The following is a 55,293-nucleotide window of genomic DNA, read 5'->3' on the forward strand; positions in this document are numbered from 1 at the left end:
GCGAACGTGGCGCCACCCTTGAAGTCGACCAGCACGAAGTTGAGCTGCTCGGAGCTGTGCGTCGCGGCCAGCCCGAGCACCAGTGTCCGGAGCAGCTCGGACTTGCCGGAGCCGGTCGCGCCGATGAGCAGGCCGTGCGGCCCCATTCCGTCCTGCGCGGACTCCTTGAGGTCCAGCTCGATGGCGCCGCCGTCGGCGCCCACCCCGATCGGCACCCGGAGCCGCTCCCGGGGCGAGCGGAGCGCCCAGCCCTGCTCGGCGGTGAAGTTCTCCGGGTCGCCGATGCCCAGCAGCTCGGGCAGGCCGAGGTCGGCCCCCGGGGCGGCGTCGGAACCGCGCACGGTGGTGGCCAACCGGAGCGGCGCGAGCCGTCGGGCGACGGCTTCGGCGTCGGCCACGTCGAGCCGGTCCGGCGTACCGACCTCGGCGTGGCCCTCCGCGGAGTACGAGTGCAGCCGGCCGTGCCGCAGCTCCAGCACCAGCGCGAAGCGGTCGAGCAGGCGTGGCGGTGGGGTGTCCAGGTCGATGACCGTGACGGCGTCGATGCCGCTCTCCCCGCTCAGGTCGGCGGCGCCGGTGAGGTCACCCCCGTCGAGCAGCACCACCACGTGCGGACCGTCGGTGGCCGGGCCGGCCGGGCTGAACCGGGACCGGCTGGCCAGCACCTCGTCCAGCAGGCGTTCCAGCTCGGCGCCGGAGCTGGTGACCAGCCGGACCGGCCCGAGGGCGTCGGTGCGGACCGGGTTCTGGGCGTGCGGCAGCCACTTGACCCACTCCCAGGCGTCCCGCCGTTCCGGCCCGGCGCAGACCGCCACCAGCAGCTCGTCCGGTGCGTGGAAGACGGCGAGCTGGGTGAGCATCGCCCGGGCGAGCGCCTGGGCGGCGGTCGAGCCGGGCCCGGGGGTGGCGTCCCGCACGAAGACCCGGGCGAAGCTGCGCAGCGACAGGGCCACCGGCAGGTCGGGCACCACCGAGTACGCGTCGAGGAACCGGCGCAGGGCACCGGCGGTCATCGGCTCCAGCTCCTCGAGCGGGCGGGTGACCGGGGGAACCAGCGGGGTGGCGAGGGTCTGCGGACCGACGCCGACGCGGACCACCGCGAAGTCGGGATCGGTGGGGCGCCGTTCCCAGACGCGGTGGCTGTCCACGGTCGACCAGAGCCGGCCCGGGTCCGGGTGCCGGTAGTACAGCCCGGCGCGCTGCTGCCCGGCGGTCTGCCGGACCCGTCGGCGCAGCCCGGTGAGGTGCCGCAGGTACTCCCGGCGGGCCGCCATCATCTCGGACTTCTTCGGGGTGCCGGAGGCGCTGCCCCAGGAGGTGACCAGCATGGCGAGCGAGGACAGCCCGAACATCCCGCCGACGACGTACGAGTAGGCGCCGCCGCCCCGGCCGAACATCATCGCCATCGCCACCGTGCCACCGAGCATCGGCAGCACCATGAGCATCTGCTGCCAGCGCCCACCGGCGACCGGCGGGATCTCCGGCGGTGCCTGCACCGGCAGCTCACCGACGGGAATTTCCGGCGCCGGACGGCGCGGCGGTCGCTTGATGACGACAGTGGACACTCGACCTCCCGACAGCGCTCGGTAACCCGAGCCTGGCTCATGGTAGGTAAAGTCCTGTCGTCCGCACACCCACCCACCGTGCTCGATATGGAGATCAGTCGATGACGATCGGGCTGGCCCGGGTCACCATCAGCGGCCCGCAGCGGCGGGTGGACGTGGCCCTGCCGGAGCAGGTTCCCCTGGCCGAGCTGCTGCCCGAGGTGCTCCGGCACGCCGGCGAGGGCCTCGCCGACGACGGTGAGCGGCACGGCGGCTGGGTGTTGCGTCGTACCGACGGCGCGGTGCTGGCGACCGCCCAGGCGCTCCTGCCCCAGGGCGTCCGCGACGGCGAGGTGCTCCACCTCGTCCCGGCCCGCGCGCAGTGGCCGGAACTGGAGTACGACGACGTGGTCGAGGCGATCGCCGACGGGGCCCGCCGCCGAGGCGGGGCCTGGTCGCCGACGGCCACCCGGACCGCCGCCCTGGCGGGCGCCTCCGTCCCGCTCGGCGTCGGCCTGCTCGCCGTCCTGGCCGGCGGGCCCGCGCACCCGACCGGCGCGTCGGCCGCCGCCGCGGTCGCCCTGCTGCTCGCTCTCGCCGCGGTGGTCGCCTCCCGGGGGTACGGCGACGGCCCGGCCGCCGCCACCCTCGGCGGGTACGCCCTGCCGTACGCGGCGGCGGCCGGCGCCCTGGTGGTCAGCTCCGGTGACCCGGTCGGCCCGCTGCCCGGGCTGCGCTGGCTCGGCGCACCCGAACTGCTGGCCGGCGCGGTGGCGCTGCTGCTGCTCTCGGTCCTCACCCTGGTCGGTGTCGCCACCCGGCTGCGGGTCTTCGTGGCCGGCGTGGTGGCCGGGCTGTTCGGCGCGGCCACGGCGCTCGGCGGGCTGCTGCTGGGCCCGGCCGGCACCGCGGCGGTCCTGCTCTGCGTGCTGGTCTTCGCGGTGGGGGCGATCCCGCTGCTGGCGATCCGGCTCGGCAAGGTGCCGCTGCCGCCGATCACGCTGCCCAGCGGTGAGCCCGGCGGCCCGGACCGCGCCCGCGACCTGCCCGACTTCGACCGGGTCTACGCGGCGGTCGCCCGCACGGAGGAGATGCTCACCGGGATGCTGCTCGGGCACGCCGTGCTGACCGTGGCCGCCGCCGTGGTGCTCGGGCTGTCCGGAGGGACGGCCGGCCGGTTGCTGGTGGCGGTCGCGGGCGCGGTGCTGCTGCTGCGCTCCCGGCTCTTCGTGGCGGTCCGGCACCGGGTCCCCACCGTGGTCGCCGGTCTGACCGGGTTCGCCGTCCTCGGCGCGGTGCTGGCCGGGCGCTCCGGTGCGGCGGGCCTGCTCGCACTGATGCTGGGCGGGCTGGCGCTGGCCCTGGTGACCGTGGTGGCCGGCACCACGTACGCCCGGCGGCCGGTCTCCCCGTACGTCGGTCGGATGGCCGACCTCACCGACACCGCCCTGGTGGTCGCGGTGGTCCCGGTCGCCTGCGCGGTGCTCGGCCTGTACGAACGGGCCCGGGGGCTGCTCGGCTGAGCGGCTCCCGGGCCCGTCGGACGTCGTCGGGTGTCAGTGCGCGGACTCGCCGCGCTCCTCGGCCTCCCGGGCGCGCCGGTACGACGCGACGATCTCGGCCTCGGCCTCCTGGCGGCCGACCCAGGTCGCGCCCTCGACCGACTTGCCCGGCTCCAGATCCTTGTAGACCTCGAAGAAGTGCTGGATCTCCAGCCGGTCGAACTCGCCCAGGTGGTGGATGTCGCGCAGGTGCTCCTGGCGCGGGTCCTCGTAGGGCACGCAGAGGACCTTGTCGTCCCCGCCCTTCTCGTCGGTCATCCGGAACATGCCGATCGTGCGGCACCGGATCAGGCAGCCCGGGAAGGTCGGCTCGGGAACCAGCACGAGCGCGTCCAGCGGGTCGCCGTCCTCGCCCAGGGTGCCCTCGATGAAGCCGTAGTCCGCCGGGTACTGCGTGGACGTGAAGAGGGTGCGGTCCAGCCGGATCCGGCCGGTCGCGTGGTCCACCTCGTACTTGTTGCGGTGACCCTTGGGGATCTCAACCGTCACGTCGAAATCCATCTGCACGCTCCCTCGTTTGCCCACGCTGGCCAACGGTAACCAGCGGCTCGCCACTCCCCGGACAGGTCAATGCCACCCATCCGCTCCGGCCGCCGCATAGTGTTCGGACCGAAGTAGTGTCACCCAAGCAGATTTTCGCGGGGGGAGGAGGGGGCGGTGGGGAGGGAAGATTCACACTACAGCCCGGACGGAGGCGCGGGGCGGCGGCCCGGCGGATCCGGGTCCGGCGGTTTCACCGGGCGCGTACCGGTGCCCGACGCCCACCCCGCCCGCGGTTCCTGGCCGGCCGGCGACGTGCCGGCCCGGGACGGTTCGTCCGGCGCCCACGGCCGGCCCGCGCCGCTGGACCTGTGGGCCGCCGCCGCGTCCCGCCCGGCCGCCGGCCCGCCGCCCATCTCGGCTCCACCGGCCGGCTCGGCGTCGCCCGCTCCGGCGCGGCGACGCCGGTTCCTGCCGATCGTGCTGGCCACCGTGCTCGTGCTCGTCCTCGCCGCCGTCGGGCTGGCCGTGGTCCGTCCCGGCCCGGTCGGGGAGTGGCTGGGCGACGAACCGAGCGCCCCGCAGGCCGCCGCCCGGCAGCCCGAGCCGGCGCCCGTCGCGGTGCTGGCCGCCGCCGACCCGAACGCCCCGCTGCCCACCGCCCAGGGCGTACGCGCGGCGCTCGGCCCGCTGGTCGGCGTACCGGCCCTCGGCGACCGGGTCAACGTCTCGGTCGTCGACGTCGCCACCGGCCAGTCGCTGTACGGACGGGGCGAGGACGCCGGCACGGTGCCCGCCTCGGTGACGAAGCTGGTCACCGCCGTCACGGTGCTCGCCGCACGTGGCTCCGGGTACCGCATCCCCACCCGGGCGGTCGCCGGTGCGACTCCCGGCGAGGTGGTGATCGTCGGCGGCGGCGACCCCACCCTCGCGGTCGACAAGAAGGGCTTCTACCCGGGTGCGGCCCGGCTGGACGACCTGGCCGGGCAGGTGAAGAAGGCGCTCGGCGGCACGAAGCCGACGAAGGTGGTCGTCGACTCGACGCTCTACTCCGGCCCGGTCCACGAGCCCGGCTGGGACTCCGACATCCCCGACGGCGGGTACGGCGGGGCGGTCACCGCCCTGATGGTCGACGGCGCACGCAGCGACGTGCCGCAGGCGAAGAAGGACCACGAGGACGGCAACCACGCCGCCGACCGGGTGTCCCAGCCCGACCTCGCCGCCGGCCGCTCCTTCGCCCGGCTGCTCGGGGTGCCGGCCGACGCCGTCACCAAGGGGAAGGCGCCCGCCGCCGGTGCCGGCGCCACCGCCGGGGCTCCCGGCACCGAGCTGGGCGTGGTGTCGTCCCTGCCGATGGTCCGGCTCGTCGACATCATGATCAGCGACAGCGACAACCTGGTCGCCGAGGCGCTCGCCCGGCAGGTGGCGCTGGCCCGGGACGAGCCCGCGTCGTTCGCCGGCGGCGGGAAGGCGATGGACGCGGTGGTGGCCGAGCTGGGGCTGCCGGCCGACGAGCTCTCGCTGGCCGACGGCAGCGGCCTGTCCCGCAGCAACCGCATCAGCCCGTCGTTGCTCACCGACGTGCTCGCGCTGGCCGGTGACGGCACCCGGCCGGACCTCGCCGCGATCTTCGGTGCGCTGCCGGTGGCCGCCTGGTCCGGCACCCTCACCGACCGCTTCGAGGGCCCGGCCCGGGTCGGCGCCGGGCTGGTTCGCGCCAAGACCGGGACGCTGTCCCGGGTGCACGCGATCGCCGGCCTGGTCAGCACCGCCGACGGTCGGCTGCTCAGCTTCGCCGTCCTCACCGACGACGCGCCCCCGGACGGCCTGACCGCCGCCCGCTCCGCCCTGGACCGCATCACCGCCACCCTCACCACCTGCGGTTGCCGCTGACCCGGGCCGATCGTCGAGCCCGGGTTCGGGTGTTCCCGCGCGGGTACGGTGGGTGCATGGCGCAGTTCGTGGACTGGGATCTGGCCGCCGCGACCGCGGGGGCGCTGGGAAAGTCGGGCCCCCGGGTGTCGTACGCGGAGGCCACCGACGTGGTCTCCGACCTGCGGCGGTTGACCGACGAGGCGGCCGGGCACGTCGCCGAGTACACCGGGCTGCGGTCGCAGGTGTCCCACCCGCCGGTGCGGGTGGTCGACCGGCGGGACTGGGCGGCGACCAACATCGCCGGGCTGCGCGAGGTGATCACGCCGCTGGTGGGCCGCCTGTCGAAGGACAGGCAGCCCGGGGTGCTGACCGAGGCGATCGGCTCCCGGGTGACCGGCGTGCAGGCCGGCACCGTGCTGGCGTACCTGTCCGGCCGGGTCCTCGGCCAGTACGAGGTCTTCTCCGCCGACCCGGGGCAGTTGCTGCTGGTCGCGCCGAACATCGTCGAGGTTGAGCGCAAGCTCGGCGCCGACCCGCGCGACTTCCGGCTCTGGGTCTGCCTGCACGAGGTCACCCACCGGACCCAGTTCACCGCCGTGCCGTGGATGCGGGCGTACTTCCTGGGTGAGGTGCAGGCGTTCGTGGACGCCTCCTCCAGCGGGGGCGAGCACCTGCTGGAGCGGCTGCGCCGGGGCGTGGCCACCCTCTCCGACGCGGTGAAGGACCCGGAGAGCCGCACCAGTGTGCTGGACATCGTGCAGACTCCGGCCCAGCGGGCCGTGCTGGACCGGCTCACCGCGCTGATGACCCTGCTGGAGGGGCACGCCGAGTTCGTGATGGACGGCGTCGGCCCGCAGGTGATCCCGAGCGTCGAGCGCATCCGGGCGTCGTTCAACCGGCGCCGGGAGACGGGCAACCCGCTGGAGAAGGCGATCCGCCGGCTGCTCGGCGTCGACGTGAAGATGCGCCAGTACGCCGAGGGCCGCAAGTTCGTGCACGGTGTCGTCGAGCGGGTGGGCATGCCCGGGTTCAACCGGATCTTCTCGTCCCCGCTGACCCTGCCCCGGCTGGAGGAGCTGGGCGATCCGGACGCCTGGGTGGCCCGGGTGCACGGGCCGGCCGGCCCGCTGCCGGCCGCCGGCTGACCGTACGACCGTGGCCGCGCTCGCCCCACCCGTGGCCGCGATCCGCGTCGCGGTCCGGCGAGCCCTGACCGGCCTGCCGGAAACCGGCCCGGTCCTGGTGGCCTGCTCGGGTGGCGCCGACTCGCTGGCGCTGGCCGCGGCGACCGCGTTCGTGGCGCCCCGGCTGGGCCGTCCCGCCGGTCTGGTCACCGTCGACCACGGGCTACAGGAGGGTTCGGCGGAGCGGGCCGAGGCGGTGGCGGCGTGGGCGCGCGGGACGGGCCTGGCTCCGGTCGAGGTGGTCCGCGTCGACGTGGGCGGCCGGCCGGGTGGTCCCGAGGCGGCCGCGCGGGAGGCTCGCTACCAGGCGCTGGGCGAGGTGGCCGGCCGGCACCGGGCGGCGGCGCTGCTCACCGGGCACACCCGCGACGACCAGGCGGAGACCGTGCTGCTCGCCCTCGCACGCGGCGCCGGCCCACGGGGCCTGGCCGGGATGCCGGCGCGGCGGGACCTGCCCGGGGTGCCCCTGCTGCGGCCGTTGCTGGACGTGAGCCGGGAGCAGACCCGCACGGCGTGTGCGGTGCTCGGGCTCGACCCGTGGGAGGACCCGCACAACGCCGATCCGTCGTACGCCCGGTCGCGGGTGCGGGCCGACGTGCTGCCGGCGCTGGTCCGCGCGCTCGGGCCGGGGGTGCTGGACAACCTGGCCCGCACCGCACGCCTGGTGGCGGCGGACAACTCCGCCCTCGACGACCTGGCGGGGGTCGCCCTGGCCGAGGTCCGGCACCCCGACGGCGGGCTGGCGGTACCCGCGCTGGCCGGTCTGGCGCCCGCCGTGCGGAGCCGGGTGCTGCACGCCTGGGCCCGGGAGCTGGGCGCACCGCCCGCCGCCCTGTCGCACCGGCACGTGACCGCACTGGAGGCCCTGGTGAGCGGGTGGCACGGCCAGGGGGCGGCGTACCTGCCGGGCGGTCGGCGGGTGGTCCGCCGCGACGGCCGCCTGACCGCCGTCGGCCCCATCTGAGCCGCCCGGACCGTCCCCCACCCCGGGGTGAAAGGAAGGGCCCCTTTTTAACACCCGTTGTTAACAGGGGGCCCTTCTACTACCGCAGGCGTTAAGAAGGGGCCCTTCCTTACCGCCGGGCGGCGGTGTGCGGGAGCCGCCGGAGGCGGTAGACATGGCGGATGGCGTACCCCCGGAAGCCGATCTTCGCGCCCCGCGGCGCGGTGGCGACCAGCCACCCGCTGGCGGCGGCGGCCGGTCTGGCCGTGCTGCGGCGCGGCGGCAACGCGGTCGACGCGGCGCTGGCCGCCGCGACGACCCTGACCGTGGTGCAGCCGCCCTCCAACGACATCGGCGGCGACCTCTTCGCGATCGTCTGGGACGGCGAGCGCCTGCACGGCCTGAACGCCTCCGGCCGCTCGCCGGCCGCGCTGACCCGGGCACTGGTCGACGTGGTGACCGCCGGCCGGGCGGTCGAGCCGGTGGACGCGCTCGGTGGTGCGCAGGCCCGGGGGCCGGCGATGCCGGCGCGGGGCTGGCTGCCGGTGACCGTGCCCGGCGCCCCGGCCGGCTGGCGGGACCTGCACGACCGATTCGGTTCGCTGCCCTTCGCCGACCTGTTCGCCGACGCGATCGGGTACGCCGAGCACGGACACCCGGTCTCCGCCGGTGTCGCCGCCGCGTGGTCCCGCGCGGTCGCCGGGCACGCGGGCCTGGCCGGCGAGGAGTACGCGGAGTTCGGGCGGGTCTTCGCCCCGGACGGCAGGGCACCCCGGCCCGGCGAGTGGTGGCGGAACCCGGACGCCGCCCGGACGCTGCGCCGGATCGGGGCCACCGGGGCGGAGGACTTCTACTCCGGCGACATCGCGGCGGCCCTGGACGCGCACGCCGCCCGGACCGGCGGCTTCCTCACCGGCGTCGACCTGGCCCGGCACACGTCGACCTGGGCCGACCCGGTCCGGGTCCGCTACCGCGACCACGACGTGTGGGAGCTGCCACCGCCCGGGCAGGGGCTCGCCGCGCTGCTGGCGCTGCACGTCCTCGACGGCACCGACGTCGCCGCGCTGTCCCTGGAGGAACGGCTGCACCGGCAGGTCGAGGCGGTCAAGCTGGGCTTCGCCGACGCGCACGCCCACGTGGCAGACCCGGAGCGGGCACCGGTGCCGGTCGAGGCCCTGCTCGACCCCGCGTACGCGGCGGTCCGCCGGACGCTCGTCACGGACCGGGCCGGCGATCCCACCGCCGGGGATCCCGAGCGTGGCGGCACCGTCTACCTGTGCACCGCCGACAGCGGCGGGATGATGGTCAGCCTGATCCAGTCGACGTACCTGGCCTTCGGGTCGCACGTGGTGCTCCCCGGGCACGGGTTCGCCCTCCAGAACCGGGGCCTCGGCTTCCGCCTCGACCCGGCGCACCCCAACGCCGTCGGTCCCGCCAAGCGTCCGTTCCACACGATCATCCCCGGCTTCCTGAGCCGTGACGGCGTGCCGGTCGGCCCGTTCGGAGTGATGGGTGGGCACATGCAACCGCAGGGGCACGTGCAGCTGGTGTCCGCCACCCTCGACGCGGGACTGGACCCGCAGGCGGCGCTGGACGCGCCGCGCTGGTACTGGCACACCGGGCGCACGCTGCTGGTCGAGCCGGAACTGGTCGCCACCGCCGAGGGCCGGGAGGCGGTCACGGGGTTGCGCGCCCGGGGCCACGAGGTCACCGTCGCGGCCGAGGCGTCGCTCTTCGGGTACGGGCAGGCGATCTGGCGCCGTCCGGAGGGTGGCTACGCGGTGGGCTCGGAGTCCCGGGTGGACGGAGGCGCGGGCGGCTACTGACCCCGCGCGGCGGCCTCGACCCGGCACCGGAACGTGGTGCGGTAGCCCTGCGGGGTGGTGCCGACGCGGCGGGCGAAGTGGTGCCGCAGTGCTGCGGCGTCGGAGAAGCCGGCCCGGTCGGCCACCACCTCCACGCTCAGCCCGGTGTCCTCGAGCAGGCGGCGGGCCAGGAGCACCCGCTGGTTGGTCAGCCAGTCGTGCGGGGTGGTGCCGGTCTCCGCACGGAACCGGCGGGCGAAGGTCCGGGGGGCCATCCCGGCGCGCTCGGCGAGGTCGTCCACGGTGACCGGGCGGTCCAGGTGGCCCATCAGCCACTCCAGGACCGGCTCCAGGGTGGGCGCGTCGGGCGTCCGGGGGATCGGTGCCTCGACGTACTGGGCCTGTCCGCCGTCCCGGTGCGGCGGCACCACCATCCGCCGGGCCAGCCGGGTGGCGGTCGCCGAGCCGTGCGCCTGGCGGACCAGGTGCAGGGCGGCGTCGATGCCGGCCGCGGTGCCGGCGCTGGTGAGCAACCGGCCGTCCTGGACGTACAGCGAGTTGCACCGGACCCGGGCGGTCGGGTGGCGCCGTTGCAGCTCGTCGACGTACCTCCAGTGGGTGGTGCACTCCCGGCCGTCGAGCAGGCCCGCCTCGCCGAGCACGAACGCGCCGGAGCAGACGCTGAACACGTACGCGCCCCGGTCGGCGGCGCGGCGCAGCGCGGCGAGTACGGGCGGGGGGACGGCCGTGCTCTCGGCGTGCGCCGGGACGGCCACCAGATCCGCCTCGTCGACCGGCCCCAGGTCGGCGTGCGGGGTGAGCAGGAAGCCGGACCGGGTGCGCACCGGCTCGCCGTCGGCGGTGCAGACGGCGAAGCGGTAGCCGGGGAAGCCGTCGGCCGTCCGGTCGGTGCCGAACACCTCGGCGAGCACGCCCAGCTCGAAGGTGGCGACGTCCTGGAGGGCGATGACGGCTACGGATCGGAACATGTGACGAGGGTAACCGTAGAGGTGGCAGGAAATCGAGGTTCAGGGGCAATCCTGCCGCTGTCGGACCGGGGGGGCGGAGCGCAGACTTACTTGTGTCCGGTGCGCACCGGCGGCGAAAGCGACAGGAAACGGATGAAAGTGAGCGCCGCCATGGAGTTCCTGCTGTTCCTCTTGTTCCTTGCCCTCTTCGGCCTCGCCTCGGCCGCCGGCCTGACCGTCGACAGCCGCGACTCGGCGGACTGGAAGCCGACCCGCGAGGGTCGCCGCTGGCGATCCCGCGCCTGCTGAGGTGATTGGTGGGCTTCGGGGCATAAATCCCGGGCGGGACCGCTCCAAAAGGGGCGGCCCCGCCGACGGAGGCCCATCCGCGTACGGCAGGCTAGGAGTCATGGCTGACGGCTCCTGGTACGACGCCGACATCGATCACGTCATCATCTCCGAGGCGCAGATCCGCGAGAAGACCGCGGAACTCGCCAAGCAGGTCTCGGCGGACTACGCGCACGTCGAGGACGGCCTGCTGCTGGTCTGCGTACTCAAGGGCGCCGTCATGTTCATGGCGGACTTCGCCCGCGCGCTGGGCCGGCAGGGCCCGCCGGCCGAGCTGGAGTTCATGGCCGTCTCCTCCTACGGGCAGGGCACCACCTCCTCCGGCGTGGTCCGCATCCTCAAGGACCTGGACCGGGACATCGCCGGCCGGCACGTGGTCGTGGTGGAGGACATCGTCGACTCCGGGCTGACCCTCTCCTGGCTGCTGCGCTACCTGGAGTCCCGCTCGGCGGCGAGCGTCGAGGTGGTCGCGCTGTTCCGCAAGCCCGACGCGGTGAAGGTTCCCGTGCCGGTCAAGTACGTCGGCTTCGACATCCCGACCGAGTTCGTCGTCGGCTACGGCCTCGACTTCGGCGAGCGGTACCGCGAGCTGCCCTACGTCGGCGTGCTCAAGCCCGAGGTCTACGCGCGCACCTGAGCACACCCCATCGGCGTTCATCGAGCGGACGTTCAGCGGGTTCTCAGCTGGTCGGACTACGGTGTAGGTCGGTGGCGTGGAGGCTCTACTCCACGCCCGTCCCCTCGACCCGCGTGACCGGGCGGTCGGGAGGCCGGGCGGGGAGCTCCCGCCACGCCGGCCCAAACCCCGGTTCGCCGTACGCGTAAGTGCTGGGCTCGCAAGCTCGCATGTGGCACGCACTGAATCCTCTTTGTGCGCGACTGCGGGGCTCGCAAGCTCACTCCTCGCGCGCACGGTGTACCGTCGAATGACCGTGGCGCGGCAGTATCCGCGCCCCGGGGTCGAGGCCGGCCCGCACGGCGGCTCCGGCCGCCGCGCAGGCGGCGACACCATCAGACGGTCAGGACGTCGATCAGGAGGATGCGGGCGTCTCGGCGCTCGACTACAGCATGGAACGTACGCGTTTCTTCCGCCGACCGGTGGTCTGGATCATCCTGGTCATCCTCGGCGCCGTTGTGCTCAGTCAGCTGTTCACCAGTGGTCCCAGCTACCACCGGGTGGACACTTCCGTCGCGCTCGACCAGCTCAACAAGGGCGGTATCGAGAAGGTCGTCTTCCAGGACAAGGAGCAGACGCTCCAGCTGGACCTGAAGGACAAGGCCAAGTTCGGTGACACCGACACCGACCGGATCGAGGCGCAGTTCCCGTACGAGGTCGGCGACGAGGTCTGGAACGAGGTCCTCGAGGCCAAGGCGAACAACCGGGTCACCGGCCCGGCCGACGTCAAGGTGTCGTCCGACAGCATCTGGGTGAGCCTCTTCGTCAACCTGCTCCCCATCGTCCTGCTGGTGCTCCTGCTGCTCTTCTTCATGTCGCAGATGCAGGGCGGCGGCTCCCGGGTGCTCAACTTCGGCAAGTCCAAGGCGAAGATGATCACCAAGGACACGCCGAAGACCACGTTCGCGGACGTGGCCGGCGCCGAGGAGGCCGTCGAGGAGCTGCACGAGATCAAGGACTTCCTGCAGAACCCGGCGAAGTACCAGGCGCTCGGCGCGAAGATCCCGAAGGGCGTGCTGCTCTTCGGTCCGCCCGGCACCGGTAAGACGCTGCTGGCCCGCGCGGTCGCCGGCGAGGCCGGCGTGCCGTTCTACTCGATCTCCGGTTCGGACTTCGTGGAGATGTTCGTCGGCGTCGGCGCGAGCCGGGTCCGCGACCTCTTCGAGCAGGCCAAGGCGAACGCCCCGGCGATCGTCTTCGTCGACGAGATCGACGCCGTCGGCCGCCACCGCGGCGCCGGCATGGGTGGCGGTCACGACGAGCGCGAGCAGACCCTCAACCAGCTGCTCGTCGAGATGGACGGCTTCGACACCAAGGGCGGCGTCATCCTCATCGCCGCCACCAACCGGCCGGACATCCTCGACCCGGCGCTGCTGCGCCCGGGCCGCTTCGACCGGCAGATCCCGGTGGACGCGCCCGACATGGAGGGCCGCAAGGCGATCCTGCGGGTGCACGGAAAGGGCAAGCCGTTCACCCCCGACGTCGACCTCGACGCGGTGGCCCGGCGTACCCCCGGTTTCAGCGGTGCCGACCTGGCCAACGTGATCAACGAGGCCGCGCTGCTCACCGCGCGTAAGGACCAGCGGGCGATCACCAACGACTCCCTGGAGGAGTCGATCGACCGGGTGATCGCCGGTCCGCAGCGCCGGACCCGGGTGATGAGCGACCAGGAGAAGAAGATCACCGCGTACCACGAGGGTGGGCACGCGCTGGTCGCCTGGGCGCTACCGCACGCCGCGCCGGTGCACAAGGTGACGATCCTGTCCCGGGGCCGCTCGCTGGGCCACACGCTGGTCCTCCCCACCGAGGACAAGTACACCCAGACCCGCGCCGAGATGGTCGACACCCTGGCGTACGCCCTGGGTGGCCGGGCCGCCGAGGAGCTGGTGTTCCACGAGCCGACCACCGGCGCCGGCAACGACATCGAGAAGGCCACGCAGCTGGCCCGCGCGATGATCACCCAGTACGGCATGAGCTCCAAGCTCGGTGCGATCAAGTACGGCACCAGCGGCGACGAGCCGTTCCTCGGCCGCAACATGGGCCACGAGCGGGACTACTCCGACGCCGTCGCCGCCGAGATCGACGGCGAGATGCGGGCGCTGGTCGAGCTGGCGCACGACGAGGCCTGGGAGATCCTGGTGGAGTACCGGGACGTCCTGGACAACATCGTGCTCGAGCTGATGGAGAAGGAGACGCTCTCCACGGCCGACATGGCGCGGATCTGCGCGCGGGTGGTCAAGCGCCCGCCGCTGGCGCCGTACAACGGGTTCGGCAAGCGGCAGCCGTCGACCGAGCCTCCGGTGCTGACGCCGGCGGAGAAGGACGCGCTCAAGGTGCAGGCCCAGGCCGACGGCGCGTCCGTGGGCGGCGGCCCCGCCTCGAACAACTCGGACGGCACGCACTGAGCACGGACCCGAAGGCCAGCCCCCGGGACTCCCGGGGGCTGGCCTTCTCCGCGACCGAGCCCGACGACGACGGCCTGGACTACGTGGCCGCCCGGCTGATCAGCGGCAAGCTCAGCGGCCGGCCCGTCGAGGACACGATGGACCTCGGTCGGATCGAGAAGGCCGTCCGGGAGATCCTCATCGCCGTCGGTGAGGACCCCGACCGGGACGGCCTCCAGCAGACACCCGCCCGGGTCGCCCGGGCGTACGCCGAACTCTTCGCCGGCCTCCGGGTCGACCCGGCCCAGGTGCTCACCACCACCTTCGAGGCCAACCACGAGGAGCTGGTGCTCGTCCGGGACATCGACGTGATGAGCCTCTGCGAGCACCACCTGCTGCCGTTCCGGGGCAGCGCCCACATCGGCTACATCCCCGGGCCGGACGGCCGGATCACCGGCCTGTCCAAGCTGGCCCGGCTGGTCGAGGTCTTCGCCCGTCGTCCCCAGGTGCAGGAGCGGCTGACCTCGCAGATCGCCGGCCTGCTCATGGAACGGCTCGCCCCGCGCGGGGTGATCGTGGTCCTGGAGTGCGAGCACATGTGCATGGCAATGCGCGGCATCCAGAAGTCGGGCGCGCAGACCATCACCTCGGCCGTCCGTGGCACCCTGCAGCACGACGCGAAGTCCCGGGCCGAGGCGATGACGCTGATCATGTCCCGCTGACCGCTCGACGTACGCACCGGCCGGCCGACCCGTACCTGGGTCGGCCGGCCGAGGCGTTTCCGGCGCGGCCGGCGCGGGTGTCGTCGTCAGCCGGCGAGCACGGCCAGCAGCAGCACGGCGCTGACCAGCACCGCCGGCAGCAGGCAGACCAGCGCGCCGAGCCGTGCCGTCCGGTCCACCCGGCCGCCGGGGCCGGCCGGGAACAGCCGGCCCACCCCCGTCCAGCCCGCCGCGAAGGCCACCGCGGGCATCGGCAGCCCGCAGACCAGCGCCGCCACGGTCACCGCGCCCGCGCCGGAGGTCAGCAGCACCACCACCTGCAACAGCGGCACCAGCAGCGCCAACGGCCCGTAGACCAGCAGGTTGCGCGGTGCCGCCGGCCAGGCGGACGGACTGAACACGCCCCGCGCCGCCAGCGCCGTGTCGGCGGCGTCCGCCCGGGCGCGGGCCGTGCGCAGGCCGGCCAGCACCGCCGCCGGCCCACCCGCCATCGCCCGGGCCGCCTCGGTCACCTCCGGCGGCGTGGGCACCAGGGAGATCGCCGGGACGCCCCGCTCCCGTAGCCGGCTCTCCTGCGGCGCCAGCCGCGTGCGTACCGTGCTCAACTCCTCGCGGGCGGCCTGCACCGACCGGGCCTGCTCACCGGCGGCGGTGGCGGCGTCCCGCCGTACCCCGTCGAGCTGGCGGGCGGCGGCCAGGTAGTCGGTCCACGCGGCGGCCACCGGGTCGGCGGCCGTCGTGCCGCCCTCCGGCGCCGGGGCGGCGGTCCGTTGCCGGCCCGGCCCCGACGTCCTGCTCCGTGTCGTGCCGCGGCTCATGGCTGCTCTCCGTCGTCGGCGAAGGGAACCAGGACGGTGCCCCGCTCACCCGGGCCGTCCCAGAGGACAACCCGGCCCGGGCGGGGCCGCCACTCGACCGGCCGGCCGAAGACCGACGCCAGCTGCGCGCCCGGCAGGTCCACCAGGGCGACCGCGGCCAGCTTCTCCACCTCACCCTCCGGGTCGAGCAGGGCCCCGAACGGCGGCACGGTGCGCCAGCGCCCCAACAGGTGCCGGCCGGCGGCCGGCCCCTCGTGCAGCAGCGTCCGCCACCGGTCCGGCGGCAACGTGGTGGCGGGAACCGCGCCCACGTCGAAGACCACCAGGTACGCGGGTGCCGTGTCCTCGATCGCGGCGAGCAGGCCGGGAAGGTCGACCGTCTCGACCGTCTGCCGCTCGGCCAGTTCGGTTGCCAACGCCTCGGCGACCGGGCGTGACCCGTCGTCCGGCGCGTACAGCACGAAACGCGCGGTGCCGGGCGAGTGGTGCGCGGCCGTGCCGCGTGCCGCCGTCGCCAGCAGCCGCACCGCCTCCGGCCCGGGACCGAGCACCGCCAGGTTGCGCCCGGGAGAGGGGCCGAGCGGCACGGCTACGGTGGACCGCCCGACGTCCACCGCCCGGCCCAGCAGGGCGGCCGGCTCCGACGTCCGACCCGCCAGTGCGGCCCGGTGCCGGGGGTCGTTGCGCAGCGACGGACGCGCCCAGCCGGCGAACACCACGGGCGGGGCGGAGCCCTCCGGGCGGGCCGCCCACAGCCGCTGCCGCAGCTCCGCCACCGTCTCCGGGTGGTCCTGCGGGTCGGGGAACCGGACCATCCTCTCGTGCCCGCGGATCGCGCCCCGAGGCCCACCGAGCCCGCCGGCCGTGTTCACCACCGCGCTGCCCACCGGCAGTCCGGCCGCCGAGTCGTTCGTCGGCTCCAGCACGGCACCGCCACCGGGAAGCGCCACCCGCACCGGGAACTGCCCGAGCACCGAGTCCCGGTCGGTACGCGCCCCCAACCCCAGGTCGCCCTCACCGGCCAGCACCAGGTGCACCCCGTACGCCCGGCCCGACCGCGCCAGCGCGTCCAGCCGCGTGGCGGCCTCCACCGCCAGCCGGTCCCGCTCGGCGAAGAGCAGCGGCAGGTGGTCGAGCACGCAGACGATCCGGGGCATCGGCCGGTGCTGCCGTAGCTCGCCGAAGCGCTGCCCACCGGCTCGCGCGCCGGCCTCCTCCCGCCGGCGCACCTCAGCCGCCAACTCGTCGAACAGGCCGAGGACGTACTCCCGGTCGGCGGCCATGGCCGCGGCCCGTACCTGCGGAATCCACGAACGGTCCCGCTCGGTCTGGAGGAACTCCACGAAGGACTCCCCGTCGCCCAGATCGACCAGGTACAGGGCCAGCTCCTCGGGGCCGTACCGGGCGGCCAGACCCAGCAGCGCGGTGGTGAGGAACGTCGACCGGCCGGCACCGGACCGGCCGCTGACCAGCCAGTGCGGGGTCAGCTCGGTGAAGCCCAGCGACACCGGCCGGCCGCCGGCGTCACCCACGGTCGTCGCGATCCCGTCGGTCGCCCCCGCCGTCCACAACTCCTGCTCCGGAGGGGGCAGCAGGTCGGCCAGCGCCAGGCGGGAACCGGCCTCCACCTGAGCCGCGAGCCGTCGGCACACCGCGTCGACCAGATCCGCCGGCGGGTCCGGCTCGATGAACACCGGCGAGTTCAAGCCGCCCGGCTGCTCGGTTCCCGGCCCCGCGTACGGGGTGTCGGGCGGATCGCCCAGCAGCGCGTACGCGGTGCGCATAGCGATCGTCGTGGCCCGGGGCAACGGCACCCGGCCTGGTCCCTGCTCGGTGGGGGGATCCGGGGCCGGGTTGGCGTTCCCGGCCGGACCGGTGGTGGCGGCCGTCCAGCCGGCGACGACCAGGTGCAGCCCGGCCGGCGGGCCCTGCTCCGCCAGCGCCGCGATCCTTGCCAGATCCGTGGCACCGGTCGACTCGGGCAGCGCCGCGACCACCAGCAGCACCGTTCGGTCGTGGCGGCGGCGTCCGCTCGTACCCGGAGCCACCCACTGCTCCGCCTCGGTCAGCACCGCCCGCAGGCCCGTGACGTCGGTGGCCGGAGGTGGCAGCAGGCCGGCGTCCGCCAGCGCCGCGAACGGCGCCAGAACACCACCCGTGGCGTCCACCGCGCGGACCAGCAGCGCCCCGGCCGGCGTCGCCGCCAACAACCGCAGGAGTACGCCGCGGAGCAGACCCGCCACCCGGGGTTCCCGGGCGTCGGCGTCGACCGTGAGGTGGCCCGTGCCGAACAGCGGCACCAGGGCGGGAAAGCGGGCGTCGTCCAGGGGTGCCGCCGTACCGACGCGGACGAAGGACGGCGGGCCGTCACCGGCTGGCACGGTCGGGGCCAGTGTCTCCAGGGCGGCACCGGCCCAACCGGGTGCCAGCACGGCCGCTGCGGCGCGGAGCCGCTCGGCCAGCTCGTACTGGCGTCCGTGGTCAGCCGGCACCGGGCGGGTGTCGTCGAGGATCTCGGCGGCGGCCAGGGCGGTCGCGGCGGCCCGGCGGTGCAGGGCGGCGGCGCGGCTCGTGCGTGCCCTCGGACCGGCCACGGCGTCCACCCCCTCTGCGCGAGGTCGGCAACCTCTCCCCGCGCAGAGACCGTAACTCAGGTGGAGTCTCCACCGGCGGAGGTGCGGCGGCGCTGCGCCGGTGTTGTCGCGGATCTCACCGATGCGGAGTGGTCCGTCACGATCCGCTGCATCTGAGGCATTGGGTCCACCGCGCCCAGCCGTTAGCCTCAGGGGGTGGAATCAGTGCAGCCCCCCGCCGGTTCCCAGGTCTCCCGTGTACCGGCGCAACGGCCCCCCTCGGACCACCTGGCGCCCCCCGGTCCGGCGCCCGCCCCGGAGCGGCCCCGGCGGCGACTCCGCACGGTGCTGACGGTGGTCGCGGCGGTGCTGACGTCCCTTGTGCTCGGCGGGATCGTCGCCGGATACCTGCTGTACGACCGCGCGACCGCGCCGGACCGCAGCGCCCCCGACGTCGTGGTCGACAACTATCTTCGGGCGTTCCTCGTGGACCGCAACGACACCCGCGCCAACCTTTACACCTGCGACGGCGGCGGCGATACCGGTCGGCTCCGGGCCCTACGTGACGATCTGGTCGCACGCGAGCAGCGTTTCGGGACCAACCTCTCGGTGAGCTGGGGCAGCCTGCGGGTGGAGCGACAGGGCAACAGCGCAGATGTCCGGGTCGACCTCATCATCTCCGCCTATGTTGACGGCATCTCGCAGAGCGACCGGCAGCCCTGGCGGTTCGCCACGAAGCTCGGTGATGACGACTGGGGGGTCTGCGCCGGGACGCCGGGCGGTTGAGCAGTTACTCGATCCAGAGCAGGTGAACCGGCACCTCCAGAGTGCTCGGTGCCTGTCCCCGCCAGGCCCAGCGGTACCACTCCATCTCCGGCGTGACCCGGACGCAGATGTCACCGTCCGCACCCGAGTAGGTCTCGGTGACCGCCCGCAGGTCGCGATGTTCCACCGATTCGGCGACGTGCACCACCCGGCGGCCGGCGACCGCGTCCGCCTCGAAGACGGGTGTCGGCGCCCGGTGCGCCGGGACGTCCAGCGACACCAGCCGGATACCCGTCTCGTGAGCGGTTCTCCGGGACGGCGGGCGCGCCCCCACCGTCTCCACCCAGACCCGCTCCACCGGCACCAGCGGGGCGAAGACCTCGACCTGGTCGGCCTCGGCGCGGTACCACTCGTGCTCCGGGATGACCGGCACGTAGGTCCGGCTGCCCTGCACCACGCGCTCGTCGGCGCGCAGGTCGCCTCGCCAGCCCAGACCGGGTAGGCCGACCAGGACCCGCCGCCCCCGCAGGTCGACCCGGGTGGTGGCGGGAACGATCTCGATCGGCCGGGGCGGCAGGGGTGCCCAGTCCGGCTGGCCCGCGAAGGGATCGGGCAGCGGATCGGTCATGGCCTCGAGCGTCTCATCCCGCGCTCCGCAATGGGGCGCCGCGGTCCCGCATGAAGGGCACCGGGTCGATGGCGCTCCGGCTGCTGCGGTCGCCGTCGGTGTGGACCTCGTAGTGCAGGTGCGGCCCGGAGGAGTTGCCGCTGCTGCCGACCGCACCGATCACGTCGCCCGCCTCGACCATCTGCCCCGCACGAACCTGGGGCCGGCTGATCATGTGGCAGTAGCGGGTGACGACCTCGCCCGCGTGCAGGATGTCCACGAACCACCCACAGCCGCCCTTGTCCGGGAAGCCGTCGACGTCGCAGGTGAGCCGCCCGCTGCGGTCGGGGTCGCACTTGGAGATCAGCACCCGGCCGGTAGCGGCGGCCCGGATCAGCGTTCCCTTCGGCGCCGCGATGTCGACGCCGTTGTGCGCCGGTCGGTCCGCCGTGCGGAACCCGGAACCGACGCCACCGGGGATGGGGGCGGTCCAGCCGGATGCGGCGATCGCACCGGCGGCCGCCACGTCGCAGGTCTGCCGTCCGCTGACGAGCGCCGTCCGCGCTGCCCCGCCGGCCAGTGCGTTGACGATCGTCCCGGCCAGGTCCTCGTGCTTCGCGTACGCGTCGGGAAACGCGCTGACCTGGACCTTCTGAGCCGCGAGGGTGAGCGGCATGTCCTCCCAGCCGGGGATCTGGGCGAGCTTCTCGTAGAACTTGCGGGCGGCGTACTCGGGTGTCATCCGCTGCGCGACGCTGCCCCAGCCGGCCCGCTGCTGGAACAGGCCGACCGAGTCGTGATCCGCCCCGACCCCCTCGTTCGGGATGGTCCGCGAGTCGGGGACCCTGCTGTTGGCCAGGTTGCGCAACCGGGACTCCTGCATCGCGGTCGCGACGGCGACCACCCAGCCGCGGGGCGGGACCTTCATCTCCTGCCCGACCTTGATGATCCGCGCGGCGTTGCGCAACTGGACCTCGCCGTACTGGGAGAGGCGGGGCATCTCACCGGTCACGGTGACCCGGAAATCGCCGGTGCACTCCTGACTGGCCAGCGTCAGCTGGTCGGGACCCTCGCCGCCCAGTTCGGTGAGGAGGAAGGCGCCGGCGCCGCCGGTGCAGCAGAGCAGAATGAGGGCCGCGGTCAGGGCGGCGGCCAGGGCACCAACCCGGAGCCGGCGGGGCGGTCGCACGTCGTCGCTCATTCCTGCTCCCAGTCCACCGCGTCCACCAGCCACCGCCCCTCCGGCGCCACCAGTTCCAGCCGCAGCCGCCCGGTGTCGAGCGGGACCAGGACCTCGACGAACCTCTCGGTCCGGGGTTGGAGGGTGACCTCGTCACTCACCCGGGTCGCCGGCACCCCGGCCGGTTCCGCGCCGGCGAGCTTCTCGGTCAGCGCGGGCGTGGAGAGCGGGCGCATGTCGGATTGCCACTGCTCCGCGCTGACGCCCGGTCGGCCGAGCCACGCCGTCACGAACTTTCCGGCGGTCTGCTCCGGCGTCAGCTCACCCGGCCGGGTCACCGGTGCGGGAGGAGTGGCCGTCGCGACGAGCCCGTCATCGCCAGCGGTCGGGGCGACCGTGGTGATCGGCCGGCTCGGGCGGTTGCTGAGCCCGGCGGCCGGATCGCCCGGTCCGCTCACCAACCGCGCCGCCCCGATCACGCCGAACACGACGACCGCGAGGAGGAGCGCGACGCCGAGCCGGGACCGGAGGGCCCGGGTGAACAGGAATTCGATCGCCCGTCGCACCGCAATCACCGTGCCTCGGAGCGGATCCGGGGAGTAGTCCGATCGGGTTCGCGTTCCGTGGAGCCCGGCCGGTAGATGACGAAGGACGGATTCTCTTCCGGGACGTCGGGCTCCGTCCAGGTGGCCGGCTGCCGGCGGCGGGGCCGGGGGGCGACCGGCCGCCCGGTGGAGCGCTCCTCGACCGCGGGCGCCCTGTCCTCGGTCCGCTCGCGGCCGTCCGGGCGCTTGCTCCCGTCGGCGCCGCCGGCCGAGGTGCCGGCGTGCGACGGGTCCTCCCGGCGTGCCTCGGGTCGGAGACTGGTCTGCTCCGTCACGACCTGGCCCCGTCGGCGGCCCAGGGCGGGCTCGTTCGTACCGCCGGGCTCCGCGACATCCAGACGAGCAGCGGTCCGCATGTCCCGGAAGAAGCGCCGGTGCCAGGAGCCGGCCGAGCTGACCGCCTCGGAGCTGTCCTTGCCGCCCAGTTGGGTGATCCGCCGGTACGGGCGCAGCAGAAGCCACCCCACCACACCGCAGAGCCAGACCAGCACCACCTGGAGCCAACCGGGCAGGGTCGACGTGCTCATGATCAGGTCGACCGCGAAGAGGTAGATGGCCGCGCCGGTGCCGAAGATGGCGATGTTGAAGACGGCGGCGACCACCGCGTTCGCGAGCCGCCGCAGGCCGGCGCTGGCCGGGCGCAGCAGACCGACCGTGCCGAGGATCGGCGCGGCGATCACCGCCCAGCGGAAGATCAGGAAGCCGAGCAGCACCAGGAGCGACGCGGTCAGGTCGAACATCGCGAACAGCAGCGAGGCGAGCACCGCGATGAACCCGGCACCCACCCGGTCCATGTCCCGGACGCCCTGGAGGTACTCGTACGCCTCCGGGTCCTCCTGCTCGATCTGCTGCGCGACCCGTGCCCACTGCTGCTGCTTGGCCTTGATCGTGGCCTCGCGGGTCGCCGGGTTCGACCGAAGCTTCTCGGCCTCCTCCCAGGAGAGCGACTTCGCGTCGTAGAGGGCCGGGCCGTACTTCTTGGCGGTCTCGCTGTCCGCCGAGCCGAGCACACCGCGCAGCCAGTTCCGGTAGAGCATCGACTCGGTCGCCGTGTCACTGGCCCGGACGGCGGGCGGTCTCTTGTCCACGCACGCGTCCGGATTGGGTACGGCACACCTGTCCGGAGGTGTGTCCTTGGAGGTTGGTCCGACGGCGTCGTGGACGACGCCCAGCGTGGTGACGAGCGTCCCGTCGGCGATGTTCGCGGATTTGACCGGCCAGGCGGCCAGGGCGGTCACCGCCACCATCACCAGGAGGGCCCAGCCCGCCGTGGTCATCGCGTTGCTCATGTCCGACTGGCGCGACCGCCAGAGCAGGTAGAGCCCGACCACGCAGAGCGTGACGATGCCGAAGACACTGAACACCTTCTGGTAGACGGCCTTGGTCGCCTGGTCCACCAGAGGATCCGCCCAGCCCCACATCGAGCGTGGATCCCAGGCCCGCTCGCGCAGAGCGTTGGATGCGCCGACGATCGCTGTGGCGATCATGAACTCGCCGTTGGCGACCGTGTTGGTGAACTTGTAGTCGGGGTGCAGCACGGCTGTCGCGCATCCGGTGTCCACGTCGTAGGTGGTGTAGCTGTATCCGGCGTACCCGTAGTCGCTGTAGAAGCCCTTCGGGCCGGGCTGTTTGGCGGAGTCGGGGCGGGACGCGAACCAGCCGGCGAGGCCGGAGTCCGGAGCGCTGGGCGTGGGGGCGTTCCGGCACTTGACGTCGTCCTCCGCGACGTCCTTCAGCTTGGCGACGCAGGCGCGGAAGTCGGCCTGCCACTCCTGGGTGGTGCAGAGGTCACCGGGTGCCTGGGCGGCCGCCGACGCCGGTGGCGCCGCGGTGGCGCCGACGGCCGGCCAGCCGATGGTGGCCCCGGCCAGTACGCCGAGGGCGAGCAGGAACGCCGCTGTCCGTGCCCGGGCCCCGGCCATGTCACGCCTCCAGATCCGGTAGGACGGACGGCAGCACCCCGGCCGCCGCGGCGATGGCCGCCGGTGTGGTGTCCAGGTGCTCCAGGAGGCCCTCGACGTACGAGACGTCGACCCGGACCTTCTGCACCCGCCCGTCGACGTCGCGCATCACGAACTCACGGAAGCCGAGCCGGGTGTCGGAGATCGCGTCGGCGGTGGAGAGGGAGGCGAGGGTCGCCTCGTAGCCGTCGTTGACCGGTACGCGCAGCAGCCGCAGCGCCTCGGAGGCGATCTCCGCGTCCTCGGCGATCCGGCCGACGAAGACGGTGGAGACCAGGTTCTGGACGTCGAGGCCGAGGATGTCCTTCGGGTTCTGGGAGGCGACCAGCGCCGCCAGGTTCCACTTGCGGGAGTCCCGGGCGAGCCGGACCAGGAAGGAGCGGCCGGAGCGCCAGCCCTCCATGAAGTGCGCCTCGTCCAGGCCGACGAGCTTGCGGGACGACATCGACCCGCCGTAGCAGCGACGGACGGCGAGCCGGTGCGCGGTGTGCAGCATCGGCAGGGCGAGGGCTTCCTCGGCGGACCAGTACTCGCGCTCGATCTTCAGGTCGGGCAGCCGGAGCCCGGCCATGGTGATCACGGTGAGGGCCGCGTCGGCACCCAGCAGCCCTTCCGGCGGCCGGCCGAAGAAGAGCATCGCCAGCGGCATCTCGGCGGTGTCGAGCAGCAGGTTGGCCAGCTCGCGCCCGGCGTCGTCGTCGAGCTGCGCGAGGCAGGTGACGACGTCGTCCAGCGTGGAGGTCTCCTCGGCCGGCACCTGGCGCACGGCGTGGCGGAACAGGGTCGCCGTGGACGCCTCCCGGGCCACCTGTGGCGGCACCAGCATCATGCAGATGTCCTGGACGAGCATGCGGCGCTCGGCCCGCGCGTTGGAGACCGCGATCTCGAACTCCCGGTCACCCGACGCGCCGGTGCCGAACTCGCTGCGCAGCGGGGTGGGGATCAGCGAGTACGGCGCCAGCGTGCCGTGCTCGGACCCGGTGAGGTTGAGCACCCGGGCGTACGGGCGCAGCTCCGGCATCGCGCACAGGCGGGCCAGCGGGCCGGACGGGTCGAGCAGGGTCACCTGCACACCGCGCCGGGCGGCGAGGTAGCCCAGCGCGCCGAGCAGGGTGGACTTGCCACCGCCGGGCTCGGCCACGAAGACCGCCAGGCCGGAGCGTTCCCGCACCTCCATGGGGAAGTGCAGGTCGAGGAAGACGGGACGGCGACAGGTGCCGGCGGTACGCCCGATGAGGTCGCCCCGCCGGTCGCCGACGGTGGAGGCGGCCTGCGGAAGGGCCGCGGCGAGCAGGTTGACCGGCATCCGGCGGACGTAGCCGGTGTTGGCGATCGGCTCGCCGGGGATGAACTCGCGGGCCAGCCAGTCCTGGTTCTTCGGGTGCTGCAGGGAGATGCGCAGCTCGCGGGAGTAGAGCTGGATCAGCCGGCGGGCGCGTTCCAGGCACTCCTCCCGGGTGCGCCCGCCGACGGCGATCCGGTGCCAGCCGTGGGCGCGGGCGGAGTCGACCGGCAGCCCGGTGGTCATCTCGTCGCCGATCACGAGTGCGCGCTTGGCCAGTCGTTCCAGCTCGGGCGGCGCGTCGATGCCGTGCTCGGCGTAGTCGAGCTGCTGCGAGCGGATCATCCGGAGCCGGTGCTCCAGGTTACGGAAGGAGTCGCCGGAGCCGAGGATGTCGACCCGGGTGGAGATCTCCATCGGCCAGGGCAGCCGCTCGTGGAAGTGCAGCCACGGCTCGTGCCGCTCGGGGATCTCCAGCGGCTCCATCCGGCCCACGGCGAGCACGGCGACGTGTCGTTCCTCGCCGGTCATCCGGTTGACCAGCTTGACCGTGGAGCCGTACGGGGTGCGGTAGCGCTCCACCTGCTCGGTGAGGGCCAGCAGGTCGCCGCGGTCCCAGCGCCCGTCGCCGACCGGGGAGAGCGTGCCGGGCGGTGCCATGCACAGCGCCACCGAGCGGTAGAGCAGCCACTCCAGTTCCTGGGCGGTGACGCGTCGCCCGCGCATCCCGAACGCGCCGAGCACCTCGTCGAACTGCTCGACGGTGCGGCCGAGCTTGCGCCGTTCGCCCTCGGCGACACCGCGGCCGAAGGTGCGCAGCAGCCGCTCGGTGAGCGAGTCGCCGAGGGACCGCCGGGCGAAGGTGACGCCCAGATAGGTCTGCCCCTCGGCGTGGTTGACCGACAGCAGGTGCCGCTGCGCCGCCACCAGGTGGTCGGCCCAGCCCTGGGTGCCCGGCACGTCGGGCAGCGGGGCGGCGGTGTGTGCGTCGATCGTGCGCGCCCACTCGTCGGCGGGGAAGGGGCGGGTGGTCCGGCGCAGGTGCAGCCGGAAGCCGGCCAGGCCCGCGTACTGCTCGGAGATCGCCGAGAGCAGGGCCTCCCGCTCGGCGTCCGGCCGGAACGCCCAGCGCACCTCGGGCAGCCAGTACCACGCCGTGACGGTGTTGGGGGTGAAGGTCAGGTGGCCGGCGATCTCGGTGATGGCCAGCTCGACGGCGGGGTCACGGTCACCGAACTTGATCTTCGGTGCCTTGACGCGGACCGGCTTGGCGGGGCGGTCGCGGCGATCGGCCGAGCGCTGGCGCGGTGGTGTGAGCTCGCGGCCGGGGAACCGGTCGGGGAGGGTGGCGCGGCGGGACGGGCGCTCGACCGGGCCCGGATCCGCGGCCGGTGGGTTGAGCGCGGGCAGGCGGTCGCCGGCCTGGTGCGGCACCCGGGGCAGGGCCGTGGCAGGCGCCTCGTACGCGTCGTCGTCCGGGTCGAGCGGGTGCGTCGGCTCCACCGGCAGCGGCTGGAGGGCGGACCGGGAGACCTGCTCGGGTGCCGTCGACCTGCCGACCGTGGAGAGGTCCTGGCTGGTCTGGACCCGCAGGGGCGCGGTCGGTGTCCGGGGCGGGTCGGCGGGGCGGGCCGCTGCCGGCGGCTGGACGGGCTGCCGGGGTGGCGGCAGCGGTGCCTCTACCCGTGCGGGCGGGGCGGCAGCCGGCTCGCTCATGGTGGGCTGCTGCGGGATCGAACGGGGCTCCCGGGCCGGCGCCGACGGCCGTGCGCCCCCCGGTCGGGTCCCGCCGAACAGGTCGAGGAAGGGGGAGTCGATGTCGGCGCTGTCCGTCGTGGAGGGCGCCGGGTCGGGTGCCGGGGTCCGCCGTGGCACGGGTCGGGGTGCCTGGAAGACGCCGACGCCGCCCTGGCCGGGCGTGGTCACCAGCGCCTGGTCGAGCACGACCTCGTCCAGCTCCGGACCGTCCGCGTAGTCGTACGAATGCGTACGGTCACCGTTCGGTGCGGCCGGGTGCCCGGCCGGGGAGCCCGGCGTGGAAGAGCGACTCATTCGACCGCCTCACCCGCGTCGTTCCACGTACGCCCGGTCATGCCAGTTCCTCCCGGATCCTGATCCGGCTGCCGACCAGGCGGGGATCCCGCTGCTCGGCGGCCGGCTCCCGCGTGCGTCGCCAGTCGGTCAGCGCGGTGCGGATCACCATGCGCGCCGGCCGGTCCGGGTCGACGTACCGGAAGATGAACGAGGTGCTCACGATGGCGAGCGCGATCTCCCATGCGGGGAAGAGCTCGACCTGGAACGTGAACAACCAGTGGATGAACATGTAGAGGGGGACGAGCAGCATGAACAGCCCGTACTGGGCGTACGGCAGGTGGACCGGAAGGGTGTAGCCGGGCGGCCCGAGGTAGACCAGGCGGGCCCGGTAGATGTCGTCGTCGGTGCGCAGCCGCATCTCGTGCCCCGCGCCTATTCGAAGATCAGGTCGATCAGGTAGTCGCCGATGAAGAACAGGGTGGCGGCCCCGGCGATGAAGGCCAACCCGACGATCGCGATCGCGGAGCTGGTCAGGACCTTGGAGATCTCACCCCGACTGGCCCGACCGATGAAGATGACGCCCAGGACGGCGAGCAGGATCGGGGCGATCTTGCTGGCGAAGAAGGTGACGACACCCTCGGTGTCGATGCCCTTCGGTGCCGGCTCGGCGAGCGGCGCCGACGCCAGCGTGGAGAGCGCATGGGCGACGCCGGACGACGCCGTCTCCATCAGCTCGATGGCGATCACTGGAACCTCCCCAAGTCGCGGCCGGCGGAGCCGCGTGGTGCAGTAGGCATGCCTGGCGGGAACGGTGCTCACTCTGCGCAGCGCTGGCGACGCTGCGTTCGTCACCCACCACGGTCAGTGGCGAGCTTTGGGCGGATTTTCCCGCTTCGGCCCTCCCTCCAGGCTTCGCCATCTCGATGCCGGGCAATTCCAAAGCGTACGGCCACCCACCCAATGCGACAACCCGCGAAGACTCTGCCCGATTCGACCCGGACGACCGATCGTACACCTGTTCCAATTGGCATGTCAGCACCCCTGATGAAGGGCTGTCCGGAGCGGTCGCGACGACCGGTACGGTCTAGTCGTGACCGATCTGGTACTGGCACCGGCCCCGGTGGTGATGGGCGTCCTCAACGTCACGCCCGACTCCTTCTCCGACGGCGGACGGTACGCCGACCTCGATGCCGCCGTCGGACACGGCGTGCGGCTGCGGGCCGAGGGTGCCCACCTGGTGGACGTCGGTGGCGAGTCGACCCGGCCGGGCGCCGACCGGATCGACGCGGAGACCGAGGCGACCCGGGTCCTGCCGGTGGTCCGGGAGCTGGTCGCGGCCGGCGTACCGGTCAGCATCGACACCAGCCGTGCCTCCGTGGCCGAGGCGGCGCTCGCCGCCGGGGCGGTCGTGGTCAACGACGTCTCCGGCGGACTCGCCGACCCGGACATGGCGCGGGTCGTCCGGGACGCGGGCTGCCCCTGGGTGCTCATGCACTGGCGGGGACACTCGCGCCACATGGGTGAGCTGGCCCGCTACGGCGACGTCGTCTCCGACGTCCGCGCCGAACTCGCCGAGCGCGTCGACGAGGCGTTGCGCGCGGGCGTCGCCGCCGACCGGATCGTCATCGACCCCGGCCTCGGCTTCGCCAAGACCGCGGAGCACAACTGGGAACTCAGCGCCCGGCTGCCGGAGTTGCTCGACCTCGGCTTCCCGCTGCTGTTCGCGGCGAGCCGCAAGTCCTACCTCGGTCGACTCCTCGCTGGCCCCGACGGCGCACCCCGACCGACCGAGGGCCGGGAGGTGGCGACCGTCGCCACCACCCTGCTCGCGGTGGCGGCCGGCGTCTGGGGCGTACGCGTGCACGACGTCCGTGCCACCACGGACGCCCTCGCGGTCTGGCAGGCGACCGGCCGGCCGCACCTGGCCGCCGCGCGGGGAGCGGCCACCGCCCGACACGGAGGAGAACGGTGACCGACCGGATCCAGCTGACCGGCCTGCGCGCGCACGGCCGGCACGGGGTGTACGACTTCGAACGCGAGCAGGGACAGGACTTCGTCGTCGACGTGGTCCTGGAGCTGGACCTCGGACCGGCCGCGCGCTCCGACGACGTGGCGGACACCGTGCACTACGGTGAGCTGGCCGAACGCCTCGTCGCGATCGTGACCGGCGACCCGGTCAACCTGATCGAGACGCTCGCCGACCGGCTGCTCACCGTCTGCCTGGCCGACGGACGGGTGCGCGCCGCGACGGTCACCGTGCACAAGCCGGAGGCGCCGGTCCCGCACACCTTCACCGACGTGGCCGTCACGATGACCCGGACGCGCGACCGGTGAGCCGGGCCGTGCTGTCGCTCGGCAGCAACCTCGGCGACCGGTTGCACCACCTGCGCTGCGCCGTCGCGGGGTTCGGCGACGCCGTACGCGTGGTGTCCGGGGTGTACGAGACTCCACCGTGGGGGGACACCGACCAGCCCGCGTACCTCAACGCGGTGCTGCTGGCGGAGGATCCCGACGCCGGGCCGTACGACTGGCTGGAGCGGGCCCGGAGCGCGGAGCGGGCGGCGGGCCGCGAGCGTGACCCCGCGCGGCGCTTCGGGCCCCGCACGCTCGACGTCGACGTGATCGCGGTGTGGGGAGCGGACGACGAGCCGGTGCTCAGCGACTCCGCGGAGCTGACCCTGCCGCATCCCCGTGCGCACCTGCGGGCGTTCGTGCTGCGGCCGTGGATCGACATCCAGCCCTACGGCCGGCTGCCGGGGCACGGCTGGCTCACCGACCTGCTCACCACCGGCCCGGCCGCCGAGGACGCCCTGGACGTGCGTCCCCGTCCCGATCTGACGCTAGAGTCGACGGCATGACCGAGTGGAGCCGGCCGGCATGACCCAGGCGCAGTCCGGTCCACCCGGCCCCGGCCGGATGGGCCCCACCCGAGCGTCCACGTTGGTGGTCGCCGGCCTCGCCGCCGCCGCGGTGGCCTGGCTGCTGATCAGCATCCTCTACTACGACTACCTGCCGGACCTGCCCTGGCTTCCGGTGGTCATCCTGGCGGCGCTGGCCGTGCTGGAGGCGTACGCGGCGGTCAACACCCGGGGGCGGATCGACCGCAAGCCGGGCCGTGACCCGGTGAACCCGCTGCTCGTCGCCCGGTTCGTGGTGCTCGCGAAGGCGTCCTCCCTGGCCGCCGCGATCTTCGCCGGCTTCTACGGCGGTCTGGCCGGGTGGCTCTTCCTGGAATCCACCGAGGCCGCCGTGGACGACCGGCCGACCGCCCTCGGCGGGCTGCTCGCCTCGTTGGCGCTGGTCGCCGCGGCGCTCTGGCTGGAACGCTCCTGCCGGGTGCCGGAGCGTCCCGAGGACGAGCGCGAGGCCGACGAGCGCGAGAGCCCGCCCGGCCCACGCTGACCAGGGGGTTACGCCCGGCTCCGGGCACGGGTACGGTGCCTGCGACCGGAGAGCAACGGCCGCCCCGGTCCGCCCGCGCGTCGGACCTGGACGTGGCCACGTGGGAGGCGGGCGCATGAGCTACGACGACCCGGGGCGGGCCGCCCCCGGTGAGTCCTCGTCGGCGATCCCCGCCGCCGTGCTGGAGAACGTCTTCGACGATCCCGCCCACGGTGAGCCCGGCCGGGACCGGCTGGTCGTCCACCTCGTCTGGGAGACCCTGCTCCTCGTCGCGCTCGCGGCCGGCACCTACCTTCTCTGGCAGGAGGCACCGGACACGCTGCGCGGCGACGGGCTCCGTGACCTGCTGACCGACGTGGTGGTGCTCGGGCTGCTCACCCTGGCCGCCGGCCTGAGCCTGCGGGCCGCCACGGTGAACCTGGCGATCGGCCCGGTCGCCGTCGCCGCCGCGCTGCACATGGCCGAGCAGGGCGACCGGGGTCTGACCGCCGCCGGCGGCCCGGCCCTTGCCGTCGCCACGCTCGGTGGCCTGGTGCTCGCCCTCGTCGTGGTGGTCCTGCACGTGCCCGCCTGGGCCGCCGGTCTGGCCGGCGCGGCCGGGGTGGTCGTCTACGTCGAGCAGCGGACCGGTGCGGTCCTGCCGCAGGGCACGTACGACCCGGAACGGGACGCGCTCCCGCTGTTCGCCGGCTTCGCGGCCGTCGCCGTGCTCGGGGGCGTGTTCGGCGCGGTGCGGGCGGTGCGCCGGATGGTCGGCCGGTTCCGCCCGGTCGTCGACCCGGCCCGACGCCGGGGCCTCGTGGCGGCACTCGTCGCCGTCGGCGCGATCGTCGGCTCGACCGTGCTGGCGATGCTGGCCGGGCTGCTCCTCGGCACCGCCGGCGCGGACCCCGTGACACCCGGGACCGGACTGGACTGGACGGTGCTGGCCGTCGGCACGTCGCTGCTCGCCGGCACCAGCGCGTACGGCCGGCGGGGCGGGATCTTCGGCACGCTGCTCGCGGTCAGCCTGGTCACGGTCGTCCTCGCGTACGCCGAGGCGCGGGGCTGGACGGTGGACCGGTGGGCGCTCGGAGCGGTGACACTGGGAATCGGGCTGGTGGTCACCCGGGTGGTCGAGGCGTACGGGCGGCCGGCCTCGGCGCCGGAGCCCCTTCCCGCCACCGACGGCCGGATCAGCACCGGCTGGACGGTGCCCCGCGCGGACCCGCCCGCCACCTGGCCGCCCGCGATGCCGGAGCGGTCGGCCGAGGAGCCGGTCGACCCGTGGGACGGCTCCCGCTGGGAGACCGGCCCCCGCCGGTGGGACACCGAGGACCGCTGAGCCCGTGAGCCGACGCGACCGCCGCCCGCCGGACGGGAGCGCGGACGCCGGCCACCCGGCGTCGCGTCCGTCGGGCCGGAAACGATCTCGCCGGTTAGGCTCGGCGACATGACCGACACACCATCGACCTCGGCCGGCCGCTCCTTCGCCGAACTCGACGCCCTCTCCACCGAGGAACTGCGCGAGCAGGCGTTCGCGGTCGCCCGGGAGCGCCGCGACGTGGGCTTCTTCTGGTCGGTGTTGCAGCACCTGCCGAACGCGGACGAGGCGGAGGTGCTGGACGGGGCGCCCAACTCGGTCGGCCCGACCATCGACGAGGCGGCGGCGCTGTGGCGGGAGTTGACCGGCCACGGCTACGAGGAGTCGGCGCCGCTGCTGCGGGCCGCCTTCATCGACTACCTGATGAAGCACCCCACGTGAGGCGCTGACGCGCGGACCGGCGTGCCGGGGCAGGTTTGCCCGCCCCGGCCCGTCGGGAACTGATCCGATCATGGCGCTCACCAACCGGACCCGGTCCGTCCCCCGCTACGGGACCGCGGCGGGCACCGGCGCGTTGGCGGCGCTCGTCCTGGTCGGCGTCTGCGGCAGCCCGGCGTACGTGGACTGGGCCGGCTCGTCCACCGACGCGAACTCGGCCGCCGGCTGGTTCCTCCGCCTGCTGGCCTGGCCGGCCTGGTCGTTCGACACCGCCGAGCCGGTCGCCACGAACCTCCGGGCCGTGCTGCTGGTGGTGCTCGCGGCGGTCTTCCTCTGGCTGCTGCCCGCCTCACAGGTGGCCCGCGTACCCGGGTCGGCCAGCCAGTTCTTCACCGGGTGGGCCGCGTACGTCCTGGCCGGCGGCTTCGCGTCGCTCCTCGCCACGTTCGCGGCCCCGGACCCGAGCCTGCTCGTCGCCATCCAGTCGGCCGGGACCGGTGCCACGTACGGCTTCCTCGCCGGTTGGATCATCGGCACGGCGAGTCTCGGCGGCCGGGCCTGACGACGGTCCCGACCGCCCGGTCCGTCGTCTCAGCCGGCCGCGCGCTCCCCGTCGGTGGCCCGGCCGAGGTCGAGCAGCCGGGTCCGGGTCAGCACACCCACCGGCCGCTCCGCGTCGGTCACCACCACCCGGTCGGTCGCCGAGGTCAGCAGCGCCCCCAACGCGTCGTACGCCGAGCCGCCCAGCGGGACGGTCGGCAGCCCGTCGACACCGGTGGCGGGCAGTGGCTCGACCGTGTCCCGGGTGAGCGGGGTGACCACCAGCCGGCGGATGCCGCGGTCGGCGCCGACGAACTCGCGGACGAACGGTGTGGCCGGCGAGCCGAGCACGGCGGCGGGGGTGTCGTACTGCTCCAGGCGGCCGCCCTGGGAGAGCACCGCGATGCGGTCGCCGAGCCGGACGGCCTCGTCGAGGTCGTGGGTGACCAGGACGATCGTCTTGCGGACCTCGGCCTGCAACCGGAGGAACTCCTCCTGGAGGCGGGTCCGGACGATCGGGTCGACGGCGGAGAACGGCTCGTCCATCAGCAGCACCACCGGGTCGGCGGCGAGCGCCCGGGCCACCCCGACCCGCTGCCGCTGCCCGCCGGACAGCTCGTGCGGGTACCGGCGGCCAAACTGCGCCGGGTCCAGACCGACCAACTCCAGCAGTTCCTCGACCCGCTTCCGGCTGCGCTCGCGCGGCCAGCCGAGCAGCTGCGGCACGGTGCCGACGTTGGCGCTGACCGTCTGGTGCGGGAAGAGGCCGACGTTCTGGATCACGTATCCGATGCGGCGGCGCAGCCGTACCGGGTCGACCCGCGTCACGTCCTCGCCGCCGAGCAGGATCCGGCCGCCGGTCGGTTCGATCAGGCGGTTGACCATCCGCAGCACGGTCGACTTGCCGCAGCCCGAGGGACCGATCAGCACCACGAGTTCCCCGGCGGCGATGTCCAGGGACAGCTCACGGACCGCCTCGGTCCCGTCGGGGTAACGCTTGCCGATCCCGTCGAGCGAGATCGACGCCGCACGCGGCCCGGCGCCGTTGGTGGTCTCCGGGGTAACGTCCACTCATGTCCTTCCGCCTGAGCTACCGGGCAGACCCGGGCAACCCGTGGTTCTCCTGGCAGTACGTGCGGGACAACTCTGACACGATCCTCGCCGCCCTGCGGGACCACACCTTCCTGACCGCCCGTGCGGTGCTGATCGCGGCGCTGATCGCGCTGCCGCTCGCCGTGGCCGCGTACTGGTTCCGGGGGCTCGCCGGGCCGATCGTGGCGTTCACCGGCGTGCTCTACACGATCCCGTCGCTGGCGCTGTTCGCGTTCATCGCCCCCTACCTGGGCATCGGCGCGGTCACCGTCCTCACCGTGGTGGTGCTCTACGCGCTGCTGGTGATCGTCCGCAACGCGATCGCCGGGCTCAACCAGGTGCCCCCCGACGTGCGGGAGGCGGCGGAGGGGATGGGTTACGGCCGGTGGGGCCGACTGTTCCGGATCGAGCTGCCGCTCGCCCTGCCGGGGATCCTGACCGGGCTGCGACTGGCCACGGTCTCCACGGTGGCGCTGGTGACGGTCGGGGTGGTGATCGGTCGCGGCGGCCTCGGTCAGATCATCTTCGCCGGCTTCCAGAACAACTTCTACAAGCAGCAGATCATGACCGGGACGCTGCTCTGCGTCCTGCTCGCGCTGGTGCTCGACCTGGTCCTCGCGGGGATCGGTCGTCTGCTCACTCCGTGGCTGCGGCGCGGGAGGCCGGCGTGAGCCCGATCGAGGCGGCGGTGCTCTGGCTCAACGACCCGCTGAACTGGACCAACCCCGGGGGCATCCTGGACCGGCTCGGCGAGCACCTGTCGATGTCGGCGGCGGCGGTGGCGCTCGGCTGCCTGATCGCCTGGCCGATCGGCCTGTGGCTCGGCCACACCGGCCGGGGCGGTGGGCTGGTGGTGCTCATCGCCAACGTCACCCTGGCCATCCCCACCCTCGCCCTGCTCACCATCCTTCCGCTGACCTTCCTCGGGTTCGGCCGAACCTCCGTGGTGGTGGCGCTCGCCGTGTTCGCGGTGCCGCCGCTGCTCGCCAACGCGTACACCGGGGTGCGGCAGGCCGACCCGGAGGCGCGGGACGCCGCCCGCGGCATGGGTTTCTCCGACTGGCAGTTGCTGCGCCGGGTCGAGCTGCCCCTGGCCGTGCCGTACCTGGCGACCGGATTCCGGACGGCGGCCGTGCAGGTGGTGGCCACCGCCGCGCTGGCGTCCTTCGTCAACGGCGGCGGGCTCGGCCAGATCATCCGCGCCGGGTTCGGGCTGGACATCGCCGCCGGTCGCGGCCAGATCCTCGCCGGAGGGCTCCTGGTCGCCGGGCTGGCCGTCCTGGTGGAGCTGGTCCTCGCCCTGGTCGAGCGCCTGGTGACGCCGCGCCCGCTGCGGACCACGCGGCGGCGGGCGGCTCGCCGTGCGGCCGACGCGGTGGCCGGCACCTGAACAGTCTCCCGTGACGATCCGGTGACAAACCTCGCCCCAGGTTGTCGGTCCCCTGTGAAAGATGTTGGGTGGTAAGTCGCGGGCGGCCGGACGAACGATCGCCCGTCGGACACGCGGCCGGCCCGGACGGGTCGCGCCGGGACACGGAAGGCGGGCAGCAATGCGCGCACGTACACGTCTGGCCGTCGGCGCCGCCGGCGCCCTCGCCGCCGCTGGGCTGCTCACCGGCTGCGGTGACGCCGGCTCCTCCGGCACCGACGCCCCGCAGCAGGGCGCCTCCGGCGCCGGCTGCGCCCCGGTGGCCGGCGACAAGCTGGTCGCCCTCGACGACGACAAGAAGTTGCAGAACACCGACAACATCATCCCGGCGGTCAACGCGGACGCGGCGAATCCGCAGCTCCTCGCCGCGCTGGACAAGGTCTCGGCGGCGCTCGACACGCCGAAGCTGATCGCGCTCAACAAGGCCGTCGACGTCGACCGGAAGACGCCCGAGGTCGCCGCGAACGAGTTCGCCGCCGCCAACAACCTGACCGCGGGCATCGCCAAGGGCCCGGGCGGCCCGATCACGGTCGGCGCCGCCAACTTCAGCGAGAGCCAGAGCCTGGCCGAGCTCTACAAGATCGCGCTGACCGCCGCCGGGTACCAGGTCGAGGTGCAGCAGATCGGCAGCCGGGAGCTCTACGAGCCGGCGCTGGAGAAGGGCGAGATCCAGGTCGTGCCGGAGTACGCGGCGACCATGGCCGAGTTCCTCAACACCAAGGCCAACGGGCAGAACGCCCAGCCCGTCTCCTCGCCCGAGCTGGACAAGACGGTCACCGCGCTCAAGGCCGCCGGCGACAAGGCCGGCCTGGTCTTCGGCGCCCCCTCGGCCGCCCAGGACCAGAACGCGTTCGCCGTCACCACCGCCTTCGCCGACAAGTACGGCGTGCGGACGCTGTCCGACCTGGCCGCGAAGTGCTCCGGCCAGGCCACCGTCCTGGCCGGCCCGCCGGAGTGCCCGCAGCGGCCGAAGTGCCAGGCCGGTCTGGTCGAGGTCTACGACTTCAAGGCCGGTTCGTTCAGCTCGCTGGACGCGGGCGGCCCGCAGACCAAGAACGCGCTGAAGACCGGTGCGGCCAGCGTCGGCCTCGTCTTCTCCTCGGACGCGGCGCTCGCGGCCGGCTGATCCGGCAGTGTCGGCCGGTCACCGACGGGACCTCAGGGGCCGGTGACCGGCCGGCGCCGTGTCCGGCCCGGCCCGCGTCAACGGCACGTGAACTCCGGGTCGAACGGGCGCAACCCGCGGCTTCCACCCGTTCCCTGCTGGGGCAACTCTCGGTAGGCTGCACACCCATGCCCGCCCCGGTTGTCTCCGACGACAAGAGTCATCCGTCGCTCCTGACCACCCTCTTCTGGGTGGGCGTGGCCATCGCGCCGGTGGCGGCGCTGATCCTGCTTGTCGCCGACGGTAACGGCCCGCTCCGGTTCGCGGCCGTGCTCGCCATCCTCGCCGTGGTGCTCATCGGCCTGTCGATCGCGCTGCGCGCCGACGGTGGCCCGGCCGGCGCCGAGGAACTGCGCGAGGAGATCGACCAGCTGCGGCGTGAGCTTCGCGGCGAGATCGTGGCCACGGCCCAGCGCGGCAACCATGCCCTCGACCAGGCCCAGCGTGCCCACGAGGCGGTGGGTGCGCTCCGGCGGCGAATGGACTCGGCCGCCGCCGCGCTGGTCACCGCCGACGAGGCGGCGAACGCCGGCCGGGCCCGGGTGGCCGCGGTCGAGCCGGCGGACGACCCAGCCGCCGGTCGTGCCCACTTCCCGTCGCGCGGCGAGGCATGGCGCGCCGACCGGGAGGACGCGGACGAGCCGCGCGCGCCCCAGCCCGCCCCCCGCGTCGACCGTCCGGCCCCGGTGTACGGCGGCGACCGCCCCGCCCCCGCCGGCACGTACGGGGGCGAGCGGGCCGGTGTGTACGGCGGCGAGCGTCCCGCCGGCGGCACGTACGGCGGCACGTACGGCGGTTCGGCCGGTGTCCCCGCCGGGGACCGGCCCGCCGCGGGGGCGGCCGGGGTGTACGGCGGGTGGCCGGCGGAGCACGACAGCCAGCCGGCTCCCCGCCCCCTCGGTGTCGTCCGGCACACCGAGACGGTGCACGTCACCACCCGGCACACCGTCGTGGACGGGGGAGCCCCGGTGGGCGGTGGCACCCGCTACGGCGGCGCCGCGGGACGCTGGTCGCCGACGGAGGACCGGCAGCGGGCCGCGGGGGAGACGGACGACCGGTCCCGGCCGGCGCACGGGAAACCCGACGACCGCCCCTGGGCCGGCCAGGACGACCGCCCCTGGGCCGGTGACGGCGAGCGTGACGACCGCCCCCGGGCGGGCGGCGACCGCGAGTGGACGCGCGGCGAGTACGACGACCGCGCGTGGACGGGCGAGGACGGCGGGGACGACCGGTACCGTCGCCACGACGACCGGCCGTGGGGCGCGTCCGAGGAACGTGTCCCGGGCGACCCGCGGGAGGACCACGAACGGCCGGAGCACGACTGGTCCGGCGGACAGCGGGACCACCGCGCGCCCCGGCACGACCGCGCCGGTGCGGAGCAGCCGGACGAGCGCCCATGGGCGGGTCGAGTCGGTGAGCAGCGTTGGGACGCACCCGTGGAGCAGCCCGACCGCTCGGACGCCCCGGGCGACGACGTGGAGAGCGGGGACTACTGGTCGCAGCTACGGACCGGGGACCGCTGGGCGTCGGTGCGGGAGGACGACCGGGGTCGCGAGGTCCGGGTCGGTGAGCGGCGGGCCGAGGTGCACGCCGACGGGACCGGCACCGAGTACCGGGTGGCGGACCGCTGGGCGGCGGTACGCCGGGACGAACCCCGCCGCGCCCAGGACCGTCCGGTCCCCGGTCGGGGCGACGAGGGCTGGCGGGGTGGCTGGTCCGAGCCGGAGTGCCGGCCGGAACTGCCGGCCGGCGGCGTGCCGGTACCCGAGGACTGGCGCCCGCCGCGCCAGCGGGAACCACAGCGCCAGCCGGAACCGCAGTGGGTCCAGGAGCCGGAGCGGTACGGCCGCCGGCAGGAGGAGCACTACGGCTACCCGCCCCGGGACGACGTGCCCCGCGCCGGTGGCCGTGCCGCCCCGGGCGACCGCTGGCGCTGATCCCGCCCGCCGGGGCCCGGACTACTTGTCGATGTCGCCGACGACGAAGAACATCGAGCCGAGGATGGCGATCAGGTCCGGGACCAGACAGCCGGGGAGCAGGGTGGCGAGAGCCTGCACGTTGGCGTACGAGGCGGTGCGCAGCTTCAACCGCCACGGCGTCTTCTCGCCCCGGGACACGAGGTAGTAGCCGTTGATGCCGAGCGGGTTCTCGGTCCAGGCGTACGTGTGTCCCTCCGGGGCCTTGAGCACCTTCGGCAGTCGTGTGTTGATCGGTCCGGTCAGCCGGTCCACCCGGTCCAGGCACTGCTCGGCGAGGTCGAGCGAGGCGTACACCTGGTCGAGCAGCACCTCGAAGCGGGCGTGGCAGTCCCCGGCGGTCTTGGTCACCACCGGCACGTCCAGCTGGTCGTAGGCCAGGTAGGGCTCGTCGCGGCGCAGGTCCAGGTCGAGCCCGGAGGCGCGGGCGACCGGCCCGGACGCGCCGAACGCGGCGGCGTCGGCGGCCGTCAGCACCCCGACGCCGACGGTACGGGCCAGGAAGATCTCGTTGCGGCGGATCAGGTTGTCCAGGTCGGGCATCCGCCGGCGTACCTCGGCGATCGCGGTGCGGGCCCGCCCGGTCCAGCCGGCGGGCACCTCCTCCTTGAGACCGCCCACCCGGTTGAACATGTAGTGGATCCGGCCACCGGAGACCTCCTCCATCACCGCCTGGAGGGTCTCCCGCTCGCGGAACGCGTAGAAGACCGGCGTGATCGCGCCGATCTCCAGCGGGTACGAGCCGAGGAACATCAGGTGGTTGAGCACCCGGTTCAGCTCGGCGAGGGCCATCCGCAGCCAGGTGGCGCGCTCGGGCACCTCCATGCCCATCAGCCGCTCGACGGCGAGCACCACGCCCAGCTCGTTCGAAAAGGCCGACAGCCAGTCGTGCCGGTTGGCCAGCACGATGATCTGCCGGTAGTCGCGGACCTCGAACAGCTTCTCCGCGCCCCGGTGCATGTAGCCGACGATCGGCTCGGCGGCCACCACCCGCTCGCCGTCGAGCACCAGCTTCAGCCGGAGCACGCCGTGGGTGGAGGGGTGCTGGGGCCCGATGTTGAGCACCATGTCGGTGCCGAGCTGCTCCCCGCCCGCGCCGGTGCCGACGGTCAGCTCGCGGAGGTCGGCGTCGGTGGTCATGCCCGTCATCGTGCCATGAGCGACCCGGGGGCGACGCCGACCGGTTGCCGCAGCCACCAGTGCCCGCCGAGGCCGACCGGGTCGGTCAGCTCGCCCACCGCCGACGCGGCGGCCAGCGCCCGCACGTACCCGGCCGGGTCACGGCCGGCCAGGCTCAGCGGCGGCCGGCCGCCGTCGGCCCCGAGCGCCCGCAGCGCCTCCCGCTGGGGGACCAGGGAGTACGCGCACCGGGCGACCCGCTCACCGGCGGAGGCGACCGAGTCCATGGCGACGTGGGCGGTGACGTCGCACGACCCGTCCGGTACCGGCGGCACCTGCCGCCCACCCCGGTACCCGGCCAGCGATCCGCCCACGGGCCGCCCGTCCCGCAGGTGCCCGTAGTCCACGGCCAGAGCCAGCCCCCGGTCGACGTGGCCCACCGCGTCCGCCCACGCCTCGTCCCGCCCCCGCCCGATCTCCGCCCGCCGCCCCGCCGTGTTGATCAAGGGGTTTGCGTCGGATTCCGGGTCCCCCGGTGACGCAAACCCCTTGATCAACGAGTGCGGGGTGGGGGTGGGGGTGGGGGTGGGGGTGGGGGTGGGGGTGGGCCACCAGGTGGTCAGCCAGTCCGAGTCTGCCGGGGTGATCGGGGCGCCGACCGTTTCCTCGCCGGTGGTGGCGTCCACCAGGAGGTAGTGCCAGCCGTTGTCGGTGTGCGCGGCGATGTCGAGGGGGACGTTGTCGAGCCACTCGGTGGCGATCAGCAGGCCGGTGATGCGGTCGGGGATCTCGTGCACCCAGGAGATCCGGTCGGGTAGGTGCCCGGGGCGCGGGGCGAGTTCGACGGCGGTGGGGCGTACCCGGTCGGCCAGCGGGGCCTCCACGGCTCGGAGCAGCGCGACCAGCAGTTCCCCCCGACCGGCCCCCACGTCCACCACGTCGAGGACCGGCGGGTGGTCCAGGGCGGCGTCCACCTGGGCGACGAGGCGGGACAGGGCCGCGGCGAAGGCAGGGGAGGCGTGCACGCTGGTACGGAAGTGGTGCGCCGGGCCGGCCCCGGACACGAAGAAGCCGTCCGGCCCGTAGAGCGCCCGTTCCATCGCGTCCCGCCAGCGGATCGACACCAGCTCACTGTAAGGAAGGGCCCCCGCTTCACGCCTCCGGTAGAGCAGGGGTCCCTTCTTAACACCCGGCTCGGCACCATTGGTGAAGGTTTTCACACCTTCTTGTTTCGGCTCCCTCGCTCCGGCGCATACTTGCGATCGACCGGTACCCCTTCTCGAGGACTGGATCGTCGCCATGAGCGCATCGCCGCGCCCGCGTTCGGGCCCCGCCGCACGGCCGGCCGACGCACCGCTTCCCCGGAACCTGTCTGTCGGCGTCGTCGGTGCCGGCCGGGTCGGAGCCGTTCTCGGCGCCGCGTTCGCGGCCGCCGGTCACCGGGTGGTCGCCGCCGCTGCCGTCTCCGGCGCGTCCCGCGCCCGCCTGGCGCTGCTGCTCCCCGGTGTTCCCCGCCGGTCGGCCACCGCCGTCGCCCGGGCCGCCGACCTGCTGCTGGTTGCCGTGCCGGACGACGCGCTCGCGGGCGTGGTGAGCGGTCTGGCGCGCAGCGGCGCGCTGCGCACCGGCCAGGTGGTGGCGCACACCTCCGGCGCGCACGGGCTGTCCGTGCTCGCCCCCGCCGTCGAGGTCGGCGCCCGCACGCTGGCGCTGCACCCCGCGATGACCTTCACCGGTACGCCGGACGACCTGCCGCGCCTGGCCGGCATCTCGTACGGGGTGACCGCCCCGGCGGAGCTGCGCCCGCTGGCCGCCCGGCTGGTCGCCGACCTGGGCGGCGTGCCCGAGTGGATCGCCGAGCCGGACCGCCCGCTGTACCACGCGGCGCTGGCGCACGGCGCGAACCACCTGGTGACCCTGGTCAACGAGGCGGCCGACCGGCTGCGCGACGCCGGGGTGGAGCAGCCGGAGAAGGTGCTCGCCCCGCTGCTGCGGGCCGCCCTGGAGAACGCGCTGCGCCTCGGCGACGACGCACTGACCGGCCCGGTGTCCCGGGGCGACGCGGGGACCGTGGAGCGGCACCTGGCCCGGCTGGGCGCGGTCGCGCCGGAGTCCGTCGCCCCGTACCTGGCCCTGGCCCGACGGACCGCCGACCGGGCCATCGCCGCCGGTCGACTGCGGCCGGTGGACGCGGAGTCCCTGCTCGGTGTCCTGGCCGGCAGCGCACGGGAGGTGGCGGCATGACCCAGCTCGTACACACCCGCGCCGAGCTGGCCGCGGCCCGGAACGGGCTGACCGGCACGGTCGGCGTCGTCATGACCATGGGCGCGTTGCACTCGGGGCACGAGACGCTGCTGCGGGCCGCCCGGGAGCGTGCCGACCACGTGGTCGTGACGATCTTCGTGAACCCGTTGCAGTTCGGCCCGAACGAGGACTTCGACCGCTATCCGCGGACGCTCGACGCCGACCTGGAGATCTGCCGCCGGGCGGGCGCGGACGTGGTCTTCGCGCCCTCCGTGGCGGACATGTACCCGGACGGCCAGCCCCGGGTCCGCGTCAACCCCGGCCAGCTCGGCGAGGACCTGGAGGGGTTGAGCCGCCCCGGCTTCTTCCACGGCGTCCTGACGGTCGTCCTGAAGCTGCTCCAGCTCACCCGGCCCGACCTCGCGTTCTTCGGGGAGAAGGACTATCAGCAGCTCAGTCTGGTCCGGCGGATGGTCCGGGACCTGGACGTGCCGGTGGAGATCGTCGGTGTGCCGACCGTCCGGGAGCCGGACGGGCTCGCGCTGTCCAGTCGCAACCGCTACCTGTCCCCGTCCGAGCGGGAGGCCGCGTTGAGCTTGTCTGCCGCGCTGCGGGCCGGCGCCGAGGCCGCCGACGCGGGCGCGGACGCGGGGGCCGTGCTGGCCGCCGCGCACGTCGCCTTCGGAGCCGGTACGCCGGGAGCCCAGCTCGACTACCTGGTGCTGACGGACCCGGACCTCGAACCGGGCCCGGTCTCCGGCGAGGCGCGGCTGCTCGTCGCCGCCTGGGTCGGCACCACCCGGCTGATCGACAACGCCGCGATCCACCTCGCGCCCCGATCCTGACCCCACCACCACCCCGCGAAAGGCGCCCGATGTTCCGGACCATGCTCAAGTCGAAGATTCACCGGGCCACGGTGACGCAGGCCGACCTGCACTACGTCGGCTCGGTCACCGTGGACGAGGACCTGCTCGACGCTGCCGATCTGCTCCCCGGTGAGCAGGTGGCGATCGTGGACATCACCAACGGGGCCCGGCTGGAGACGTATGTCATCCCGGGTGAGCGGGGCAGCGGCGTGATCGGCATCAACGGTGCCGCCGCCCACCTGGTGCACCCCGGCGACCTGGTCATCCTGATCTCGTATGGGCAGATGGACGACGCGGAGGCCCGCGCGTACCGCCCGAGGATCGTGCACGTCGACGCGGACAACCGCGTCGTCGACCTCGGCACCGACCCGTCGACGGTCGCCCCCGGCACCGCCGGCGACCCCGTCCCCAACCCCCTCGCCGCCATCCCCACCTGACCCCACCCCCCTCCTCGCGCGATCTTGCACTTTCGGTCGCCGTTCTGTCCCGCTACGAGCCTTTTGCCCCGGCACAAAGTGCAAGATCGCGGAGCGAGTGGCTGGGCTGTCCGGGGGCGGGCGTGCGGTCTGTCACCGGAAGGTCATGTCCGGTTACCCTGGGCGTGCCGTCGGGATCGACGGTCGTCGGCTGGGGGAGGCCGCGATGCGCCGTGCGTGGAGAGCCGTTGTCGCGGCGGTGGCCGTGGGAGCACTGGTCGGCGGGTGCGGCACGGCCGGTGGGGTGGACGGCGACCTGACCGACGACTGGGCGGCCCTGCCCGCTCCCGGTCCGTTCACGCCGGCTGCCGAGGTCTGTCACGAGGCGGACTTCACCGAGACGGTGACCCTGGCCGCGTACGCGCCGGTGGACTGTGCCTTCCCGCACCGGGTGGAGACGGTGCACGTCGGCTCCTTCCCGTCCGCGCGGCCCGCCCCGCCGCCCGGCGGCTCGACGGAACTGCGTGGGGCGTTCACCGACTGCGACACCCGGGTCACCGGGTACGTCGGCGACGACTGGCGGGCCGGGCGGCTCCGCCTCTCCGTGGCGCTGCCCACCGGCCCCGCGTGGACGGCCGGCTCGCGCTGGTACCGCTGTGACCTCAGTGAGGTGAACACCGTCGAGGCCGGCGCGACGGTGGTCGCCCGCACCGGCAGTCTCCGCGACGTGTTGAAGAGCCCGTCCCCGCTGCGGCTCGGCTGCCAGCAGTCGCGCGGTGGAAGCACCGCCGGCAGCCTGACGCTCGTGCCGGTCGAGTGCGGCACCCGGCACGACGCGGAGTTCGTCGGCGTGTGGCGGGCACCCGATCGCCCGTACCCCACCCGGAACGCCGACTGGGCCCCGCTCTACGACGGCTGCCGCACGGTGCTCGGCCGTTACGTGGGCGTGCCCGACGACCCGGCGCTGAAGCTGCGCAGCGCCGTGGTGGTCCGCCCGCCGGGCACCGGCCGCTGGCGGGTCGGGGACCGGGGCGTCCGCTGCTACCTGCGGCTCAGCGACCGGACGGTGACCGGCTCCCTGAAGGGTGCCGGCCCCGCCGGCCTCCCGGTCCGCACGAGGTGACGGCGGCGCCGCCGATGGCGCGCCATCCGGAGGTACGCGTTCCGGCGGGTCCGCCACGGGCGCCGACCGGACGGATGGGCAGGGCGTTGCCCAAACCACTCGTCCCGCCCCCCGGGCCCCGGGCGAGGACGCTTCGGGTTGACTGGTGGGATGGACCGACCGACCAGTGACCTGCCGACCCTGCCCCACCTGCTGGCCGCCCCGGCGCCCGGCTGGGTGGAGACGACCGACGTCGTCGTGGTCGGCTCCGGGGTCGCCGGGCTCACCGCCGCGCTGCACCTGCGTGAGGCGGGCCTGCACGTCACCGTGGTCACCAAGGTCGACATCGACGAGGGCTCGACCCGGTGGGCGCAGGGCGGTATCGCCGCCGTGCTCGACCCGCGGGACACCCCGGCGGCGCACGCCTCGGACACCGAGATCGCCGGGGTGGGGCTCTGCGATCCGGCGGCCGTCCGCGTGCTGGTCGAGGAGGGGCCGACCCGGTTGCGTGAGCTGATGCGGATCGGTGCGGAGTTCGATCGCAACACGGACGGCTCGCTGATGCTGACGCGGGAGGGCGGCCACCGGGCGGACCGGATCGTGCACGCCGGTGGCGACGCGACCGGGGCGGAGGTGCAGCGGGCCCTGCACGCCGCCGTCCGACGTGATCCGTGGATCCGGCTCGTCGAGCACGCCCTGGTCCTGGACCTGCTGCGGGCGCCCGGCGACGGCCCGGACGGCCTCGGCCCGGCCTGCGGGATCACCCTGCACGTGCTCGGCGAGGGCAGCGAGGACGGCGTGGGCGCCATCCTCGGCCGCGCGGTGGTGCTGGCCACCGGTGGGATGGGGCAGATCTACGCGGCCACCACCAACCCGGCGGTCTCCACCGGCGACGGTGTCGCGCTGGCGATGCGGGCCGGCGCGGACGTCACCGACGTGGAGTTCGTCCAGTTCCACCCGACCGCGCTGATCGTGCCGGAGCACGCGCGGGTGCCCGGCGCCGGCCACGCCCAGCAGCCGCTGGTCTCCGAGGCGCTGCGGGGCGAGGGCGCCCACCTCGTGGACGGCGACGGCAAGCGGTTCATGGTCGGGCAGCACGAGCTGGCCGAGCTGGCCCCCCGGGACGTGGTGGCCAAGGGCATCCACCGGGTGCTGCTGGCCACCGGCGCCGACCACGTCTTCCTCGACGCCCGGCACCTGGGTGGCGACTTCCTCGCCCGGCGGTTCCCCACCATCGTCGCCTCCTGCCTGACGATCGGGGTGGACCCGGCGACGGACCTGATCCCGGTGGCCCCGGCCGCCCACTACGCCTCCGGCGGCGTCCGCACCGACCTGCGCGGCCGTACCTCCATCCCGGGCCTGTACGCCTGCGGCGAGGTCGCCTGCACGGGCGTGCACGGTGCGAACCGGTTGGCCAGCAACTCGCTGCTGGAGGGGCTCGTCTTCTCCCGCCGGATCGCCGACGACATCGCGTCCGGTCTGCCCGAGCAGGCGCGACCGGCGGAGGTCGGTGCCTGGGTCGGCGGCGGGGGTTGGGTGGTGCCGGCGGCGGCGACCCCGACGCTGCAACGCGCGATGACGCGGGGTGCCGGGGTGCTCCGCTCGGCGGGGACGCTCGCCGAGACGGCGGCCACGCTGGGCGGGATCGGTGCGGAGCGGGGCCGGCCCCGGACCGCCGACTGGGAGGCGACCAACCTGCTGACGGTGGCGTCGACGCTGGTCGAGGCCGCGTACGCCCGGGAGGAGACGCGGGGCTGCCACTGGCGGGAGGACTTCCCGACGGCCGGCGAGCGGTGGCACGGCCACCTGGTCGGCGCGATCGGGGCGCAGGGACGGTTGACGCAGACGTGGCAGTCGCGAACGAAAGAGGAGCGATGACGGAGGAGACCGAGCGGGCACTGCGGGAGGCCGGCCTGGACCCGGCGCAGGTGCGGCGGGTCGTCGAGAACGCGCTCGTCGAGGACCTGGGCCCGGACTTCCGGGACGTCACCAGCGTGGCCACGATCCCCGACGCGCAGACCGACACCGCCGACCTGGTCGCCCGCGCGGACGGCGTGGTGGCCGGGCTGGCCGTCGCCGCCGCCGTGTTCGAGCTGGTGGGCGAGGTGACCGGCGCCGGCCGTACGGTCGAGGTGTCGATCGTGGCCCGGGACGGCGCGCGGGTGGCGCGCGGCGACGTGCTGGCCACGGTGACCGGCCCGACCCGGTTGCTGCTCACCGCCGAGCGGACGGCGCTCAACCTGCTCTGCCGGATGTCCGGGGTGGCCACCCACACGCGGGCCTGGGCCGACGCCCTGGCCGGCACCAAGGCGATGGTGCTGGACACCCGGAAGACCACGCCGGGGCTGCGGGCCCTGGAGAAGTACGCGGTGCGGGCCGGCGGCGGCACGAACAAGCGGATGGGCCTGCACGACGTCGCGATGATCAAGGACAACCACAAGCTGGCGGCCGGTGGCATCACGGCGGCGTTCCAGCGCGTCCGGGAGACCTTTCCCGACGTGCCGGTGCAGGTGGAGGTGGACACCGTCGCCGAGGCGGTGGAGGCGGTCGACGCGGGCGCGGACTTCCTGCTGCTGGACAACATGACCCCCGATCAGCTCCGACAGGTCGTCGCGGCGGTGGGGGACTGTGCCGAGCTGGAGGCCACGGGTGGGCTGACCCTGCCGGTGGCGGCCGAGTACGGCGCGACCGGTGTGGACTTCCTCTCCGTCGGCGCGTTGACACACTCCTCGCCGATCCTGGACATCGCGCTGGACCTGCGTACCGGGTGACTCAGGCGGCGGCCGGCGACCGACCGACCAGGTTGAAGATGACCCGGTTCTCCGTGTCGTTCCGGCCGTCCAGGCCGTACTTGGCGCGGAACAGCTCCACCACGCGGCGGTACACCTCGGGTGCCAGCTCGTCGGCCTCATCCAGCGCGAACACCTCGCCGGCGGCCTCCGGCCGGTCCAGCACGACGGTCAGCCCGGCCAGGCCGTGCCGGGCCACGTTGCGTACGAGGTCGCGGCCGGCGATGTACCAGTCACCGTCGACCCGGACGTAGAGCGCCTCGCACGTCTCCAGGTCCCGGCCGCCCTGGCGCAGGCACAGCCGCAGCGTCAGGCACGCCTCCAGGTCCTGCAACGGGGCCGTCTCCCACAGCTCGGTGAACCGGTCGGCCACGAACTCGCCCAACGGCGTGGACACGAACGCCTCGATCTGCTGCGTGTCGAAGGTGCTGCCCCGGACCGGGAAGAACGAGATGAACGCCTTGCCGTCCCAGCGGTACATCTGCACCGACGGCGCCGCGTTGTAGACGCGGACCTGCAACCGGGACCGGGGCGTCTCGGGCAGCTCGTCGTGCAGCCGGGCGAGGTGCCAGAGGTTGTTGAGGATGGCGACCGAGGCGTCCCGCCGCCGCAGCTCCGCGCCGCGCAACCGGACCGCGGGCGAGTCCGGGTCCAGCAGCAGCACCCGTACGGTGGCGCCGTTGGCGAGGGCGGAACGCAGCGCGCCATTGAACCGGTCGACGTACGGGCCCTCCAGCATGCTGGTCCAGGTCTCCAGGATCGCGACCGTCTCCTTCGACTGCGCCACCCGTTCGATGAGCGCGTCCCGGTCCAGTCGCGGGTGCTCGATGATGCTCGCCGTCTGGAGTTCGCGGAAGAGCGGGTTGAGCACCACGTACGTCAGCAGCGTCATGATCAGCGCCGCCCCGATGTTCAGGTACAGCTCGCCCTGGAAGCTGCCGGCGGCCCGCCGCGACGCCTGCCAGGCCTGCACGATCATCCAGACCGCGCCCCCGGCCAGGGCGGCGAGCACCAGGACGTGCCGCCGGCGACGGCGCAGGGTGTTGCGACCCCGTACCCACCACCGTCCCGACATGTCCGCTCCCCGTCCCGGCGCGTCGTGCATCGATCCCGGTTCATGTCCTGAGGAGACCAGGATACGGATCGCGGGCACGTCCGCGCCCGCCCGTACGGGCGTTGTCTAGGCTGCGTGCGTGCTGCTCTGCATCGACATCGGAAACACCAACACCGTGCTGGCGACCTTCGACGGCGACAAGCTGGTGCACTCCTGGCGGATCAAGACCGATGCCCGGTCGACGGCCGACGAGCTCGGCCTGATGTTCCGCGGCCTGCTCGCCGGGGACAACGTCGAGATCACCGGGGTGGCCGCGTGCTCCACGGTGCCGGCGGCGCTGCGTTCGCTGCGGACCATGCTGACCCGGTACTACGCGGACCTGCCGAGCGTGATCGTCGAGCCCGGTGTCCGGACGGGCGTGCAGCTCGCCATCGACAACCCCAAGGAGGTCGGTGCCGACCGGGTGGTCAACACCCTCGCCGCGTACACCCTCTACGGTGGCCCGTCGATCGTCGTGGACTTCGGCACCACCACCAACTTCGACGTGATCAGCGGCCGGGGCGAGTTCCTCGGTGGCGCCTTCGCCCCGGGCATCGAGATCTCCTTCGACGCGCTCGCCGCCCGCGCCGCCCAGCTGCGCAAGGTGGAGGCGACCAAACCCCGCTCGGTGATCGGCAAGAACACCGTGGAGTGCCTGCAGTCCGGCCTGTACTTCGGCTTCGCCGGCCAGGTGGACCGCATCGTCGAGCGGATGACCGAGGAACTGGGCGAGGTGAAGGCGGTGATCGCCACCGGCGGGCTGGCCTCACTGGTGATCAACGAGTGCCGGAGCATCACCCACCACGAGCCGATGATCACCCTCATCGGCCTGCGGATGGTCTACGACCGCAACGTGTGAGGTGCAAGGAAGGGCCCCCTGTTAACGCCTGCGGTAGAGGAAGGGCCCCCGCTTAACACCGCCGGCCCCGCTGCGACCGGATCAGCGCCGCCGCGCGCGGAAGGCCACCGTCCGGTACGGCAGGACGAGCGTGTCCCGCCCGGCCAGGTCCGGGTGGGTGTCGAGCAGGTCGCGCAGCTTCCGGTCCACCTCGGCCCGGCGCTCCGGGGTCGCCGTGAGGTGGTGCGAGCGGGTGCGCACCATTCCGAGCAGTTCGTCGCGCGTGAGCGTCGTCGTGTGAGCGAACTCGGCCCATTCCGGTGGGCCGAACGCCGGACCGAAGTCGGTGACGGTCTCCAGCAGGTGGTCGACGGTGTCGCCGATCTCGGCGATCCGGCTCAGCTCGGTCACCCACGGGGTCCGGTCGTCGCGCAGGTTCCAGATCGGCGCGAAGGCGCCGCCGGACCGCAGCACCCGGGCGATCTCCGGGTGCGCCCGCTCCCGGTCGAACCAGTGGTACGCCTGGCCGACCAGCACGGCGTCGGCGTACCCGTCGGGCAGCGGCACCGACTCCGCGCTCCCGTCCTGGGCGGTGGTGCCGACGGTGGCGGCCTCCAACTGGGCGCGCATGCCCGGGTCGGGCTCGACGGCGGTCACGTCGTGGCCGAGCGCGAGCACGCCCCGGGTGAGGATCCCGGTGCCGGCTCCCAGGTCGACGACCCGGCCGGGCACCGGGAGACCGTCGAGCGCCCAGCGCAGCGCGGCCTCCGGATAGCGGGGCCGGAACCGGTCGTAGGCGGCTGCCGCGGCGCCGAACGAGAGGGCCTGAGTGGGGTCGGTCATGGCGGGCAGGTTATCCCGTAACCACCATCCGGCCCCTTGAGTACGCTCGGTGCCTGAACCCCGCCCGAAGACTCCCGACGAGGAAGCGTGCCGTGACCGAGCAGACCCCCGTGCCAGTGGACCCCGCCGACGACCTTCCCGAGCAGATGAAGGTCCGCCGGGAGAAGCGGGACCGGATGCTCGCCGAGGGCGTCCAGCCCTATCCGGTCGGATATCCCCGGACCAGCACCCTCGCGGAGATCCGCTCGACGTACGCCGAGCTGCCCACCGACACCGCCACCGGCGACCGCGTGTCGGTCACCGGCCGGGTGATCTTCGTACGGAACACCGGCAAGCTGTGCTTCGCGACCCTGCGCGACGGCGACGGCACCGAACTCCAGGCGATGCTCTCCCTGGACCGGGTCGGCGCGGAGCGGCTGGAGGACTGGAAGCGCCTGGTCGACCTCGGCGACCACGTGGGCGTGACGGGCGAGGTGATCACCAGCCGGCGCGGCGAGCTGTCGGTGCTGGCCGAGGAGTGGGCGGTCACCGCCAAGGCGCTGCGTCCGCTGCCGGTGGCGCACAAGCCGCTGAGTGAGGAGGCCCGCGTCCGGCAGCGCTACGTCGACCTGATCGTCCGCCCGCAGGCCCGCCAGATGGTGCGTACGCGTGCCACCGCCGTGCGCAGCCTCCGGGACACCCTGCACGGCCGGGACTTCATCGAGGTGGAGACCCCGATGCTCCAGTTGCTGCACGGCGGGGCGGCTGCGCGGCCATTCGTGACCCACAGCAATGCGTTGAGCACGGATCTGTATCTGCGAATCGCTCCGGAACTGTTTCTCAAGCGCGCCGTGGTCGGTGGCGTCGACCGGGTCTTCGAGATCAACCGCAACTTCCGTAATGAGGGCATCGACTCTTCGCACTCGCCCGAGTTCGCGATGCTGGAGGTGTACGAGGCTTACGGCGACTACGACACGATGGCCGAGCTGACCCGCAATCTCGTCCAGCAGGCGGCCATCGCGGTCGCCGGCTCGACCGTGGTGACCCACGCCGACGGGCGCGAGTTCGACCTGGGTGGTGAGTGGCGGTCCGTGACGCTCTTCGGGGTTCTTTCCGAGGCACTCGGCGAGGAGGTCACCGTCCGCACCGAGCACGCCCGCCTCGTCGAGTACGCGGACAAGGTCGGATTGTCGGTCGACCCGAAGTGGGGACCGGGCAAGCTCGCGGAGGAACTGTTCGAGGAACTGGTCGTACCGGGCCTGACCCAGCCCACCTTCGTCCGCGACTACCCGGAGGAGACCAGCCCGCTCACCCGGGCGCACCGCAGCGAGCCGGGGCTGGCGGAGAAGTGGGACCTCTACGTGCTGGGCTTCGAGCTGGGCACCGCGTACTCCGAGCTGGTGGACCCGGTGGTGCAGCGTGAGCGGCTGGTCGCCCAGGCGCAGCTCGCCGCCCGCGGCGACGACGAGGCCATGCGCCTGGACGAGGACTTCCTCCGCGCGATGGAGTACGGAATGCCGCCGGCCGGTGGTATGGGAATGGGAATCGACCGCCTGCTGATGGCTCTGACCGGCCAGGGTATTCGGGAAACGATCCTCTTCCCGTTGGTCCGGCCCGAGTAGTCTCCGCCGGGTCGTTACCCCATCCTATTGACGAGGCAACCAGCGGGCGGGTTATCGTTCTTGCGTTCGCAGGAGCAACCCTGCTCGAAAGGAATGTGGGACGTGGCCAAGCAAATCATTCATAAGCTGGTCGATGACCTGGACGGCGGGGACGCTGACGAGACCGTCAAGTTCGCCCTCGACGGCGTTCAGTACGAGATCGACCTGTCGAGCGCCAACGCCGCGAAATTGCGTGACGTATTCGCTCAGTACATCGCCCACGGCACGAAGGTCGGTCGTGGCGGTGTGGTCGTCGGTGGGCGGGCAGCTCGTGGTCGGGGTGGGGCCACCGCCGACCGCGAGCAGAACAAGGCGATCCGCGAGTGGGCCAAGAAAGCCGGCAAGGACATCTCCGACCGGGGCCGGATCCCGCAGGAGATCGTCGACGAGTACCACTCGAAGGCCGGTCACTGACCCGCTCGTCGGGAACGGGTGCCAGGCGACACGACGCCGGGCCGGAGCACGTCTCCGGGCCGGCGTCGCCGTATCCGCTCCCGGGTCCGGCGCACCGGGAAGAATGGCCAGCCGGCGTGCGTTGTCCACAGCCGGTGGAGAGTCTGTCCACAGCCTGTGGATGGCGCCCACCGGGGCGGGCCGGGCCGAGATGGAACCGGCCACGCCCACGGCACCCGGTCTGGTCGGGGGTCGGATTTCGCTCTGCGCGTAGCGACGGGGGTACCGGAACACCGTCTGAGCGCGCACGGTTGTGCAAAAGGACGCGTACACGGCATTCGGTGGGGACACACGACCTCAGCGGAGTCGGTCCGCGGCGATAGAGTAAGGAGGCACGGACGCCCGTCCCGGACGTCCGAGCACCGGCCCCGCCACGACTTCTTGACCATCAAGATCGAGTGCGCACGGCACGTGAGGAGCACGAGGGCATGTTCGAGCGGTTCACCGACCGAGCGCGACGGGTTGTCGTCCTGGCCCAAGAAGAGGCCCGGATGCTCAACCACAACTACATCGGTACGGAGCACATCCTGCTGGGCCTCATCCACGAGGGTGAGGGCGTCGCCGCCAAGGCTCTGGAGAGCCTCGGCATCTCCCTGGAGGGCGTGCGTCAGCAGGTCGAGGAGATCATCGGCCAGGGTCAGCAGGCGCCGAGCGGGCACATCCCGTTCACGCCGCGGGCCAAGAAGGTGCTGGAGCTGTCGCTGCGTGAGGCGCTGCAGCTCGGCCACAACTACATCGGCACGGAGCACATCCTGCTCGGCCTGATCCGTGAGGGCGAGGGCGTCGCCGCCCAGGTGCTGGTCAAGCTCGGCGCCGACCTCAACCGGGTCCGCCAGCAGGTGATCCAGCTGCTCTCCGGCTACCAGGGCAAGGAGCCCGCCGCGGCGGGTGCCACGCCGGGTGAGGCCGCGCCGTCGACCAGCCTCGTGCTGGACCAGTTCGGCCGCAACCTGACCCAGGCCGCCCGCGAGGGCAAGCTCGACCCGGTCATCGGGCGCGAGAAGGAAATCGAGCGGGTCATGCAGGTGCTCTCCCGCCGTACGAAGAACAACCCGGTCCTGATCGGTGAGCCCGGCGTCGGCAAGACCGCCGTGGTGGAGGGCCTGTCCCAGAAGATCATCAAGGGCGAGGTGCCCGAGACCCTCAAGGACAAGCAGCTCTACACGCTCGACCTCGGTGCCCTGGTGGCCGGTTCCCGCTACCGCGGTGACTTCGAGGAGCGCCTCAAGAAGGTGCTCAAGGAGATCCGCACCCGCGGCGACATCATCCTGTTCATCGACGAGATCCACACCCTGGTGGGTGCGGGTGCCGCCGAGGGCGCGATCGACGCGGCGAGCATCCTCAAGCCGATGCTGGCCCGTGGTGAGCTGCAGACCATCGGCGCGACCACCCTTGACGAGTACCGCAAGCACCTGGAGAAGGACGCCGCGCTGGAGCGCCGCTTCCAGCCGATCCAGGTGGGTGAGCCGTCGCTGGCCCACACCATCGAGATCCTCAAGGGCCTGCGGGACCGCTACGAGGCGCACCACCGGGTGAGCATCACCGACGCCGCTCTCGTGGCCGCCGCCACCCTGGCCGACCGGTACATCTCCGACCGCTTCCTGCCGGACAAGGCGATCGACCTGATCGACGAGGCCGGTGCCCGGATGCGCATCCGCCGGATGACCGCGCCGCCAGACCTGCGCGACTTCGACGAGCGCATCGCCCAGGTGCGCAAGGACAAGGAGTCCGCGATCGACGCGCAGGACTTCGAGCGTGCCGCCCAGCTGCGTGACAAGGAGAAGCAGCTCCTCGGTCAGAAGGCGCAGCGGGAGAAGGAGTGGAAGGCCGGTGACCTGGACGTCGTCAGCGAGGTCGACGACGAGCAGATCGCCGAGGTGCTCGGCAACTGGACCGGCATCCCGGTCTACAAGCTGACCGAGGAGGAGACCTCGCGCCTGCTGCGCATGGAGGACGAGCTGCACAAGCGCGTCATCGGCCAGGAGGACGCGGTCAAGGCGGTATCGAAGGCGATCCGGCGTACCCGGGCCGGCCTGAAGGACCCGAAGCGTCCGTCCGGCTCGTTCATCTTCGCCGGCCCGTCCGGCGTGGGTAAGACCGAGCTGTCCAAGGCGCTCGCCGAGTTCCTCTTCGGCAGCGAGGACGCCCTCATCCAGCTGGACATGTCCGAGTTCCACGACCGCTACACGGTCTCCCGGCTGGTGGGTGCGCCTCCCGGCTACGTCGGCTACGACGAGGGTGGCCAGCTGACCGAGAAGGTGCGGCGTCGGCCGTTCTCGGTGGTCCTCTTCGACGAGATCGAGAAGGCCCACCCGGACGTGTTCAACACGCTGCTCCAGATCCTGGAGGACGGTCGGCTCACCGACGGTCAGGGCCGGATCGTGGACTTCAAGAACACGGTCATCATCCTGACCACCAACCTCGGCACGCGGGACGTGGCCAAGGCGGTGTCGCTGGGCTTCCAGGCGTCGGAGGACTCCGAGTCCAACTACGACCGGATGAAGCAGAAGGTCAACGACGAGCTCAAGCAGCACTTCCGGCCTGAGTTCCTGAACCGGATCGACGACACCATCGTCTTCCACCAGCTGCGTCAGAACGAGATCCTGTCGATCGTCGACATCATGATCTCCCGGATCGAGGGCCAGCTGCGCAACAAGGACATGGGCCTGGAGCTGACCGACAACGCCAAGAAGTACCTGGCGGTGAAGGGCTTCGACCCGGTGCTCGGTGCGCGTCCGCTGCGTCGCACGATCCAGCGCGACATCGAGGACAACCTGTCCGAGCGGATCCTCTTCAACGAGCTGACCCCGGGTCAGATCGTGGTGGTGGACTGCGAGGGCGACCCGAATAACATCGACAAGTCCAAGCTCGTCTTCCGGGGCGCCGAGAAGCCGGTCGACGTGCCGGACGCGGTCCCGGCCGACCTGGGCGGCACCGCCGCCGCGGGCGCGGACGAGTAAGGCACCAGCACGAGGGCGACGGCCCGGTGGCATCGGCCACCGGGCCGTCGCCTTTGTCCGTCACCAGGGGTTCCTGGGCGGGGCGCCGGTGCGGGCGGGCGGCAAGATCCACTCGATTTCAATGAAGTGGGGCTGTCAGGCACCGCTGACACCCCGACTTCAATGAACCGGAGTGGATCACCGGCCGGGATTCGAAGATCTCGACCCTGGACCGGGACCTGGACCGGGACTCGGACTGGGACTGGGACCGTGAACGGCCGGGCGCCCCGGGTTCGCGACATCGGGTGGATTGGGACGGGCCGGCCTGCACCGGGTCCCGATGTCCGGTCTTGGGCCAGCTGTCCGGTCCGGCCTACGACGGGTGTCCGGGTCCGGTCTTGGCCGGGTGTCCGGGCCCGCCTTGGCTCGGGTGCCAGTGCCCGCCGCAGGGCGGGGTGTCCGGTCCCGCCGCAGGATCGAGGTGGCCAGTCCCGCCGCACGCTCCTCGCTCTCCCGCTCAGCCCGGTCCCTGTCCGCCTCCGCGAACCGCCCCGCCCGCCGTATCGACCTCCGCCCGCCCCGCTCCCCGCCCCCCGCTGTGGTTGATCATGAGGTTAGCGGGTCGAGATGTCCGTTTCGAGCCCGCTAACCTCATGATCAACGCCGCTGGGGGCGGGCCTTGGGGGAGATCTTGGTAGGAAACGGCCCCCAGAGGGGCCATCCCGTACCAAGATCTTGTCCCGGCTGGGGTGCCTGTCCGGTTTGTGGTCCGGTGTCGGGTGGTCGTGGGCCACCCCGGGGGTGGAATCCGGGGCGGGGCCGGGTCGTTGTACATGGCAGACCGTGCCACCTCGGGCGGCGCACCGGCTCACCGCGATGGGCCGGGGCCGGCGGGAACGATTGACCGCCGGCCGCAGTTACATCCCCCGGGCCGCACCACGGAGCCCCGGGACGCCGGCAAGGAATGACCCGCCGGCTCCCGCAGTTACATCCCCCGGGCCGCACTAGCCCGCACTAGCCCCGGGAAGCCGGCAAGGAATGACCCGCCGGCTCCGGCAGTTACATCCCCCGGGCCGCAGCACAGCCCACCGGGCCGCACGCAGGGCCCGCCCCCGGGACCCGGCGGGGAATGACCCCCCGGACCCGGTCGTTACATCCCCCGGACCCGCGCCGGCCACGGCCGCCGGGCCGAATCCCCCGAAACATCGCGGCATGCCACCGCAGAACCCCCCTCTTGCGTGTGTCGCGCACCCCCGATGTGAAGGAGCACCCCGATCATGGCTACCACCC

Annotated in this window: 48 protein-coding genes (1 of these 48 cut by a window edge); 31 read left to right on the forward strand and 17 right to left on the reverse strand. The window is 73.4% G+C overall.

Features of this window, described 5'->3' with window-relative positions; translation table 11 throughout:
- On the reverse strand, positions 1 to 1,565 hold the 5' end (the start) of the coding sequence (gene eccCa / locus ACIBR0_RS15375; RefSeq protein ID WP_396715994.1) for a type VII secretion protein EccCa. It extends 2,383 nt beyond the left edge of the window; the window shows 1,565 of its 3,948 coding nt (coding positions 1-1,565); the start codon lies at positions 1,563 to 1,565; its stop codon lies beyond the left edge, outside the window.
- A 101-nt stretch (positions 1,566 to 1,666) separates the two neighbouring features.
- On the opposite strand from eccCa, the gene eccD reads away from it, so the two are divergent.
- Entirely contained in the window at positions 1,667 to 3,067 is a 1,401-nt protein-coding gene (gene eccD, locus ACIBR0_RS15380; protein WP_396715996.1) for a type VII secretion integral membrane protein EccD, read from the forward strand.
- 33 nt (positions 3,068 to 3,100) lie between these two features.
- On the opposite strand, the gene ACIBR0_RS15385 is transcribed toward eccD, so the two are convergent.
- On the reverse strand, positions 3,101 to 3,607 hold the full coding sequence (locus ACIBR0_RS15385; protein ID WP_357042220.1) for an inorganic diphosphatase: 507 nt from the start codon (positions 3,605 to 3,607) through the stop codon (positions 3,101 to 3,103).
- Between the two features lie 393 nt (positions 3,608 to 4,000).
- Between ACIBR0_RS15385 and dacB the strand changes: the two genes are divergently transcribed.
- The 4 genes from dacB (at position 4,001) to ACIBR0_RS15405 (ending at position 9,414) form a co-directional block, all read left to right on the forward strand.
- Complete coding sequence (gene dacB / locus ACIBR0_RS15390; protein ID WP_396716074.1) at positions 4,001 to 5,479, forward strand: D-alanyl-D-alanine carboxypeptidase/D-alanyl-D-alanine-endopeptidase; 1,479 nt, start codon at positions 4,001 to 4,003, stop codon at positions 5,477 to 5,479.
- 56 nt (positions 5,480 to 5,535) lie between these two features.
- Positions 5,536 to 6,606: a zinc-dependent metalloprotease gene (locus ACIBR0_RS15395; RefSeq protein ID WP_396715998.1), complete on the forward strand. Its 1,071-nt coding sequence runs from the start codon at positions 5,536 to 5,538 to the stop codon at positions 6,604 to 6,606.
- 10 nt (positions 6,607 to 6,616) lie between these two features.
- Positions 6,617 to 7,609 carry a tRNA lysidine(34) synthetase TilS gene (gene tilS / locus ACIBR0_RS15400; RefSeq protein ID WP_396716000.1) on the forward strand — a complete coding sequence of 331 codons (993 nt, stop codon included), beginning with the start codon at positions 6,617 to 6,619 and terminating at the stop codon, positions 7,607 to 7,609.
- 161 nt (positions 7,610 to 7,770) lie between these two features.
- Complete coding sequence (locus tag ACIBR0_RS15405; RefSeq protein WP_396716002.1) at positions 7,771 to 9,414, forward strand: gamma-glutamyltransferase family protein; 1,644 nt, start codon at positions 7,771 to 7,773, stop codon at positions 9,412 to 9,414.
- Here the strand turns inward: ACIBR0_RS15405 and ACIBR0_RS15410 are convergent.
- Entirely contained in the window at positions 9,408 to 10,382 is a 975-nt protein-coding gene (locus ACIBR0_RS15410) for a GlxA family transcriptional regulator (RefSeq protein ID WP_396716004.1), read from the reverse strand. The genes ACIBR0_RS15405 and ACIBR0_RS15410 overlap by 7 nt on opposite strands.
- Before the next feature lie 138 nt (positions 10,383 to 10,520).
- On the opposite strand from ACIBR0_RS15410, the gene ACIBR0_RS15415 reads away from it, so the two are divergent.
- The 4 genes from ACIBR0_RS15415 (at position 10,521) to folE (ending at position 14,491) form a co-directional block, all read left to right on the forward strand.
- Positions 10,521 to 10,670: a hypothetical protein gene (locus ACIBR0_RS15415; protein WP_396716082.1), complete on the forward strand. Its 150-nt coding sequence runs from the start codon at positions 10,521 to 10,523 to the stop codon at positions 10,668 to 10,670.
- A gap of 100 nt (positions 10,671 to 10,770) precedes the next feature.
- Positions 10,771 to 11,346: a hypoxanthine phosphoribosyltransferase gene (gene hpt / locus ACIBR0_RS15420; RefSeq protein WP_357036858.1), complete on the forward strand. Its 576-nt coding sequence runs from the start codon at positions 10,771 to 10,773 to the stop codon at positions 11,344 to 11,346.
- Positions 11,347 to 11,777: 431 nt separating this feature from the next.
- Positions 11,778 to 13,790: an ATP-dependent zinc metalloprotease FtsH gene (gene ftsH / locus ACIBR0_RS15425; RefSeq protein WP_396716006.1), complete on the forward strand. Its 2,013-nt coding sequence runs from the start codon at positions 11,778 to 11,780 to the stop codon at positions 13,788 to 13,790.
- Between the two features lie 38 nt (positions 13,791 to 13,828).
- Positions 13,829 to 14,491, forward strand: coding sequence for a GTP cyclohydrolase I FolE (folE, locus tag ACIBR0_RS15430; protein ID WP_396716076.1), 663 nt, complete (start codon positions 13,829 to 13,831; stop codon positions 14,489 to 14,491).
- 86 nt (positions 14,492 to 14,577) lie between these two features.
- On the opposite strand, the gene ACIBR0_RS15435 is transcribed toward folE, so the two are convergent.
- Both ACIBR0_RS15435 and ACIBR0_RS15440 read right to left on the reverse strand, forming a co-directional pair.
- Positions 14,578 to 15,309, reverse strand: a complete 732-nt coding sequence (locus tag ACIBR0_RS15435; RefSeq protein ID WP_396716008.1) for a hypothetical protein — start codon at positions 15,307 to 15,309, stop codon at positions 14,578 to 14,580.
- A complete protein-coding gene (locus tag ACIBR0_RS15440; protein WP_396716010.1) occupies positions 15,306 to 17,912 on the reverse strand; it encodes an FtsK/SpoIIIE domain-containing protein in 2,607 nt (868 codons plus the stop codon). The genes ACIBR0_RS15435 and ACIBR0_RS15440 overlap by 4 nt, the downstream gene beginning before the upstream one ends.
- Before the next feature lie 195 nt (positions 17,913 to 18,107).
- On the opposite strand from ACIBR0_RS15440, the gene ACIBR0_RS15445 reads away from it, so the two are divergent.
- On the forward strand, positions 18,108 to 18,668 hold the full coding sequence (locus ACIBR0_RS15445; protein ID WP_396716078.1) for a hypothetical protein: 561 nt from the start codon (positions 18,108 to 18,110) through the stop codon (positions 18,666 to 18,668).
- 4 nt (positions 18,669 to 18,672) lie between these two features.
- Here ACIBR0_RS15445 and ACIBR0_RS15450 read toward each other — a convergent pair whose 3' ends face one another.
- From ACIBR0_RS15450 to ACIBR0_RS15480, 7 genes are read right to left on the reverse strand one after another with little or no spacing between them, the layout of a single operon-like run.
- On the reverse strand, positions 18,673 to 19,275 hold the full coding sequence (locus ACIBR0_RS15450; RefSeq protein WP_396716012.1) for a hypothetical protein: 603 nt from the start codon (positions 19,273 to 19,275) through the stop codon (positions 18,673 to 18,675).
- Between the two features lie 13 nt (positions 19,276 to 19,288).
- Positions 19,289 to 20,455 carry a M23 family metallopeptidase gene (locus tag ACIBR0_RS15455; RefSeq protein ID WP_396716014.1) on the reverse strand — a complete coding sequence of 389 codons (1,167 nt, stop codon included), beginning with the start codon at positions 20,453 to 20,455 and terminating at the stop codon, positions 19,289 to 19,291.
- Positions 20,452 to 21,009, reverse strand: a complete 558-nt coding sequence (locus ACIBR0_RS15460) for a hypothetical protein (RefSeq protein ID WP_396716016.1) — start codon at positions 21,007 to 21,009, stop codon at positions 20,452 to 20,454. Before ACIBR0_RS15460 ends, ACIBR0_RS15455 begins: the two co-directional genes overlap by 4 nt.
- Complete coding sequence (locus ACIBR0_RS15465; protein ID WP_396716018.1) at positions 21,006 to 22,961, reverse strand: MFS transporter; 1,956 nt, start codon at positions 22,959 to 22,961, stop codon at positions 21,006 to 21,008. Before ACIBR0_RS15465 ends, ACIBR0_RS15460 begins: the two co-directional genes overlap by 4 nt.
- Position 22,962: 1 nt before the next feature.
- A complete protein-coding gene (locus ACIBR0_RS15470; protein ID WP_396716020.1) occupies positions 22,963 to 26,334 on the reverse strand; it encodes an ATP-binding protein in 3,372 nt (1,123 codons plus the stop codon).
- 37 nt (positions 26,335 to 26,371) lie between these two features.
- The gene (locus ACIBR0_RS15475) at positions 26,372 to 26,734 is read right to left on the reverse strand and encodes a hypothetical protein (RefSeq protein ID WP_121401589.1); all 363 of its coding nucleotides are present in this window, start codon (positions 26,732 to 26,734) and stop codon (positions 26,372 to 26,374) included.
- A gap of 14 nt (positions 26,735 to 26,748) precedes the next feature.
- Entirely contained in the window at positions 26,749 to 27,063 is a 315-nt protein-coding gene (locus ACIBR0_RS15480) for a hypothetical protein (RefSeq protein ID WP_120730321.1), read from the reverse strand.
- Positions 27,064 to 27,406: 343 nt separating this feature from the next.
- Here ACIBR0_RS15480 and folP point away from each other — a divergent pair, with 343 nt between their 5' ends.
- The 7 genes from folP (at position 27,407) to ACIBR0_RS15515 (ending at position 32,021) form a co-directional block, all read left to right on the forward strand.
- Positions 27,407 to 28,288: a dihydropteroate synthase gene (gene folP, locus ACIBR0_RS15485; protein WP_396716022.1), complete on the forward strand. Its 882-nt coding sequence runs from the start codon at positions 27,407 to 27,409 to the stop codon at positions 28,286 to 28,288.
- Positions 28,285 to 28,650 carry a dihydroneopterin aldolase gene (gene folB / locus ACIBR0_RS15490; RefSeq protein ID WP_396716024.1) on the forward strand — a complete coding sequence of 122 codons (366 nt, stop codon included), beginning with the start codon at positions 28,285 to 28,287 and terminating at the stop codon, positions 28,648 to 28,650. Before folP ends, folB begins: the two co-directional genes overlap by 4 nt.
- Positions 28,647 to 29,174, forward strand: a complete 528-nt coding sequence (gene folK, locus ACIBR0_RS15495) for a 2-amino-4-hydroxy-6-hydroxymethyldihydropteridine diphosphokinase (protein ID WP_396716026.1) — start codon at positions 28,647 to 28,649, stop codon at positions 29,172 to 29,174. The genes folB and folK overlap by 4 nt, the downstream gene beginning before the upstream one ends.
- Positions 29,175 to 29,193: 19 nt before the next feature.
- Entirely contained in the window at positions 29,194 to 29,718 is a 525-nt protein-coding gene (locus ACIBR0_RS15500; protein WP_357034485.1) for a DUF3180 domain-containing protein, read from the forward strand.
- Between the two features lie 115 nt (positions 29,719 to 29,833).
- Positions 29,834 to 31,042 carry an ABC transporter permease gene (locus ACIBR0_RS15505; RefSeq protein ID WP_396716028.1) on the forward strand — a complete coding sequence of 403 codons (1,209 nt, stop codon included), beginning with the start codon at positions 29,834 to 29,836 and terminating at the stop codon, positions 31,040 to 31,042.
- A 108-nt stretch (positions 31,043 to 31,150) separates the two neighbouring features.
- The gene (locus ACIBR0_RS15510; protein ID WP_396716030.1) at positions 31,151 to 31,462 is read left to right on the forward strand and encodes a hypothetical protein; all 312 of its coding nucleotides are present in this window, start codon (positions 31,151 to 31,153) and stop codon (positions 31,460 to 31,462) included.
- A 70-nt stretch (positions 31,463 to 31,532) separates the two neighbouring features.
- Positions 31,533 to 32,021, forward strand: a complete 489-nt coding sequence (locus tag ACIBR0_RS15515; protein ID WP_396716032.1) for a hypothetical protein — start codon at positions 31,533 to 31,535, stop codon at positions 32,019 to 32,021.
- Between the two features lie 29 nt (positions 32,022 to 32,050).
- Here ACIBR0_RS15515 and ACIBR0_RS15520 read toward each other — a convergent pair whose 3' ends face one another.
- A complete protein-coding gene (locus tag ACIBR0_RS15520; RefSeq protein ID WP_396716034.1) occupies positions 32,051 to 33,070 on the reverse strand; it encodes an ABC transporter ATP-binding protein in 1,020 nt (339 codons plus the stop codon).
- Between the two features lie 2 nt (positions 33,071 to 33,072).
- Between ACIBR0_RS15520 and ACIBR0_RS15525 the strand changes: the two genes are divergently transcribed.
- The 4 genes from ACIBR0_RS15525 (at position 33,073) to ACIBR0_RS15540 (ending at position 37,622) form a co-directional block, all read left to right on the forward strand.
- Entirely contained in the window at positions 33,073 to 33,762 is a 690-nt protein-coding gene (locus tag ACIBR0_RS15525) for an ABC transporter permease (RefSeq protein WP_396716036.1), read from the forward strand.
- The gene (locus tag ACIBR0_RS15530; RefSeq protein ID WP_396716038.1) at positions 33,759 to 34,481 is read left to right on the forward strand and encodes an ABC transporter permease; all 723 of its coding nucleotides are present in this window, start codon (positions 33,759 to 33,761) and stop codon (positions 34,479 to 34,481) included. Before ACIBR0_RS15525 ends, ACIBR0_RS15530 begins: the two co-directional genes overlap by 4 nt.
- Before the next feature lie 160 nt (positions 34,482 to 34,641).
- Positions 34,642 to 35,646, forward strand: a complete 1,005-nt coding sequence (locus tag ACIBR0_RS15535) for a glycine betaine ABC transporter substrate-binding protein (RefSeq protein ID WP_357034499.1) — start codon at positions 34,642 to 34,644, stop codon at positions 35,644 to 35,646.
- Positions 35,647 to 35,813: 167 nt separating this feature from the next.
- Positions 35,814 to 37,622: a hypothetical protein gene (locus tag ACIBR0_RS15540; RefSeq protein WP_396716040.1), complete on the forward strand. Its 1,809-nt coding sequence runs from the start codon at positions 35,814 to 35,816 to the stop codon at positions 37,620 to 37,622.
- 21 nt (positions 37,623 to 37,643) lie between these two features.
- On the opposite strand, the gene ACIBR0_RS15545 is transcribed toward ACIBR0_RS15540, so the two are convergent.
- The gene (locus ACIBR0_RS15545; RefSeq protein ID WP_396716042.1) at positions 37,644 to 38,810 is read right to left on the reverse strand and encodes an NADH-quinone oxidoreductase subunit D; all 1,167 of its coding nucleotides are present in this window, start codon (positions 38,808 to 38,810) and stop codon (positions 37,644 to 37,646) included.
- A complete protein-coding gene (locus ACIBR0_RS15550) occupies positions 38,807 to 39,904 on the reverse strand; it encodes an SAM-dependent methyltransferase (protein ID WP_396716044.1) in 1,098 nt (365 codons plus the stop codon). The genes ACIBR0_RS15545 and ACIBR0_RS15550 overlap by 4 nt, the downstream gene beginning before the upstream one ends.
- A gap of 175 nt (positions 39,905 to 40,079) precedes the next feature.
- On the opposite strand from ACIBR0_RS15550, the gene ACIBR0_RS15555 reads away from it, so the two are divergent.
- The 6 genes from ACIBR0_RS15555 to nadC all read left to right on the forward strand — a co-directional run bounded on the left by ACIBR0_RS15555 (position 40,080) and on the right by nadC (position 46,179).
- On the forward strand, positions 40,080 to 41,024 hold the full coding sequence (locus tag ACIBR0_RS15555; RefSeq protein ID WP_396716046.1) for a Rossmann-like and DUF2520 domain-containing protein: 945 nt from the start codon (positions 40,080 to 40,082) through the stop codon (positions 41,022 to 41,024).
- Positions 41,021 to 41,869 carry a pantoate--beta-alanine ligase gene (gene panC / locus ACIBR0_RS15560; protein ID WP_396716048.1) on the forward strand — a complete coding sequence of 283 codons (849 nt, stop codon included), beginning with the start codon at positions 41,021 to 41,023 and terminating at the stop codon, positions 41,867 to 41,869. Before ACIBR0_RS15555 ends, panC begins: the two co-directional genes overlap by 4 nt.
- 29 nt (positions 41,870 to 41,898) lie before the next feature.
- Complete coding sequence (gene panD / locus ACIBR0_RS15565) at positions 41,899 to 42,327, forward strand: aspartate 1-decarboxylase (protein ID WP_396716050.1); 429 nt, start codon at positions 41,899 to 41,901, stop codon at positions 42,325 to 42,327.
- Between the two features lie 205 nt (positions 42,328 to 42,532).
- Positions 42,533 to 43,429 (forward strand): septum formation family protein, encoded by an 897-nt coding sequence (locus tag ACIBR0_RS15570; protein ID WP_396716052.1) that lies wholly within the window; start codon positions 42,533 to 42,535, stop codon positions 43,427 to 43,429.
- A 150-nt stretch (positions 43,430 to 43,579) separates the two neighbouring features.
- Positions 43,580 to 45,286, forward strand: coding sequence for an L-aspartate oxidase (locus ACIBR0_RS15575; protein ID WP_396716054.1), 1,707 nt, complete (start codon positions 43,580 to 43,582; stop codon positions 45,284 to 45,286).
- Positions 45,283 to 46,179, forward strand: coding sequence for a carboxylating nicotinate-nucleotide diphosphorylase (nadC, locus tag ACIBR0_RS15580; protein WP_396716056.1), 897 nt, complete (start codon positions 45,283 to 45,285; stop codon positions 46,177 to 46,179). Before ACIBR0_RS15575 ends, nadC begins: the two co-directional genes overlap by 4 nt.
- 1 nt (position 46,180) lies before the next feature.
- On the opposite strand, the gene ACIBR0_RS15585 is transcribed toward nadC, so the two are convergent.
- Positions 46,181 to 47,272, reverse strand: a complete 1,092-nt coding sequence (locus ACIBR0_RS15585) for a DUF5919 domain-containing protein (protein ID WP_396716058.1) — start codon at positions 47,270 to 47,272, stop codon at positions 46,181 to 46,183.
- 118 nt (positions 47,273 to 47,390) lie between these two features.
- Between ACIBR0_RS15585 and ACIBR0_RS15590 the strand changes: the two genes are divergently transcribed.
- Complete coding sequence (locus ACIBR0_RS15590) at positions 47,391 to 48,149, forward strand: type III pantothenate kinase (protein ID WP_396716060.1); 759 nt, start codon at positions 47,391 to 47,393, stop codon at positions 48,147 to 48,149.
- A gap of 81 nt (positions 48,150 to 48,230) precedes the next feature.
- Here ACIBR0_RS15590 and ACIBR0_RS15595 read toward each other — a convergent pair whose 3' ends face one another.
- Positions 48,231 to 48,971, reverse strand: coding sequence for a class I SAM-dependent methyltransferase (locus ACIBR0_RS15595; protein ID WP_396716062.1), 741 nt, complete (start codon positions 48,969 to 48,971; stop codon positions 48,231 to 48,233).
- A 92-nt stretch (positions 48,972 to 49,063) separates the two neighbouring features.
- Between ACIBR0_RS15595 and lysS the strand changes: the two genes are divergently transcribed.
- The 3 genes from lysS (at position 49,064) to ACIBR0_RS15610 (ending at position 54,024) form a co-directional block, all read left to right on the forward strand.
- Positions 49,064 to 50,572: a lysine--tRNA ligase gene (gene lysS / locus ACIBR0_RS15600; protein WP_396716064.1), complete on the forward strand. Its 1,509-nt coding sequence runs from the start codon at positions 49,064 to 49,066 to the stop codon at positions 50,570 to 50,572.
- A gap of 102 nt (positions 50,573 to 50,674) precedes the next feature.
- Positions 50,675 to 51,025 carry an Lsr2 family protein gene (locus ACIBR0_RS15605; protein ID WP_357032677.1) on the forward strand — a complete coding sequence of 117 codons (351 nt, stop codon included), beginning with the start codon at positions 50,675 to 50,677 and terminating at the stop codon, positions 51,023 to 51,025.
- A 467-nt stretch (positions 51,026 to 51,492) separates the two neighbouring features.
- The gene (locus ACIBR0_RS15610; protein ID WP_396716080.1) at positions 51,493 to 54,024 is read left to right on the forward strand and encodes an ATP-dependent Clp protease ATP-binding subunit; all 2,532 of its coding nucleotides are present in this window, start codon (positions 51,493 to 51,495) and stop codon (positions 54,022 to 54,024) included.
- The last annotated feature ends 1,269 nt before the right edge of the window (positions 54,025 to 55,293 follow it).

It is taken from the genome of Micromonospora sp. NPDC049497 (assembly GCF_044465805.1).
Taxonomy (GTDB): Bacteria; Actinomycetota; Actinomycetes; order Mycobacteriales; family Micromonosporaceae; genus Micromonospora.

Coding starts and splice junctions, on each gene's coding strand:
- eccD (WP_396715996.1), top strand. CDS start 1,667: ATGACGATCGGGCTGGCCCGGGTCACCATCAGCGGCCCGCAGCGGCGG.
- ACIBR0_RS15385 (WP_357042220.1), bottom strand. CDS start 3,607: ATGGATTTCGACGTGACGGTTGAGATCCCCAAGGGTCACCGCAACAAG.
- ACIBR0_RS15395 (WP_396715998.1), top strand. CDS start 5,536: ATGGCGCAGTTCGTGGACTGGGATCTGGCCGCCGCGACCGCGGGGGCG.
- ACIBR0_RS15405 (WP_396716002.1), top strand. CDS start 7,771: ATGGCGTACCCCCGGAAGCCGATCTTCGCGCCCCGCGGCGCGGTGGCG.
- ACIBR0_RS15410 (WP_396716004.1), bottom strand. CDS start 10,382: ATGTTCCGATCCGTAGCCGTCATCGCCCTCCAGGACGTCGCCACCTTC.
- hpt (WP_357036858.1), top strand. CDS start 10,771: ATGGCTGACGGCTCCTGGTACGACGCCGACATCGATCACGTCATCATC.
- ftsH (WP_396716006.1), top strand. CDS start 11,778: ATGGAACGTACGCGTTTCTTCCGCCGACCGGTGGTCTGGATCATCCTG.
- ACIBR0_RS15435 (WP_396716008.1), bottom strand. CDS start 15,309: ATGAGCCGCGGCACGACACGGAGCAGGACGTCGGGGCCGGGCCGGCAA.
- ACIBR0_RS15450 (WP_396716012.1), bottom strand. CDS start 19,275: ATGACCGATCCGCTGCCCGATCCCTTCGCGGGCCAGCCGGACTGGGCA.
- ACIBR0_RS15455 (WP_396716014.1), bottom strand. CDS start 20,455: ATGAGCGACGACGTGCGACCGCCCCGCCGGCTCCGGGTTGGTGCCCTG.
- ACIBR0_RS15465 (WP_396716018.1), bottom strand. CDS start 22,961: ATGGCCGGGGCCCGGGCACGGACAGCGGCGTTCCTGCTCGCCCTCGGC.
- ACIBR0_RS15470 (WP_396716020.1), bottom strand. CDS start 26,334: ATGAGTCGCTCTTCCACGCCGGGCTCCCCGGCCGGGCACCCGGCCGCA.
- ACIBR0_RS15475 (WP_121401589.1), bottom strand. CDS start 26,734: ATGCGGCTGCGCACCGACGACGACATCTACCGGGCCCGCCTGGTCTAC.
- ACIBR0_RS15500 (WP_357034485.1), top strand. CDS start 29,194: ATGACCCAGGCGCAGTCCGGTCCACCCGGCCCCGGCCGGATGGGCCCC.
- ACIBR0_RS15505 (WP_396716028.1), top strand. CDS start 29,834: ATGAGCTACGACGACCCGGGGCGGGCCGCCCCCGGTGAGTCCTCGTCG.
- ACIBR0_RS15510 (WP_396716030.1), top strand. CDS start 31,151: ATGACCGACACACCATCGACCTCGGCCGGCCGCTCCTTCGCCGAACTC.
- ACIBR0_RS15515 (WP_396716032.1), top strand. CDS start 31,533: ATGGCGCTCACCAACCGGACCCGGTCCGTCCCCCGCTACGGGACCGCG.
- ACIBR0_RS15525 (WP_396716036.1), top strand. CDS start 33,073: ATGTCCTTCCGCCTGAGCTACCGGGCAGACCCGGGCAACCCGTGGTTC.
- ACIBR0_RS15535 (WP_357034499.1), top strand. CDS start 34,642: ATGCGCGCACGTACACGTCTGGCCGTCGGCGCCGCCGGCGCCCTCGCC.
- ACIBR0_RS15540 (WP_396716040.1), top strand. CDS start 35,814: ATGCCCGCCCCGGTTGTCTCCGACGACAAGAGTCATCCGTCGCTCCTG.
- ACIBR0_RS15545 (WP_396716042.1), bottom strand. CDS start 38,810: ATGACGGGCATGACCACCGACGCCGACCTCCGCGAGCTGACCGTCGGC.
- ACIBR0_RS15555 (WP_396716046.1), top strand. CDS start 40,080: ATGAGCGCATCGCCGCGCCCGCGTTCGGGCCCCGCCGCACGGCCGGCC.
- panC (WP_396716048.1), top strand. CDS start 41,021: ATGACCCAGCTCGTACACACCCGCGCCGAGCTGGCCGCGGCCCGGAAC.
- panD (WP_396716050.1), top strand. CDS start 41,899: ATGTTCCGGACCATGCTCAAGTCGAAGATTCACCGGGCCACGGTGACG.
- ACIBR0_RS15570 (WP_396716052.1), top strand. CDS start 42,533: ATGCGCCGTGCGTGGAGAGCCGTTGTCGCGGCGGTGGCCGTGGGAGCA.
- ACIBR0_RS15575 (WP_396716054.1), top strand. CDS start 43,580: ATGGACCGACCGACCAGTGACCTGCCGACCCTGCCCCACCTGCTGGCC.
- nadC (WP_396716056.1), top strand. CDS start 45,283: ATGACGGAGGAGACCGAGCGGGCACTGCGGGAGGCCGGCCTGGACCCG.
- ACIBR0_RS15585 (WP_396716058.1), bottom strand. CDS start 47,272: ATGTCGGGACGGTGGTGGGTACGGGGTCGCAACACCCTGCGCCGTCGC.
- ACIBR0_RS15595 (WP_396716062.1), bottom strand. CDS start 48,971: ATGACCGACCCCACTCAGGCCCTCTCGTTCGGCGCCGCGGCAGCCGCC.
- ACIBR0_RS15610 (WP_396716080.1), top strand. CDS start 51,493: ATGTTCGAGCGGTTCACCGACCGAGCGCGACGGGTTGTCGTCCTGGCC.